Below are 57,671 nucleotides of genomic sequence, written 5' to 3' on the forward strand. Positions count from 1 at the left end.
ACGGTAAATGAGCATTCTGACTTAATTAACATTGATGGGATTTTTACTCATTTCTCAACTGCTGATGCTAAGGATTTAGATTATTTTCATCTACAGGTAAATCGTTTTAAAAGGTTTATGGCAGCGTTACCAAGCCGACCTCGTTATGTGCACGTATCTAATTCGGCAACTAGCTTATGGCATCAGGAATGTAATGGTAATATGATTAGATTTGGGGTGGCTGGATACGGATTGAATCCATCAGGAACTGAAATTGAGCCCCCCTATGAATTACAACCAGCAATGAGTTTGGTTTCTGAAATCGTTCATTGTAAGCAGGTTGCTGCGGGACGCTCAATTGGTTATGGTGCTACATATACAGCAAATGATCGGCAATGGATTGGGACCGTCCCAATTGGATATGCAGATGGATATCAACGGGCACTTCAAAACTTTCATGTGTTAGTAAATGGTCAGTTTTGTCCAATTGTTGGTCGCGTTTGTATGGACCAATTTATGATTCGGTTACCAAAACCAGTTCCCATTGGCACTAAAGTCACTTTAGTGGGTCAAAATGGAAAAAATCGGATTTCTTTAGAATCAATGGCTCATTTTTGTGATACAATTCATTATGAAGTAGCTTGTTTATTTCAGGAACGGTTACCAAGAACTTATATTTAATTATAAGCACTAATATATTTCAATAAGGGGTATGTGCAATGCCATTTATTTTAAGTGAACGTTTTATATTGAGAAATTCACGGGCACTACTAAAAGAAAAAATTAATAATGAACGAGTTAATCATAAAATGATTGCAGTTTTAGTTAATGTCAATCATAATTACACTCCCTACATTCAGGAATTAATTTATGGATATATTCTAATGGGAACTATTAATAGAGATATCGTTAAAGAGTTTATGCCATCCGAAGATTGTGCGGCAAGAACTATTGATGAATATTTAAGTAAGCGATAATTCGTTAATATTAAAAGGAGAGGGGTTTATCAGAAATGTCTAAGACAGATGTTAAACGTGGTGATATTTTTTATGCTGACTTATCTCCAGTCGTAGGATCCGAACAGGGTGGAGTTAGACCAGTATTAATCATCCAAAATAATATCGGTAATCACTACAGTCCAACCGTGATTGTAGCAGCAATTACTGCCAGAATTTCTAAGCCGAAAATGCCAACGCACGTTGGAATTAAGGCTAGTCAATCTGATATTGAAAAGGATTCAGTAATATTACTTGAGCAAATTCGGACAATTGATAAACAGCGACTCAATGATCGAGTTGCTCATTTAAATAAGTATTTAATGAAAAAAGTTGATACTGCTTTAGAATTAAGTGTCGGTTTATCACCTAAGACCAATGGTAAAAAGTAGCATACATAAAAACTATCGATTTTAAGTGGTGGGGACAAGAACTATAATCGTAAATAGATATGCAAAAAAGCACCATTAAGATGTTATTTCATGAAATAGCATTTTAATGGTGCTTTTTTATTGGTGATGAATTTAAACGGAATCCTCTAAATCATCAATGGGTTATTGAATATTAGTTAGGTTTTCTACTTCGGGGACTTTAAAGCCTCGTTTATTAAGGTTTAAAATAATCTTTGATAATAATTCTTCATCAACATCAGATGGAAGGGTGAACATTGTCCGGTGGACGAGTTCGCCTTCTTGCACGTCTAATGAAATAACACTGGCGATGTTAGTGGATTTAGAAATAATCCGTGCCATTTTTTCAAGATCCCCACGTTCACCAGTTGAAACCACGGTAATAACATAACTACCAACATTGACGTTCCAAGATTGGGAAAGCATATCCATCAACCGATTATGCGTTAAAATGCCGTAAAATGAATTTTGATCATCTAAAACAGCAATGTATGGCAAGTCTTTGATGGAGAAAAAGACGTTAAAGAAGGATGCATTAACGCTGATGAACTTAGTGGAGTTCTTGATTAAGTGGGTTACAGGTAAATTCATGTCACCACCACGTGATTTATGGCGGTAAAGATGCATTTTATAGATGTTACCACGGAATAAAGTTCCAGTTTCATCTAGAATGGGGACACATCGGAAGTCCTTTTCTTCTAAGATATCGAGGGCCTCTGCTAACGTATTGTTTTCAGTGACCATGGTTAAACCAGATTTAGGCTTAACTAGTGATTTTAATAACATTGAATCAGCTCCTTAATTCGTATAGTAAATATGTCATTTCATGATTTTGAAACACTGTATCACGTTGAGCAACTAATTGATAAGCTTGTTGGAAAGTTGGGTCGACTGGATCGATTAAATCATCAACGGTTTCATGTGGTAATAATGTTAAAACCACAAAATGAGCTTGGTGGTTCTTTAGAATCTCATTTTGGCTGCCCATCATTGGGGCATAGCCCTGCAGATTTAGTTTAGCAAAGTATTTGCTTTGGGGCAATGTTGCCGTTGCAGTATAAAGCCCAACATCTAAGTTATCATAATTTAAAATGGATTTATCATGGCTGCGATTAATGATGTTAGCAAATTGAATTTGAAACGGCACGGTATCCTTGTGATTAGTACTAATCGATTGATTATGCGGAAATAAAATTGTATCGCGATAGGTAGTATTGGTAATGAACGTGGCGCCCAGCGCAATGATAGTACCGATAATACTAATTCGATTTAACGTAAATCGCGAGTGATTAATAAGTTGGTCGAGTAAACTAGCGATTCCCATGCAAAGAAAGACAAAGTAAGCGCCCAGCCCAACGTAGTAGTATCTAAAACTAAATTCATTGCCTACAATAAAAATAATTTCTAATCCTAATCCAGACAAAATCAATTGCTTAGCAAATCGATCAATGCTCTTTAAGCGGATTAAATAGATGGTCCCTAAAATAAGTAAAATCGACATTCCTAAATTAGTCCCGTTTTGAAAGACAAATTCGGCAATGTTAAGAATGATGCGGGGTGAAAAGAGACCACTACTAGGATAGAAATGAATATTGATGAAAAAATAAACTTTAAATAAATCAACTAGTGCGCCCATGATGCCATAAAAGATAATTAATGGCCCAGAAATACTGAGAAAGCCTAATCCACCCATTTTAAAGCGTCGCCATAATTCATGCCAGTCATGCTGATGGATTGATTGAATTGCCACTAACCCAAAAAAAGCAACCCATGGCCAAATGAGACTGTACTTAGTCCAAAAGACTAATGCTAAGGCAATTCCTTGCCCATATAGCTGCCAATTAGACGGCAACTTACCATTACTTTTCAATATGCTATATATCAAACTGAGGAGTAATGGCATTAGCAAACTTTCTGGTAGCTCGCCATTTTCAAAGTAGTAACTGTTAAAAACGATGGGAATGAACGCCAAACTAGCAGCGTATGCAATTGGGGTTTTAAATTTTAGGTTAATAATTTGATAAGCAAAGACAATGTCGAAAAAGATCGTGATTGCTTCAAATAAATAGACACCTAAAAACGTTCGATAACTAATTAATGCTGCAAACGAGTTCATTAAATAAATTAATGGCCCCCGTTGATCAAATAGATCACGATAGGGCATTAAGCCATGCCACAGCCCCTTACCAACAGTGAACATGGTGTTACCATCCCAGGAGTTATTGAACGCAAACAGGGGGGAAGTAGTGGTAATAAACGCCGTGATAAATAAACTAATTCCGGCAGTTAATAATATCATTGCCCAGTTGAGCCGTTGTTTAATTTGGTTATTCATATTAATTATTATCAGCGCGGGTGCTGATATCCTTCTTTCTTTTGCAAAAAATAAACCGCACCTATCAATAATAGGCACGGTCATTTTTTAGTTAAAATGGGTTAGATTAGTTTAATGAATCCATACCCTTTTTAGCAGTTTCCTTTAGAGTCTTAGCAGATGCAGCCATCTTTGCGGATTCTTCATCACTCAATGGAACTTCAAGCACCTTAGCAACTCCGGATGCGTTAACTACGGCAGGAGTACCAATGTAGATATCATCTAATCCGTATTCGCCGTTCACTGGTGCACCAATTGGCAATACTGAGTTTTCGTCGTGTAAAATTGCACGAGAAATTCTCATTAATGCGGTTGCAACACCATAGAAAGTAGCACCCTTCTTGTTGATAATTGTGTAAGCCTTGTCACGAGTTTCTTGTTCTAACTTAAGAAGATCGTCCTTGCTTACACCGTTTTCCTTAGCAACGTCTAGTAATGGACGACTACCAACTTCAGCTTCATCAATTGCAGCGAATTCGGAGTCACCATGTTCACCCATGATGTATGCGTGAACGTCAGCTGGGTTAATTCCCAACTTCTTACCAACAGCAACTTGGAAACGAGTGGTATCTAGTGAAGTACCGGAACCAACAACCTTTTCCTTTGGAAAACCAGATAATTTTTGAGTAGCGTAAGTTAACACATCAACTGGGTTAGCAGCTACTAAGAAGATACCGTCAAAACCAGAATCAACAACTGGTTTAACAATTGAAGATAAAATCTTAACGTTCTTGTTTACTAAGTCAAGACGAGTTTCGCCTGGCTTTTGAGGAGCACCAGCAGTAATAACTACTAGGTCAGCATCCTTACAATCAGCGTAATCGCCGGAGTAGATGTTCTTAGGAGCAGTGAAAACTTGAGCGTCTTCAAGGTCTAAGGCGTCTCCTTCTGTACGATCTTTAACAATATCAATAATGACGAATTCTTCAGCAAGTCCTTGTTGCATCATTGCAAATGCATATGATGAACCTACTGCACCGTCACCAACTAAAGCAACTTTTTGGTGTTTTAATGCCAAAATAATCATCCCTTCAAAAGAATTTTTATTTTAATGCTTCCAGTGTTCATTATAGCATACTTAAAATTAAGTTGATAATGAAGAGAACGCCTTTAATTATATTCTGTTAATATTTTGCTATAATATAAACTAGACAATTAAAAACGAGGAGTGTTTGAACACAATGAAAATGATCGTAGGATTAGGAAATATCGGCCCCCAATATGACGGAACCCGTCATAACACTGGCTTTTCAGTGTTAGATCAATTTGCAAATGACCATGGCATCGAAATGACCACTAGAAAGATGGAAGCTAAGTTAGGATCGACCGTAATCGATGGTGAAAAGGTGATGTTAGTGGAACCCACGACCTTTATGAATGAATCAGGACGCGCCGTGGGACCACTAATGAAGTTTTATAAGCTAGACCTTGATGATTTAATCGTGGTTTATGATGATATGGATTTACCAGTAGGTAAGATTAGATTAAGAACCCACGGTGCCGCTGGTGGTCATAATGGAATTAAAAGTTTAATTGCTCACTTGGGAACGAATAAGTTCAATCGGATTCGAGTGGGAACGGACCATCCAAAGTTACAAAGTGTGGTGGATTACGTGTTAGGTAAATTTACTGATGAACAATTACCAGACTTTAATAAGTCAGTGGACACCGCTGTCGATGCATTGAATGATTGGGTGAACGACACGCCATTTGATAAATTAGAAAACAAATACAACTAAAGTGTTGAAAGGACTCTTTTAATGAAATTAAGTCAGTTTTTAACTAAGATGCCCCAATTTAAGACAATTACTGACAATTTAAAGCCAGCGACCAGACAATTGATTACGGGGATGTCTGGCTCCGCTAAGACACTGTTGATGGCGCTATTAATGCGTCAAATTAACCATCCCATTTTGTTAGTAGTGGATAACTTACACCATATGACCCAAGTGGCGGATGATTTAACGAACGTGTTACCTGATGATCAGGTGTTTGAGTTTCCGGCCGAAGAATTAATCGCCGCTGAAGCAGCAACTAGTTCGCCTCAGTATCGGGCGCAACGGGTCCAGGCATTACATGCTTTGCAGACTGATCAACCAGCGGTCGTGGTCACTTCAATGTCTGGAGTGCGGCGGCTATTGCCAACGCCTAGTGATTTTGCACAAAATCAGTTTCAAGTGCAAGTTGGTGCTGAAATTGAATTAGATGATTTGCAAACTAAGTTATTCCGATTGGGTTACCATAAGGTCCGCTTAGTAGCTGCTCCGGGAGAATTTGCCATTCGGGGATCAATTGTTGATATCTATCCGTTGAATTCGGAGTATCCGATTCGAATCGATTTTTTTGATACCGAAGTGGATTCACTGCGCTTTTTTGATGTGTCGACACAAAGCAGTGTCGAAAACATGGATCAGTTTCGCATCTTACCTGCGACTGACTTCATCTTAACTGAATCACAGTTAACGGAAGGCCCAAAGCGCTTGCAAGCTCGGCTAAATCGTTCGACATCCCAAATGAAGGATCAAAAAGTAGCTGAAGCGATGCATGACTATCTCCAGCCCATTTTAGATGAATTTAAAAAGGGCATTATTGATAATCAATTAATTTTATTTGCCAATTACTTATATGAACAACCAGCATCCATTTTCGACTACGTTCCTAAGGATGGGGTCATCGGATGTGATGATTACAATCGCTTGTTAACTGCCGAACAAGAGCTACTAGATGATGAACAACAATGGGCTGCTGATAAGCTACTAAATGGTGAAATTTTTAATGACCAACAGTTTGGCCATGACTTTAAAGCAACCTTTAAAGTAGCTAAGCAAGCAGAGTTAATGTTTGCTAGATTCCAACGCGGGCTAAGTGGATTGAAACTAACTAAGTTAGTCGATATTCCAGTTCAGCCAATGCAGAAATTTTACGGGCAAATTCCGCTTTTGAAAACTGAGATGAACCGGTGGCTCAAGCAAAATGAAACGGTCGTCATTATGGTTCGGGATAAAACGCGGATGAGTAAGTTAGCTGATACAATGGATGACTTTGGCATTCTGGCAACGCAGACTGATTGGGATCATATTATTGAAAATAAGGTCCAACTAATTTCGGAACGGCTAAATAGCGGGTTCGAATTACCGTTTGCTAACCTTGCGTTAATTACCGAATCGGAAATGTTTAATCACGTTACTAAGCGGCGGGCAAAACGACAAACGTTTAGTAATGCCGAACGAATTAAGAGCTATGTTGATTTAAAACCCGGTGATTACGTGGTCCATGTTAACCACGGGATTGGTCGCTATGAAGGTATGAAGACCATGGAAGTTGATGGTAAGCACCAAGACTACATGACCATTACCTATCGAGATAATGCGCAGATCTTTATTCCGGTAACCCAGTTGAATTTAATTCAAAAGTACGTTTCGTCTGAGGATCGCAAACCGCGGATCAACAAATTAGGGGGCACGGAATGGGCTAAGACTAAGAGTAAGGTCGCTAGCAAGATTGAAGACATTGCTGATGATTTAATTGACCTATATGCTAAACGCTCTAGTGAAACTGGCTTTGCGTTCCCACCTGATGATGTGTATCAAGAACAATTTGATGATGCGTTTCCATATCCAGAGACACCTGATCAAATTAAGAGTATCAACGAAATTAAGGCTGATATGGAAAAACCCCATCCGATGGAACGGCTATTGGTGGGAGATGTTGGTTATGGAAAAACGGAAGTAGCGCTACGAGCTGCCTTTAAAGCCATTGAAGCCGGCAAACAAGTGGCCTTTTTAGTGCCAACGACCGTGCTAGCTCACCAACACTATGAAACGATCTTAAAGCGGTTTAACGGATTCCCAGTCGAAGCCGCTGTCTTATCGCGGTTTAGAACCCCTAAGCAAATCAAGGAAACAGTTGCTGGATTAGAGAACGGGGACGTTGATATTGTGGTGGGGACCCATCGCATGTTGTCGAAGGATATTCATTTTAAAGACCTTGGATTATTGATCGTAGATGAAGAGCAACGATTTGGAGTTAAACATAAGGAACGCATCAAAAGCCTAAAGGCATCAGTCGACGTGTTAACCCTTACTGCTACTCCCATCCCACGGACACTGAACATGTCAATGATGGGCGTGCGTGATTTGTCCGTAATTGAGACCCCACCTACTAATCGGTATCCCATTCAAACCTATGTGTTGGAAGAAAATGCTGGGACGATCAAGGATGGTATTCATCGTGAGATGGACCGTGGTGGACAAGTCTTTTACCTGCATAATCGGGTGGAAGACATTGAAAAGGTTGTGGGGATGTTAGAACAATTAGTTCCTGACGCCCGGATCGGTTATATTCACGGTAAGATGAGCGAGAACCAATTGGAAAGCGTGCTATATGACTTTATCAATGGTGAATACGATGTCTTAGTAACGACTACGATTATTGAAACCGGGGTCGATATTCCCAATGCGAACACGTTGTTCGTTGAAAATTCTGATCATATGGGATTGTCACAACTATACCAGCTACGGGGTCGAATTGGCCGGAGCAATCGAATTGCATATGCTTACTTCATGTATAAACCAAACAAGGTATTAACGGAAGTTAGTGAAAATCGGCTAGATGCCATTCGGGATTTCACGGCATTAGGCTCTGGATTTAAGATTGCAATGCGTGATCTATCACTACGTGGAGCCGGTAACTTACTAGGGAAGCAACAACACGGGTTCGTTGATTCAGTCGGCTATGATCTCTATACCGAAATGTTATCAGACGCAGTCGCTAAAAAACGGGGCACACGTCCTGAAACAAAGGTTGACTCTACAATTGAACTGGATGTTGAAGCATACCTACCAAATGAATATATTGATGATCATCAACAAAAAATTGAACTGTACAAACGAATTCGCCAACTAGAAAATGAAGATCAATATACCGAAATTCAAGGTGATTTAATTGACCGGTTCGGTGATTACCCAATTGCAGTGGCGAACTTATTATTGATCGGTCGAATGAAGATGTTAGCCGACCGCGCCTTGATTCATAAGGTTTCTAATAACGCCAACACAATTACGATTACCATGTCGAAGATTGGAACGGAACAATTTGATTCTAAGGATATTTTACGGGCGATTGCGGAAACTAAGTTCAGATCAACGGTTGAAATGGTCAATGACCGGATGCAGATCAAATTGATTATTCAACCTAGCATGAAGGAACAAACGTGGTTGGATGAATTAATGAAGTTAATTCAATCCCTTGCTCAACGGCGACTGGAGATTGAAGATGAAAAATGATGCACAAATTAAAATTGTAATGAGCGGTGCGGCTTTATTAACGATCTCGTCGTTAATTGCTAAGGTGTTAAGTGCAATTTATCGAATCCCATTACAGAACTTAGTTGGGAACATCGGTTTTTATATTTACCAGCAGGTGTATCCAATCTATGGAATCGGGATGACGTTTGCGTTGTCTGGATTACCAGTCTTAATTTCCAAGATGGTGGCAGAGCAACCCAATGTAAAAGCTCGCATCGGATTATTTAAACGCTTGACGCTCATCTTAAGTGCAATGGCATTTATTATTTTCATTGGTTTGCAGTTAGGCGCGCCGTTTTTAGCCCAGCAAATGGGGGACATTAATTTAACCATGGTGATTCGGGCAGTGAGTTGGATGTTCTTATTAATGCCATTTCTATCTACCACCCGCGGCTTTTTTCAAGGTACTTTAAACATGTTGCCAACAGCGGTTTCACAAGTCGTTGAACAAGTCGTGCGGGTGTTAATCATTATCTTGGTGGCCGTTTTGGCCCATCGGCATCATTGGAACCTGTATTTAATGGGCCGTGATGCAATGCTTTCATCACCAATTAGTGCGTTGTTTTCTAGTGCAGTCCTCTTGATGTTTATTTGGCCACTCTTAAGTCAACGGGGGGCTAAACCCACCATTGATAAATGGGCATTGACTCGTAAGATCATTACCGAGGGGGGAACGATTTGTTTGCTATCTGCATTGATGATTATGATGCAATTAGTGGACTCGTTTACCGTTCGCAATGGCTTACTGGCGTCTGGACTAGATCAAATTGCTTCACAAAGCATCAAGGGAACTTATGATCGGGCTCAACCACTAGTTCAGTTGGGCTTAGTGATTGGAACCTCATTTGCATCGGCTGCCATGCCATCACTGTCGAAGTCGGTTCATGATCATGAACGACTGGCGTTTCAAAAAACTGCACAGTTAATGATGAAGACTACGTTAGCGGTGACGTTATTAGTTACCGTGGGATTAGTGATTTTGATGCCAGCCATTAATCGAGTGTTATTTGGGAATGCTGATGGTAGCCTGACGATTGCGGTGTATTGTTTAAGTATTATCATTGTGACGTTAATTACCATTTATAACGGCATTCTACAAAGTTTGGGCCACTTTAAAATTGGTTTTTACGCCGTTTTGATTAGTATCGTAATCAAAGCATTGATTACGGAACCCTTAGTGGCTCGTATTGGGATTTTAGGTGGTAGCATTTCAACCGTACTGGCAGTGCTGTGTGGATTATTATTGAATTGGGTGGGCATTAAAAAACAACTGCCGATTCAAATTTATTCCATGCGCTTCTTAGTGAAGTTAAGCATTGTGACTATTGGAATGGTGATTGTAGTGTTGGGCCTTCAGACTGGTTTAATGAAGTTGGCCTTACCATTTCATAGTCGTGTCTTTACGTTTATTGCAGTGATGGGGTATGGATTCGTCGGTGCCAGTGTAGCAATTATAGGTATTTTGTATCTACGATTGTTTGACCATGATGAACTAGCTAGTTTACCCATTATTAACCATTGGATTAAGTAGTTAAGAAAAGAGGAAGCTAAATGAGATTAGATAAATTTTTAAAGATTTCGAGAATTATTAAACGTAGAACGGTAGCTAAGAGTATTTCAGACCAAGGGCGAATTTTAATTAACGGACGGGTGGCTAAGTCATCCACAAACGTTAGCCCCCGGGATGAACTGACCATTAAGTTTGGTAACAAGACGCTAACGGTCGAAGTCGTTCAATTAACTGAGACGACGAAAAAGGCTGAAGCTGAAAAAATGTATAAAGTTTTAAGTGAAGATTATGAACATGATTATAAAAATGAACAGTTTTAACCGCTTTCATTCTTAGTAGAATAGACAACGCCGCCATTCATTGCTATACTAAAATCAATTGAATAATTTTTGGGGGAATTATTTTATGAAAAATAGCAATGTGAAGCGATTAAATAACGCATACACGAAGCGTCATTTTCGTAAAAGTCGTTGGGAATTTATGCAAAAACCAAAGGCGCGGCGGATTAGTTTCGTAACCGTGATCTTTCTATTAATTGCGGTGCCATTTATGTTCACCATTCATAAGGTACATCGGCAAACGGCTGATGTGGAAAGTCAAATTAAAACGAGTAAGCAAAAGTTAGCAGATGCTAAGGCTACTAATCAAAATTTGAAATTAAATGTTAAACAGTTAAATAATTCAGAATATGTGCAACAACTCATTCGGGATAAATATTACTATACTAAGGCTGGCGAAACCGTTTATAGTTTACCCAATGATGTTGCTAAGGATGTTACACAAAATTAAAGATTTTCATATGTAATATTAGGGCTTTTGGTGTATACTAAAAGCACTTAATATTTTAGGAGGAAACACTTTTTTATGGCAATTGAAGTAGGAGCAAAAGTTCCCGGTAAAGTTTCTGGAATTACTAATTTTGGGGCTTTCGTAGATTTAGGTGATCATAAGACTGGTTTAGTGCACATTAGTGAAGTATCAGATGGATTCGTAAAGGATATCCACGATGTACTTAAGGTTGGCGACCAGGTAAATGTCAAAGTGCTAAAAGTTGGCGATGACGGAAAAATTGCTCTTTCGATGAAGCAAGCAAACGATAGTCACAGTCATACTAACGAAAAACAAGGACACAGTAATCATGGTGAACATCAACACCATGAACGAAATGAACACCGTGATTTTCACGGTAAGGGTCATTTTAACAACAATAATCGACGTTCGGAAAATAACAACCATAAAAACACAAAGAGTGAAAACTTCGACGATATGATGTCCAAGTTCCTCAAACAAAGCGATAGTCGTCTAGCAACGATTAAAAAGAATACTGAAGGTAAACGTGGTGGCCGTGGTGGCCGACGCAGTTAACCACTAGTTTAAAACATAAAGACTAGGGCCATTGGTCCTGGTCTTTTTTACTTGGGAGTGAAAAAATGGGGTTATTAAAGCAATTTGCAAGTCAGGTAAAGAATCATCATTGGTGGTCAGCTGGCCAGCCAGTCGTCGTGGCCGTTTCGACCGGAGTGGACTCGATGGCTTTATTATCGTTATTAGAGCAACTTCGTTATCAAATGCCACAGATTATTGTTGCTCACGTTAACCATAAGCTGCGGCCAGCAAGTGATAAGGAAGAACAATATTTAAGAACTTATTGCACTGAACATAATTTAAAATTAGTGGTTGCTACTTGGCCAATCGAGGCCCATCCGTTAACTGGGATTGAAGATGCGGCGCGTCAATTTCGCTATCAATTTTTTAAGCGCATCATGGATCAATTTCACGCTCAGGTATTACTAACGGCCCATCATCAAAACGATCAAGTTGAAACGGTATTGATGAAATTAATTCGTGGCGGTGATTTAGCACAGTTAACTGGCATTGCTCAACAACGAACGTTTGGAAACGGGACACTAATTCGGCCGTTATTAACCGTCCCTAAACGTCATTTGATTCAATATGCGACCCATCACCATGTGAAATGGTTCGAAGATCAAACGAATCAAGATGATGATGTTTTACGCAATCGGGTGCGGCATCACTTATTACCATGTTTACAAAAAGAAAATCCACGAATTAACCAAGCGGTTGCTGGGTATGCGGACCAATTAAATCAACTATTTACCGCTAACCGCTATTGGGTTCAAACGGCGCTAACGACAATTCGTACAGATACTGGGTATGATTTAAACCGTTTTTTAACATATCCTGATTCGGTTCAATCAGAATTAATTCAATTGATTAATCCTACTTTAGTACCGTTGAACATTAAACAGGTTCAAATGATTCAATCCGTGTTAGCGAATGATGAGAAGCCGCAACGTGAAATTATGGTCAACCAACACGTGCAGCTCGTTAAAACCTATGGCCAGTTTAAACTAAAGAATCTTAAAAATGTTGATAAAAATATAATCAAAAATAAGCAAATTATGGTAAGATTAAACCATTGGTACCGAATTAATAGTCGACAATTGGTAGGGGTATTTAATACTAATTCAGCAGTTAAAAAGCAGGGTGATCAGGTGGTGACACTCAGTCTCTCTAGGACAGACTTACCGCTGATAATTCGACCATGGCGTTATGGTGATAAACTAACTTTGCAATCTGGTGGACATCAGAAAATATCACGGATATTAATTGATCAAAAGGTCCCTAATGCAGACCGCAAAACAGCCATGGTATTGGTTAATGCTCAAAAGCAGGTTTTATCACTTTTGGGCTATAAAAATGCGTTTTTAAATCCTGATGGTAGGGAATCCCAACCATATCGATTAATGATTCGGACTGAAATTGAGAGGAGAATTCCATGAATAACGACATATTAAAAGTGGTTTGTGATCAAAAGCACATCCAAAAGGTTTGTAAACGACTAGGTGAAGAAATTACCAAAGATTATCAAGGCAAGACCCCATTAGTAGTCGGGGTGCTAAAGGGTGCCATTTTCTTTATGACTGATGTAGTTCGTTATATGGACCTATACTTATCAATCGATTTTATTGATGTGTCTAGTTATAATGGAGGCACTCAGTCTTCTGGAAAAGTCAACTTAATTAAAGACTTAGATAGTGACGTTGCTGGACGCGATGTAATTATCGTTGAAGACATCATTGAAACTGGTCGGACATTAAAATACTTACAAGATCTATTAAAAGATCGTGGTGCTAAATCGATTAAAATGTGTACATTAGTTGATAAACCAGAGGCTCGGGTGGTTGAATTACCTGTTGATTATGTTGGAATTGACGTTCCAAATGAATTTTTGGTGGGCTATGGTTTAGACTACCAAGAAAAATACCGGAACCTACCTTATATCGGGGTTTTAAAACCAGATGTATACCAAAGCAAATAATTGGTTGAATGGTTAAAATCATGGTATTATTATTTTTTGTAAAATAAGTTTACTTTTAATTTACACATTCCAATTAATCGTAATCAGTTTGTTAGGAGGCACTTAATGAAAAACAATAAAAATGGACTCTTTCGAAGTAGTCTGTTCTATGTTGTGATTGCCATGTTATTTATCGGAGTGCTCTACTTCGTAAGTGGAAATGGAAATACGGGACAAACGCAACAAATTCAATCGAGTCAATTCATTAGTTCATTAAAATCGGAAAAAGTTAAAAACTTCTCAGTTCAACCTTCTGGTGGAGTATATAAGATTAGTGGTGAATATAGAACCGCTCAATCAAGTAGTGATTCAAGTCAAAATACATTCACTCTGGGGGCTGCTAAGAAGTCCAAAGTTACTAACTTCTCAACTACGATTTTAAAGAATAATGCATCTGTTTCAGAAGTTAATAAAGCAGCTAATCAATCCAATACTAAGATGAATGTTAAACCAGCTGAATCAAATAGTTTGTGGCTTAACTTAATTGTTTACATCTTACCAATGATTATGCTGGTATTTTTCTTTTACATGATGATGAATCAAGCTGGTCGTGGTGGCGGTAACGGAATCATGAAGTTTAGCAAGAGCAAAGCTAAACCAACTGATAGTAAGGAAAACAAAGTTCGTTTCTCTGACGTTGCCGGTGAAGAAGAAGAAAAACAAGAATTAGTAGAAGTGGTTGAGTTCTTGAAGAATCCAAAGAAGTATTCTTCATTGGGCGCTACGATTCCACATGGGGTGCTATTAGAAGGACCTCCCGGAACTGGGAAAACGTTATTAGCTAAAGCCGTTGCTGGTGAAGCTGACGTACCATTCTACTCCATTTCTGGTTCTGATTTCGTTGAAATGTTCGTCGGAGTTGGAGCTAGTCGGGTTCGTGATTTGTTCGATCAAGCTAAGAAATCAGCTCCAGCAATCATCTTTATTGATGAAATTGATGCCGTTGGACGTAAGCGTGGTGCTGGTACTGGTGGGGGTCATGATGAACGTGAACAAACCCTTAACCAATTGTTAGTTGAAATGGATGGATTTAGTGGCAATGATGGGGTAATCGTGATTGCTGCTACCAACCGGGCTGATGTATTGGATCCAGCATTGACTCGGCCAGGTCGTTTTGACCGGAAAGTCTTAGTTGGTCGCCCTGATGTTAAGGGTCGTGAAGCCATCCTTAAGGTTCACGCCAAGGGCAAGCCACTTGCTGATAACATTGATTTACATGAAATTGCTAAACAAACCCCTGGATTCGTAGGGGCAGATTTGGCTAACTTATTAAACGAAGCGGCATTACTTGCTGCCCGGCGTGATAAGAAGAAGATTGGTCCTGCCGAATTAGATGAAGCTGAAGACCGGGTAATTGCCGGACCAGCGAAGGCTGACCGAGTAGTTAATAAGCGCGAACAAGAAACTGTTGCTTATCACGAAGCTGGTCATACCATTGTTGGATTGGTCTTAAACGATGCACGGGTTGTCCATAAGGTTACCATCGTGCCACGTGGTCGCGCTGGCGGTTACGCAATTATGCTACCAAAGGAAGACCAACAATTACTATCTAAGAAAAATGCAATGGAACAAATTGCTGGATTAATGGGTGGTCGAACTGCTGAAGAAATTATCTTCAATTCTCAATCATCTGGTGCTTCAAATGATTTTGAACAAGCTACTAACATTGCTCGGGCAATGGTTACTCAATATGGAATGAGTGAAAAGTTAGGGACCGTTCAATTAGAAAATCCAAATCAAGAAGCTTATGCGCAACCACGTTACTCTGACGAAACAGCTGCATTAATTGATTCAGAAGTTCGTCGGATCACTAACGAAGGGCATGAAACTGCACGTAAGATTATTGAAGCTCACCGTGAACAACACAAGGTGATTGCTGAAGCATTGCTTAAGTATGAAACCCTTGATGAAAAGCAAATTCTTAGCTTATACCACACTGGTAAGATGCCAAGCGAAGATAATGAATATCCTAGCGAAGCGGCTTCCTTTGAAGAAACTAAGGAAGAATTAGCAAAGCAAGAAAAAGAACGCGATGCTAAATTCGAATCCGAAGCTGATCAACAAGTTAAGGAAGATGAAGCTAAGCGTCATGACAATGATTATGATGACAAAGATTAAATATTGACTTAAAAAACGTGAGCGATGCATTTGCACTCACGTTTTTTATATATATAATTATTTATAACTTAAATTAAAGAGAGGACGATTTAATATTATGCAAAAAGATCATTTAGTTAAAAGTATTACCAAAGATGGTAAATTTAGAGCATATGCAATTGACGCAACTGGTGTAGTTGCTGAAGCCCAACAACGTCAAGATACTTGGAGTGCTTCTTCTGCGGCCCTTGGTCGTACATTAGTCGGCAGTCTATTGCTATCTGCTTCCGTATTAAAGGGTAAGGAAACCATGACGGTTAAAATTAATGGTGGTGGTCCAATCGGTGCCATGATTGTTGATGCTGATGCTAATGGAAATGTTAAGGGATATATTCAAAAGCCACACGTTCATTTACCATTAAATGACCACCATAAGATTGATGTTGGTAAAGCCGTTGGGGTAAATGGATTCATGCAAGTAATGAAGAGCATGGGTGGCGATGAACCATACACTAGTAACGTTCCCCTTGCTTCTGGTGAAATTGGTGATGACTTTACTTACTACCTTGCTCAATCAGAACAAATTCCATCTGCTGTGGGTGTATCTGTCTTTGTAAATGAAGATAATACAATTAAAGTAGCGGGAGGTTACTTGATTCAAACCCTTCCAGATGCCACTGATGAAGACATTTCTAAGCTTGAAAAACGGTTAAAAGAAGTGCCAATGGTTTCAGAATTATTATTATCTGAACAAACGCCAAAGGATATCTTAAACTTAATTTTTGGTGAAGATAATCTAGATTACTTAACTGATACTCCAGTTAAGTTTACTTGTACTTGTTCTAAGAAGGGCTTCGCTAAAGCACTTTCGAAGATTGATCCAAAGGAAATCAAGAAAATTATCGATGAAGACCATAAAGCAGAATTAGTTTGCCATTTCTGTGGGGCTCGTTATAATTATAACGAAGATGAATTGAAATCAATTCTAACCGTTAGTGAAAAACGGGATGAATTAGAACAAGCACAGAATCATGGTAAAGATAAACATGATCAGGATAATAAGGAGTAATTAAATGAAGAACGATAGTTGGAAAATTGGTAATATTGAAATTCCGAATCGCGTTGTAGTTGCGCCAATGGCTGGGGTAACTAATTCAGCTTTTAGAATTATTTGTAAGAAATTCGGGGCTGGACTAGTGGTCTGTGAAATGATTTCTGATCGTGGATTAATGTATCGGAATAAAAAAACGATGACGATGATTGGGGTTAACCCTGAAGAACACCCAATGAGTATCCAAATTTTTGGTGGTAGTAAGGAAACATTAGTCCAAGCTGCCGAATTCATTGATCAACAAACAGATGCTGATATTATTGATATTAATATGGGTTGTCCCGTGAATAAAGTGGTTAAGACTGATGCTGGTTCTAAGTGGTTATTAGACCCAGATAAAATCTATGAAATGGCGAAGGCAGTTACTAGTGCAGTTGATAAACCCGTTACGCTCAAAATGCGGACTGGTTGGGACAGTGACCATATCTATGCAGTTGAAAATGCACTAGCTGCACAAGAAGCTGGTATTTCCGCTTTAGCAATGCACGGACGGACAAGAGCGCAAATGTATCAAGGTCATTCTAATTGGGATATTTTACATGATGTTGCTAACCACATCTCCATTCCATTTATGGGAAATGGTGACGTTAGAACGCCACAAGAAGCTAAGCAAATGCTTGAAGAAGTTGGTGCCGATGCTGTAATGATGGGGCGTGCAGTTGAAGGAAATCCTTGGATTCTAAAGCAAACGACTCATTATTTAGACACGGGTGAATTATTACCAGAACCAAGTGTTGAAGAAAAAATTCAAACTGCTAAGGATCACCTACACCGATTGGTAGAGCTAAAGGGTGATAGTGTTGGCCCACGTGAATTTAGAGGCCAAGCTGCATACTATCTAAAGGGAATTTCACATTCTGCTCGGACTAGAGCTGCATTGAACAATGCTGATACTGAAGCTGAAATGAATGCAATTTTTGATCAATTCGTAGAAAAGCAAGCTAAACGCGCGGCTAGAATGGCTTAATTCTGTTCTGCAATCGCACGTAGTTTTAAAAAATGATATAATAATGCTGATATCTAAAATTAAAATGGTGTTAGTTTGCCGATTTTAATCAAACAAACGGAGGTTTTATTGTGGCAAAAGAAATGAATGATCAAATGCGCGTTCGTTTTGATAAGATGAACGAGTTACGCCAAGAAGGAATCGATCCTTTTGGTCATGCTTTCAAGAGAACTTATTTAGCTAAGCAACTCCACGCTCAATTTAATGACTTAAGTAAAGAAGACATTGATGAATTGGGCAAGAAGGCCATTATTGCTGGTCGAATGGTTGCTAAACGTGGAAAAGGAAAAGTTGGGTTCGCTGATATTATGGACCGAACTGGCCGGATTCAGATCTATGTTCGAAAAGATGTTGTAGGTGAAGAAAACTACCATATCTTTAAACGTTCTGATATTGGTGATCACCTAGGAATTGAAGGGGACATTATTAAGACTGACATGGGTGAATTAACCATTCGTGCTACTCATGTTACGTTCTTATCTAAGGCATTACGCCCACTTCCAGATAAGTTCCATGGACTTCAAAATAAGGAACAAAAGTACCGTCAACGTTACCTTGATTTAATTTCCAATCCAGAAAGTTTTGAACGGTTCCAAAAGCGGACTAAGATTATTGCCGCAGTTAGAAGTTATCTTAATAACGAGATGAACTGTACAGAAGTTGAAACACCAGTGCTTCATAACCAAGCTGGTGGTGCTAGTGCACGTCCATTTATTACCCATCACAATGCATTGAATATTGATTTATATTTGAGAATTGCTTTGGAATTACCACTTAAACGGTTAATTGTTGGTGGAATGGAACGAGTATATGAAATTGGTCGGGTATTCAGAAATGAAGGGATGGATCCAAACCATAACCCTGAATTTACTGAATTAGAATCATACATTGCTTACTTTGACTTTAAAGATGTAATGGATGAAACCGAAGGAATCTTCAAGGCAGCTGCTAATGCGGTTACTGATGATGGAAAAGTAACCTACCGTGGGGAAGAAATTGACTTTAGTAAACCTTTTGCACGTAAACATATGGTAGATGCAATTAAGGAAGTTACTGGCGTTGATTTCTGGAAAGAAATGACAGTCGAAGAAGCTCGTAAAATTGCTGACGAACATCATGTTCAATATGAATCCTATTGGAAGGTTGGACACATTATCAATGCATTCTTTGAAGAATTTGTTGAAGATACGATTAAACAACCTACCTTTATCTATGGTCATCCAGTGGAAATTTCTCCATTAGCTAAGAAGAATGCTAAGGATCCTCGTTTTACTGATCGATTTGAATTATATATTGCAGGAACTGAATACGGAAACGCATTTACTGAATTAAATGATCCAATTGATCAAAGAGAACGGTTCGAAGCCCAAGCCGCTGAAAAAGATGCTGGTAATGATGAAGCACAAGGAATCGATGAAGATTTCATTGAAGCATTATCATATGGGATGCCTCCTACTGGTGGATTAGGAATTGGAATTGATCGGTTAGTAATGTTATTAACTGATGCAGAATCAATTCGTGATGTTATTTTATTCCCAACAATGCGTCCAGAAGATAATTCACAACCAGAAAAATAATATAAAAAACCTTTCAACCAATTTGGTTGAAAGGTTTTTTATATGAAATTGAATTTTTTTATGGATATTGGTTGACATTTATTTTACGTCGCTGTATAGTAGTTAATGCTGATAAATTGATTAGCAGTTAATAAATGTTTGAGCAACAAATTAAATAATTAATTTTAAAAAGTTGTTGACATTGAATTGCTAATTTGATATTATTAAATAGTTGTCGTTACGAGCGACACACTCAAGTAGATCTTTGAAAACTGAACAAAATTATGACAAAGATGTGTAAGGAACTTCATAATTAATTATGAAGACAAAATCTTATGCGAAGTCAATTCGCTTAAAAGTAACAATATTAGAAGAGCTAAGTTAAGCTTTTCATCTTAAGATGAGAGTTTGATCCTGGCTCAGGACGAACGTTGGCGGCGTGCCTAATACATGCAAGTCGAACGAGTTTCCGTTAATGATAGTTGATGCTTGCATTAACTTGACTTAACATCGAAACGAGTGGCGAACTGGTGAGTAACACGTAGATAACTTGCCCTAAAGCGGGGGATAACATTTGGAAACAAGTGCTAATACCGCATAACAACAAAAACCGCATGGTTTTTGTTTGAAAGATGCGTTTGCATCACTTTAGGATGGATCTGCGGCGTATTAGCTTGTTGGTGGGGTAATGGCCTACCAAGGCAATGATACGTAGCCGACCTGAGAGGGTAATCGGCCACAATGGGACTGAGACACGGCCCATACTCCTACGGGAGGCAGCAGTAGGGAATCTTCCACAATGGACGCAAGTCTGATGGAGCAACGCCGCGTGAGTGAAGAAGGGTTTCGGCTCGTAAAACTCTGTTGTTAAAGAAGAACGGGTATGATAGGAAATGATCATATCGTGACGGTATTTAACCAGAAAGTCACGGCTAACTACGTGCCAGCAGCCGCGGTAATACGTAGGTGGCAAACGTTGTCCGGATTTATTGGGCGTAAAGCGAGCGCAGGCGGTTTCTTAAGTCTGATGTGAAAGCCTTCGGCTTAACCGAAGAAGTGCATCGGAAACTGGGAAACTTGAGTGCAGAAGAGGACAGTGGAACTCCATGTGTAGCGGTGAAATGCGTAGATATATGGAAGAACACCAGTGGCGAAGGCGGCTGTCTGGTCTGTAACTGACGCTGAGGCTCGAAAGCATGGGTAGCAAACAGGATTAGATACCCTGGTAGTCCATGCCGTAAACGATGAATGCTAGGTGTTAGAGGGTTTCCGCCCTTTAGTGCCGCAGCTAACGCATTAAGCATTCCGCCTGGGGAGTACGACCGCAAGGTTGAAACTCAAAGGAATTGACGGGGACCCGCACAAGTGGTGGAGCATGTGGTTTAATTCGATGCTACGCGAAGAACCTTACCAGGCCTTGACATCTCCTGCAAAGCTAAGAGATTAGCCGTTCCCTTCGGGGACAGGATGACAGGTGGTGCATGGTTGTCGTCAGCTCGTGTCGTGAGATGTTGGGTTAAGTCCCGCAACGAGCGCAACCCCTATTATTAGTTGCCAGCATTAAGTTGGGCACTCTAGTGAGACTGCCGGTGACAAACCGGAGGAAGGTGGGGACGACGTCAAATCATCATGCCCCTTATGGCCTGGGCTACACACGTGCTACAATGGACGGTACAACGAGTCGCAAAACCGCGAGGTTAAGCTAATCTCTTAAAGCCGTTCTCAGTTCGGATTGTAGGCTGCAACTCGCCTACATGAAGTTGGAATCACTAGTAATCGTGGATCAGCATGCCACGGTGAATACGTTCCCGGGTCTTGTACACACCGCCCGTCACACCATGAGAGTTAGTAATACCCAAAGTCGGTGTAGTAACCTCTTTTGAGGAGCAAGCCGCCTAAGGTAGGACTGATGATTAGGGTGAAGTCGTAACAAGGTAGCCGTAGGAGAACCTGCGGCTGGATCACCTCCTTTCTAAGGAATAATTCGGAACCTTATACAGTCATAGTTTTGTTTAGTTTTGAGAGGTCTACTCTCAACTTGGTTCTTTGAAAACTAGATAATATTTTAATTTTTCCAAATTGAATTGTATTAAATACAATTTCAACCGAGAACACCGCGTTATTTTGAGTTTTTTAAATAGTTTATTCGTATTTACTCAATTAACCAAATACCACTTCGTGGTAATAGGTTAAGTTATTAAGGGCGCATGGTGGATGCCTTGGTACTAGGAGCCGATGAAGGACGGGACTAACGCCGATATGCTTCGGGGAGCTGTACGTAAGCTTTGATCCGGAGATTTCCGAATGGGGAAACCCAATAATCTTTATCGATTATTACTTAATGACGAATTCATACTCATTAAGAGGCAGACGTGGGGAACTGAAACATCTAAGTACCCACAGGAAGAGAAAGAAAATTCGATTCCCTCAGTAGCGGCGAGCGAACGGGGATCAGCCCAAACCATTGAGTTTACTCGATGGGGTTGTAGGACTGAACATTTGAGTTACCAAAGGATTAGATAGTCGAAAGATCTGGGAAGTTCTGCGACACAAGGTGATAGCCCTGTAGACGAAATCTAATCCCCTCAGTTCAGGATCCTGAGTACGGCAATACACGTGAAACGTTGCCGGAATCCGGGAGGACCATCTCCCAAGGCTAAATACTCCCTAGTGACCGATAGTGAACCAGTACCGTGAGGGAAAGGTGAAAAGCACCCCGGAAGGGGAGTGAAATAGTTCCTGAAACCATGTGCCTACAAGCAGTTAGAGCCCGTTAATGGGTGATAGCGTGCCTCTTGCAGAATGAACCGGCGAGTTATGATAACATGCAAGGTTAAGACGAAAAATCGGAGCCGTAGCGAAAGCGAGTCTGAATAGGGCGTTTTAGTATGTTGTGATAGACCCGAAACCAGGTGATTTACCCATGTCCAGGCTGAAAGTGTGGTAAAACACACCGGAGGGCCGAACCCGTGTACGTTGAAAAGTGCTGGGATGAGGTGTGGGTAGCGGTGAAATTCCAAACGAACTTGGAGATAGCTGGTTCTCTTCGAAATAGCTTTAGGGTTAGCCTTGGAGTCGAGAATCATGGAGGTAGAGCACTGTTTGGATGAGGGGCCCGTCTTGGGTTACTGAATTCAGATAAACTCCGAATGCCATTGATTTATATCCAGGAGTCAGACGATGAGTGATAAGATCCACCGTCGAAAGGGGAACAGCCCAGACCACCAATTAAGGTCCCTAAATATATGCTGAGTGGAAAAGGATGTGGAGTTGCATAGACAACTAGGATGTTGGCTCAGAAGCAGCCACCATTTAAAGAGTGCGTAATAGCTCACTAGTCGAGTGATCCTGCGCCGAAAATTTACCGGGGCTAAGCATATTACCGAGATTGTGGACGTAACTTTGTTACGTGATAGGAGAGCGTTCTAAGGGCAATGAAGTCAGACCGTAAGGACTGGTGGAGCGCTTAGAAGTGAGAATGCCGGTATGAGTAGCGAAAGATCAGTGAGAATCTGATCCACCGAATGACTAAGGTTTCCTGGGGAAGGCTCGTCCTCCCAGGGTTAGTCGGGACCTAAGCCGAGGCTGAGAAGCGTAGGCGATGGATAACAGGTTGAGATTCCTGTACTAGTTAACTATGTTTGAACGATGGAAGGACGTAGGAGGCTAAACTTAGCATCCTGTTGGATATGGATGTTCAAGCACTAAGTCAGGTATTGAGTCAAATGCTTAATATCGAGTTGACAAGGTGTGATGAGGACCGAAATTTAGTAGGGAAGTCGTTGACGTCACACTACCGAGAAAAGTTTCTAGTTAGTAGTTAACTACCCGTACCGCAAACCGACACAGGTAGTCGAGGAGAGTATCCTAAGGTGAGCGAGTGAACTCTCGTTAAGGAACTCGGCAAAATGACCCCGTAACTTCGGGAGAAGGGGTGCTGCACTATGTGCAGCCGCAGTGAAAAAGCTCAGGCGACTGTTTATCAAAAACACAGGTTTCTGCAAAATCGTAAGATGAAGTATAGGGGCTGACGCCTGCCCGGTGCTGGAAGGTTAAGTGGATGAGTTAGCTTCGGCGAAGCTCAGAAACGAAGCCCCAGTAAACGGCGGCCGTAACTATAACGGTCCTAAGGTAGCGAAATTCCTTGTCGGGTAAGTTCCGACCCGCACGAAAGGCGTAACGATCTGAGCACTGTCTCAACGAGAGACTCGGTGAAATTGAGATACCTGTGAAGAAGCAGGTTACCCGCGACAGGACGGAAAGACCCCATGGAGCTTTACTGTAACTTGATATTGGGTGTTTGTATAGCTTGTACAGGATAGGTAGGAGCCATAGAAGTCGGAACGCTAGTTTCGATGGAGGCATTGGTGGGATACTACCCTCGCTGTATGAACACTCTAACCCGCACCACTCATCGTGGTGGGAGACAGTGTCTGGTTGGCAGTTTGACTGGGGCGGTCGCCTCCTAAACAGTAACGGAGGCGCCCAAAGGTTCCCTCAGAATGGTTGGAAATCATTCGACGAGTGTAAAGGCAGAAGGGAGCTTGACTGCGAGACATACAGGTCGAGCAGGGACGAAAGTCGGGCTTAGTGATCCGGTGGTACCGTATGGAAGGGCCATCGCTCAACGGATAAAAGCTACCCTGGGGATAACAGGCTTATCTCCCCCAAGAGTTCACATCGACGGGGAGGTTTGGCACCTCGATGTCGGCTCATCGCATCCTGGGGCTGTAGTTGGTCCCAAGGGTTGGGCTGTTCGCCCATTAAAGCGGTACGCGAGCTGGGTTCAGAACGTCGTGAGACAGTTCGGTCCCTATCCGTCGCGGGCGTAGGAAATTTGAGAGGAGCTGCTCTTAGTACGAGAGGACCGGAGTGGACATACCGCTGGTGTACCAGTTGTGCCGCCAGGCGCATCGCTGGGTAGCTATGTATGGATGAGATAAACGCTGAAAGCATCTAAGTGTGAAACCCACCTCGAGATGAGATTTCCCATTCCTTTATGGAAGTAAGACCCCTGAGAGATGATCAGGTAAATAGGTTGGAAGTGGAAGTGCAGTGATGCATGGAGCGGACCAATACTAATCGGTCGAGGACTTAACCAAGTAAGGTAGTTCTCACGGAAGAATAAAATATTATCTAGTTTTGAGAGAACGAAGTTCTCACAGTTAAATAGTGTGGTGATGATTGCCAGAAGGATACACCTGTTCCCATGTCGAACACAGCAGTTAAGCTTCTGTACGCCAAAAGTAGTTGGGGGATCGCCCCCTGCGAGGATAGGACGTTGCCACGCAGATTATTCCGGCATAGCTCAGTTGGTAGAGCACCTGACTGTTAATCAGGTTGTCGACGGTTCGAGCCCGCCTGCCGGAGTTATAATTAGATATGGTGCTAACCTTTTTGTTAGCACCTTTCTATTATAATCCTGCCGGCTTAGCTCAGCTGGTAGAGCATCGGTATCGTAAACCGAGGGTCACAGGTTCAAGTCCTGCAGCCGGCATAATATAGCCGTTAGCAATTATTTCAAAAAAAATTGAAATTTACTATTGACTATCTGGTTATATTTAGGTATTATATTAATTGTCGTTTGATACGATACTTCTCATTACGGAGGGGTAGCGAAGTCTGGCTAAACGCGGCGGACTGTAAATCCGCTCCTTCGGGTTCGGTGGTTCGAATCCACTCCCCTCCATATTATTGGGCTATAGCCAAGTGGTAAGGCAACGGGTTTTGATCCCGTGATGCGCTGGTTCGAACCCAGCTAGCCCAATCTCAAAGCTGATTAACAATTTAGTTAATCAGCTTTTTTAGTGCCAATATATTGATTGATATCTGATACATAAAATGACTATAATGATAGTAAGTTGCTGTATAGAGGAGATTGTTAATTTGAGCTCACCTATTTATATCCAAATTCATAATGTAATTAAACGTAAAATTGAAGATCACGAATGGAAGATTGGTGACCGAATTCCTTCAGAACGGGAGCTAGCTGCTCACTTTGATGTCAGTCGAATGACATTACGACAAGCAGTTCAAACGCTAGTGGATGAGGGCATTTTAGAGCAGCACGTTGGTTCTGGAACGTTTGTTGCTAATTCTAAAGTTCAAGAAAAAATGTCCGGAGTAACGAGTTTCACTGATATTATGGTTGCTCAAGGCAAGCAACCTTCTAGTAAGACCATTTCATATCACTTAATGGATCCATCATTAAGTGAAATGGAGAAGTTAAAATTAACATCCAGTGATCGCGTTTTACGAATGGAAAGAATTCGGTATGGTGATGGTGTTCCAATTTGCTTTGAGATTGCAACGGTCCCAGAAGATATTGTTGATGGCTTAAGCAAATCAGACGTCACCAGCTCTTTATATCGCGCCTTAGAGGAAAAGAAAGACCTGGTGCCTAGAAAGGCCCATCAAACGGTTTCTGCGATGCTAGCATCGGAAAGAATTGCTAATTATTTAGATATTAAGAAGGGTGACTCAATTTTACAATTACGCCAAATCACCTACCTGCAAAATGGGAAACCTTTTGAATATGTTCGAACTCAATATGTTGGGAAACGATTTGAGTTTTACTTAGAAAAATAAAAAATCACGATTTGGAAAATTATCCAAGTCGTGATTTTTTAGCTTTGCGAATTAATTTTAAGTATTTAGGAATCACCATTAACCGTGGTAATCGACTAGGTTCACTAATTAAGCGGTATAACCACTCCAAATGGTGATTAATCCAAAACTTTGGGGCTCGTTTAGTATTACCTGATAAAACATCAAAACTGCCACCTAATCCAATCCACAATCCATTATTTAAATGGCGATATTTGGCAATAAATGCTTCTTGTTTAGGCGAACCAAGCGCTGCAAAGACCATATCTGGTTGAGTTTGCTTAATTTCATCAGCAATTGATTGTTCATCATCAAAATAGCCATCATGCATTCCGCTGATTTTTAAATTCGGATAATCACTTGCTAACACCGCTTTTAAGTCTTCAATTACGTTTGGTTTAGCGCCAACAAAGTATGCTGATTTATGATTTTGATTGCCCCAATCAAGCATTGCCTTAAAGATATCAAATCCAGTAATGCGCTCTTGAATGGGCGTATTAAGCATTTCAGAGGCTTTGATAATGCCAATTCCGTCAGGCGTAATAAAATCTGCTCCTGATATGATTTTTTGGTATTCAGGGTGTTCATGAGCGTAATAAGCAATTTCTGGGTTGACGGTTACGATAAAAGTGTTGGAACGGTCGTTGGTTCTTTCTTGAATAATATTCAAAAAATGGTTAAAGTTAGTATTAATATATGAAATATTTAAAATTGCGGTTCTTTTTAGCTTATCGGTCAATAAAACCATCCTTTCAATGTATAATGTTAATTATAGTTGATAAAAGCGGTTTATCAAACATTATTTTCGAGGTGTAAAAATGTCACTTAAGGACTATACAAATTTAACGCTTCATACTGATGATTATGAAATCAATATGATGCAAACTTACTTTTCTAAAAAAATGCATAATCGGCGCGCGGTTTTTGAAGTTTTCTTTCGGAAAATGCCATTTAAAAATGGGTATGCCGTCTTTGCAGGTCTCGAACACGTGATTGATTATATTAATAATCTTCACTTTACAGATGATGACATTAAGTACCTAGCAGCAAATGGTGAATATACTCCTGAATTCTTAGACTTTTTAAGAAACTTCAAGTTTAAAGGAACTATTCGCTCTGCACAAGAGGGGGACTTAGTATTTAATAATGAACCCATTATGCAAGTCGAAGGTAGCTTAGCTGAATGTCAATTAGTTGAAACGGCAATTCTAAACATTGTTAATTACCAAACCCTAGTTGCAACTAAGGCTTCCCGGATTAGACAATCTGTTGGTGATGACTTATTGATGGAATTTGGATCTAGAAGAGCTCAAGAAACGTCGGCTGCTTTGTGGGGGACTAGAGCTGCATTTATTGGTGGGTTTAACTCCACTTCAAACGTATTAGCGGGCCAAGCGTTTGGAATTCCAATCAGTGGTACGCATGCTCATTCACTAGTTGAAACGTTTAGACATGATTACGATGCTTTTAAAGCGTATGCTGAAACGCATCATGATTGTGTATTCTTAGTTGATACTTACGATACGTTGAAGAGTGGCGTCCCAAATGCCATCAAGGTTGCTAAGGAAATGGGCGATAAAATTAACTTCGCGGGCGTTCGAATTGATTCAGGAGATATGGCTTACTTATCCAAGCGGGTTCGTGAGATGCTAGATGAAGCTGGATTTAAAGATACTAAGATTATTGCTTCTAATGACCTGGATGAAAATACGATTACTAGTTTGAAGATGCAAGATGCTAAAATTGACATTTGGGGCATTGGAACGAAGTTAATTACAGCGTTCGATCAACCAGCACTAGGGGCCGTTTATAAAATGGTTTCTGTTGAAAATGCAGATGGTACTATGCGAGATACAATTAAGCTTTCTAATAATGCGGCTAAGGTATCGACTCCTGGTAAGAAACAAGTTTGGCGAATTAATAAGCGTTCAGATGGTAAGTCTGAAGGTGATTACATCGCATTAAGTGATGAAGATCCACGTAAACAAGATAGCCTATACATGTTCCATCCTCAGTTTACTTACATTAATAAGACGTTAACTGATTTTGAGGCCACCCCACTGCTTAAGACAATTTATGAAAATGGCCAACAAGTTTATGAACTACCTGATTTAAAGGCTATTCAAGAACACGCTAATAAATCATTAGCTTCCCTTTGGCCTGAATACAAACGGGAATTAAATCCACAAGACTATCCAGTTGATTTATCTAAAAAGTGTTGGGAAAATAAAAATAAGTTAATTAAAGAAGTTCATGACTATGTGCAAAAACTAAATTATTAATTTAATCCAGGAGGATGATGGATGATGCGACCTTTACAAAAAAAGATTATTGAAGCATTGAAGGTAAAACCAGAAATTGATCCAAAAGCTGAAATTAGAAATAGTGTTGATTTCTTAAAGGCATATTTAAAGAAAAATTCATTCTTAAAAACCCTTGTTCTAGGTATTTCTGGAGGACAAGATTCCACATTAGCTGGTAAACTTTCTCAAATGGCAATTAGTGAAATGCGAGCTGAAACTGGTAATGATGATTATCAATTTATTGCGGTGCGTTTACCATATGGCAAACAAGCTGATGAAAAGGATGCAATGGCAGCAATTAAATTTATGGAAGCTGACCAAACGATCCGAGTTGATATTAAGCCAATGGCCGATGCCGCGGTAGCAGCTGTGGAAGAAGAAGGCCCTAAAATTGATGACTTTAATAAGGGGAATATTAAGGCTCGTGAACGAATGGTAGCTCAATACGCAATTGCGGGTCAATCTGCAGGTGCTGTTGTTGGAACCGATCATGCAGCCGAAGCAGTGACTGGATTCTACACTAAATTTGGGGATGGAGCAGCTGATATCACACCTCTTTGGCGGTTGGATAAGCGACAAGGTAAAATGCTATTAAAACAGTTGGGCGCCCCTGAATATCTTTATGAAAAGGTGCCTACTGCTGATTTAGAAGATAACCGGCCAGCATTGCCTGATGAAGCGGCATTAGGTGTTCGCTACGATGATATCGATGATTATCTAGAAGGTCGCGATGTTAGTCAAAAAGCTGCAGAAACGATTGAAAACTGGTATATTAAGACAGAACACAAACGGGAATTACCCGTAAATATCTATTCCACATTCTGGAAATAAAAAGGAGTGCATTCATATGAAGGGCGCAAAAATGAGTAACTATGCACCAACTATTTCACAATTAATTACTGAAACTGATAAAACAGGTGAAAAGTTGGCTAAATACTACGAACCACTTAAGGAAGCTATCGATAAGGATAAGGATTTATCTGATATTGATCTAAAGGCAACCCGTGAACATTTCCAAAATGGAACAACTTTTTACAAGGAAACTTTGCGTAAGTTAAAGACATTAGGGGTACCGGCAAGGGTATTAGGTAAACATAAATTATTAGTTGGTGCTTATTCTGATTATGCCGATGCTTGTCAAGAAATGGTAGATAGCATCAATGTTGATGGTCACACCGTCGATAAGGGTGTATTTAAGGACTCTGAAGAAGCACAAAGTGATAGTGTGGCTAGAGTAGTTAAATATACGCAAAAGATTTTAATCGGCTAAAATAACTGATTTAAAAAAACGGGCTTGCACTGCACCCCAAAGTTTGTACAAAACTTTGGGGTGTTTTTTTGTGTCTAAATATAAAGTAGAAGATAAATTAAATGTAATTAACGCATACCTAAACGGTATGGGATCGCAAATGGTGGCTAGAAACTTTGGAGTTAAAAGTAGAAATACTGTTTTATGTTGGGTTAAGAGTTACAAAAAACATGGACTAAATGGTCTTAAAAAAAGAAAGAATATAATCGAATACTCTACCAAAGAGAAACAATATATATTAAACTGGATGAAAACGACTAAATCATCTTATCCAGAGGCAGCTTATCATTTTAATATTCCTTCTCCATCAACTATCTGGACTTGGGAAAAACGACTAGAGCAAAAAGGTATTGATGGTTTATTGTCCCGAAGGGAAAGAAAAGCCATGACAAAAAGGAAAACTAACAAAGCCGAATCAAACAATACTAATACCGATAAAGAAAAATTGAAGAAGATTGAAGAAGAAAATTTAATGTTGAGAATAGAGAATGACTTCTTAAAAAAATTGAGGGCCTTAGACGACGAAGAAGACCAGAAGTAATTATTAAAATAATCGACGAACTAAGGCTGAAATACCATACCACTAAAACATTAATACTAAAGGCATTAAGGATATCTAGAAGTACTTATTATTATATTAGATCAATCCAAAATAAGCCTGATAAGCACGCTGAAATCGCTAAAATTATCAAGGATATTAAAGATAAAAATAAATCCTACGGATATAGAAGAGTGTGTTTAGAATTAACTAATCGTGGATACCGTGTTAACCACAAACTAGTATTAAAGATAATGAAAAAGAATAATTTACTATCTTCATCATATTCAAGAAAAACACGTAAGTATAATTCCTATCGTGGTCAGGTTGGAAAACTTAAATCAAATCAATTAAATCGAAGATTTAATACTGACAGACCATATCAAAAGCTCTGTACTGATATCAGTGAATTCAGATATGGAAATTGTGATATTAATCATCGTATTTATCTTTCACCTATTATGGATTTATTTTCTGGTGAAATAATATCCTATAACATTAGCAGCCATCCAAATATGAACTGTGTTATGAAACCGTTGAAAGAAGTTATTCAATTAGTTAAGGATTTACCATACAGAACGACAATTCATAGTGATCAGGGAGCTCAGTATCAAAGTCATATCTGGCAAAAAGAGCTTAAGAAGAATAAGATATTTCAAAGTATGTCCCGTAAGGGGAATTGTATAGATAACTCACCTATGGAATCATTTTTCCATATTATGAAAGCTGAAATCATGGACTGTAATTATGACTTTAAAGAAGATTTAATGTCGTCAATGAAAATATGGATTGATTATTACAATAATCATCGTATTAAAACAAAACTAGGCGGAAAGTCACCGGTTCAATACCGGAAACTTTCCGCCTAGGAAAAACAATATAATAATGTACAACTTTTGGGGTGCACATCAGCTTGCCCGTTTTTTTATTTCGGGGATGATAATAAATCGCGTATTTTAATATACTAACTAATAAGGGAGATTTTATTATTGTCCAATCAAGAATTACAACAATTATGCGAGCAAATTTCATTAGAATCATTTGCCCGTCCGTTTAAACATCAAATTTATTTTAATCCACGTCTAAAAACAACTGGTGGTCGCTATTATTTAAAGAGTCATAATATCGACATTAATCCACGAATGGTTAATTCAGCAGATCAAAAACTATTGATCGGCATTATTAAGCATGAATTATGCCATTATCATTTACACTTAGCTGGCTTTAGTGGTCAACATCGAACCCATGAATTTAAACAGCTATTGGCGGCCGTTGGTGGATTAAGATATGCGCCTAAGTTAGACCAACCTAAATATCAATATGAATGTGAGCGGTGTCATCAAATTTATGCTCGTAAACGATTGGTAAATACCAGTAAATATGTTTGCGGGAAATGTCGTGGTAGGTTAAAATTAATTTCAAAATTAAAATAAAGGAGCGATATTTACCTTGGGTAAGATTATTATTCGGGTTCCAGCAACGGTTTCTAATTTAGGACCGGGAATCGATTCATTAGCGTTAGCGTTACATCTCTATTACACCGTAATTGTTGAAGAAAAAACTGACTACTGGCGGGTAAATCATGCCCTAGGGGAAGATATTCCTCATGACGAAAATAATTTAATCGTTCAGACGATTTTACGGTTAGACCCTAAAATTCATCCCCATCAACTAACGGTTATGTCTGACATTCCGGTTGAACATGGATTAGGCTCAAGTACTACTGCTGTGATTGTGGGCATTAAGATTGCCAATGCACTCGGTGATTTAAATTTATCAGTACAGGAACAAATTAAAATTGGTAATCAAATTGAAGAACATCCTGAAAACGTTGCTGCAGCGTTTTTAGGTGACCTAGCTATTACAACCGTTGATGAAGATGACTTGAAAGTGGTTAAGGGTCAAATGCCAGATCTATCAGCATTAATGTTTATTATGCCGCATGGTAAGCAGGGGAAAAATGAATTACCAGTTAAGTTGACTAGTGATATGGCGCTAAAAGATAGTAATGATGCTAATGTATTAATTGCTGCATTGTTAACTAATAATTGGCCGCTAGCGTCCACGTTGATTGAAGGCGAATACTTTGGCCAGCAAACGATGAAACGTGATGAAGATAATTTACGGTTAATTCGTGATGCTGCTCATAAGTTAGGAATTTACGGTACCTTCATTAGTGGAAGTGGACCCGTAATCGTTTCATTAGGTGCAAAAGATCAGTTACTAAAGTTACGGGATCAATTACGTGCCGATGAACGATTAATGGGTAAGATTAAAGTAATGGATTTGGATCGCGAAGGGGCAACCGTTCGTGGTGAATAGTACAAAAACCCTTGCTTAATTCGTGAATATTTGATATATTAATATATGTTAATTTTCACATGCGGCCATGGCGGAATTGGCAGACGCGCAAGATTAAGGATCTTGTCGGGAGTTATCCCGGTGGAGGTTCGAGTCCTCTTGGCCGCATCGATTAAAAAGACGAAATGATTACTCATTTCGTCTTTTTTTGTGATTCTTTTTAGTTGCTAAAAAAGTGACACGGTGTTACCATTACGTTTGTAAAATATAACGTAATAAATACTAAGGAGTGGTTTTTAAATGACTGATAAGATCAGAACTGCTGAAGGTCAACCTTGGGCTGACAATAATCATTCACAAACTGCAGGTAACCGTGGTCCGGTTTTAATGCAAGATTACCAATTACTAGAAAAATTAGCACACTTTAACCGTGAACGGATCCCAGAACGGGTGGTTCATGCTAAGGGTGCTGGTGCTAAGGGTGTATTCAAGCTTACCCATGATATGAGCAAGTACACGAAGGCAGATTTATTTACTGGTGAACCCGGTAAGGAAACGCCAATGATTATCAGATTTTCGCAAGTTGCTGGTGAATCTGGTTATCCTGATACGGAACGGGATGTCCGCGGGTTTGCAATGAAGTTTTATACCAATGATGGGAACTATGATATTGTTGGAAACAATACACCAGTGTTCTTCGTTAACGATCCACTTAAATTCCCTGATTTTATCCATTCACAAAAACGTGAACCAGATACCCACTTAAGAAGTCAAGATATGCAATGGGATTTCTGGGCTCATTCACCTGAATCAGTGCATCAAGTAACTTATTTGATGGGCGATCGTGGAAATCCAGCTAGTTATCGTGAAATGAACGGTTACGGTAGTCACACTTACAAGTGGGTTAATGCCAAGGGTGAAGTTTATTGGGTTAAATACCACTTTATTAGTGAACAAGGGGTCAAGAACATGTCTAATGAAACGGCTGCTAAAACAGCTTCAAAAGACACTGATTTCTTACTTCACGACTTATATGATGCTATCGACCAAGGAAACTATCCAAAGTGGAAAGTAATGGTTCAAATTATTCCTTATGAAGAAGGCCTTAATTACAAGAAGGATATCTTTGATGTAACCAAGGTTGTTAACCATGCTGATTATCCATTACAAGAAGTTGGTGAATTTACATTAAATGAAAATCCAACTAACTACTTTGACGATGTTGAAGAAGCTGCATTTTCACCTGCGAACTTAGTTCCTGGAATTGAAGCTTCTCCAGATAAGTTATTACAAGGCCGGCTCTTTGCATATAAGGATGCCGAACGTTACCGGCTAGGTGCTAATTATGAACAACTACCAATCAACCGTCCTAAGAATGGGAAACCAAAGAACTATGAACGTGATGGCTTTATGGCGCAAGGGCAAGATAATGCTGTGAACTACGAACCAAATGGTGAAGGTGGCCCAGTAGAAGATCCACACGCTAATATCAAGCCATTTAAGGTTGAAGGTAATGCGGATACCTATAAGACTTACGATGTTGATTTCTATTCTGATGCTGGTGCTTTATACCGCGTAATGACTCCAGATGAACAAGCTCGCTTAATTGAAACGATTAAGGGGACCCTAGGTTCAGTTAAGAGTCACGAAAATAAGGTATTAGAAACGCGTCAATTCTACAATGCTGATCACGAATATGGTCAACGTGTTGCAGAGGCATTAGGCTTAGATATGGATGAAATTAAAGGTTAATTTTAATCTCGGCTAATAATTGCTTAGTTTTAAGGACTGATTTTGTATTATTCAAAATCAGTCCTTTTTGTGTTTTAAGCAAAGCAAAGCCACGTAATCGTTAGTAATTATCTAATGATTACGTGGCTTTTAATTGATAATCGCAAAAAATAAAAACTCGCCAGTAGTTAGATGCATCTAACCATTAGCGAGTTGATTTATTAATAACTAGTTCCGTTATAAGTGCCGGTTCCAGTGGTATCAGTACCAGTTCCAGTCGTATCAGAACCAGTAGTATCAGTTGAACCATCAGTTCCACTACCGTTATCATCAGTAGTGCTTTGGGTTGCTGATATGCTGCTGAGCGTACTTAAGTTTAAGTTTTTACGGATATAATTAGAAACTCGAAGTAGCTCTGATTCAGGAGCCACTTGGTAATCAATGCCATCAATCGTAGCATCTTCACCTTGTAGCGTATCTGATTTAATGTGGTGAGTGGCATCCCCATATCTAGAACGCATTGAAATCATATCATTGAACGTGATGTCAGTTTTTAGATTACCATCAAGGGATGAAAGAATTTCTTTATAACGAGGCAGCGAAGTAATCTTCATTGCTTTTAAGACTAACTTTTGAAGCACTTCACGTTGCCGTTTTTGTCGACCATAATCACCAGTTGGATCTTCGTGACGCATCCGGGAGTAATCTAGGGCTTGCTTACCATTTAAGGTTACCTTTTGACCCTTCACTACGTTGGCATTACCGTACTTAAACGTAAGTGGGGGATTCACTTCCACTCCACCAACTGCATCAACCATTTTTTCTAGTCCACCCATATTAACAATGGCATAGAAATCAATTGGTACGTTCAATAGGTTTTGGACCGTTTGAACGGCAGATGATGCACCACCAATGGTATAGGCAGCATTAATCTTTTCATACGGTTGCGAATCACCAGGAACCGTTACCTTGGTATCCCGAGGAATACTAGTGATGGAAATATTTTCCTTCTTAGGATTGACCGTTACGACCATCATGGTATCAGTTCGACCAGTATCATCACGGCCTAAAGCTCCAGTATCAGTTCCTAACAAGAGGACCGAAAACGGTTTATCTTGATTAATGACTGAGGATACGTTTCTTAGCTTGTGGGTATCACCAGCTTGAAATGTTTTATCGAATGTTTTTTCAGCACTATTATAAGCGTTGTATAAGTAAATTAATCCGGCCGTTAATAGAATAAGTACAATTATAATGAACGTCCATAGCTTTTTATGACTACGTTTCTTAAAATGGGTACTACCATTACGACTTGAAGAATTAGATTGATCATTTGGTTTTTTCATATTTTTAATTACCCCATTATTTTATAGTCTTTTTAACTCGATTTTAAAACAATATGATTGCATTATAAAAAAAATTAAGCTAAATCACAACTTTACTGTTACATATTTAACACCAATTTAATATTTAAACTAGCTAGAAGCAAGCTGAAATTAATAATAAGTGTGCTATAATTCAAAAAAGAAGGTTAATTTAAATGGGGTGGAATGAATGGAAGTTTTTGAGAATAGTATTTCTGGAATCGTCGTCATTTTACTAATGATTTTATTAGGGTATTTTTTAGCACGACGACAGTGGTTCAACGAGCAATCTGCTAAATTGGTGGCGAAAATCGTCACTCAAGTGGCACTGCCCGCATATATGATTAGTACCATTACTAGTAAGTTCACTGCTAAAACGCTGTTACATACTTTACCGGATCTAAGATTTCCGGTAATCTCAATGTTAATATTATTTGCTTTGTCCGTAGCCGTTGCCCGGGCTTTGCGAATTGCTAAGTACCACCGGGGCTTATTTGAATCGATGTTTTTTAACTCGAACACGGTCTTTGTGGGGTTGCCAGTTAATTTAGCACTATTTGGGAGCCGGAGTTTACCATATGTGTTAGTTTATTACATGGCAAATACGACATTCTTTTGGACCCTTGGGGTGTATTTGATTCAACGGGATGGGGATGCTGATAGTAAGTTTAGTTTGAAACAAACTGCGCAAAAGGTATTTTCACCACCATTGTTAGGGTTTATTATTGCCGTGATCTTAGTGTTGTTAGATGTTAAGCAGGTTAAATTGATTGCCCCAGTCTTAACGCCCGTTTTAAAGAGTTGTGACTATGTAGGTGGATTAACGATTCCGTTATCAATGATGTTTATTGGAATTGCCGTGGCGAAGGTTAAGTTAAGTCAGTTTAGATTTGATCGTTTGAACTGGGGGATTTTATTAGGCCGCTTTATTTTAGCACCACTATTAATGACGTTATTGGTAACGTTTACTGATATGCCGATTTTAATGAAACAAGTTTTTATTTTGCAATCTGCAATGCCGGTAATGACTAATGCACCGGTTGTTTCCAAACTATACAATGCTGATTCTGAATATGCATCTGTGATGGTTACTGAGACAACGCTACTTAGTTTAGTGATCATTCCAATTTTAATGACGTTAGTTCAAAATTTTAGATAAGGAAGCGAAATTTAGATTTGCGAAAAACAATTGTTTATATTTTGATTTCAACTTTTATGTTCAGTCTAATGGAAATTGCTTTGAAAAGTGTTGGCAATGCATTTTCGCCGATTCAACTGAATTTAATTCGATTTTTCATTGGGGGGATCGTATTATTACCAATTGTATTGCATCGGAACCGCAAGCAAGCAATTTCATTTAAACCCAGTGGATTGTGGATTTTTGCTTTAACCGGCTTTTTGGTGATTATTGTTAGTATGACGTTATATCAACTAGCAATCGAACATGATGAGGCAGCTACTGTGGCCGTTTTATTTAGTTGTAATCCAGTGTTCTCACTAATTTTTGCGTACTTAATATTAAGGGAACGTATTGGTCGTATGAATTTGATTTCCATGCTATTATCATTAGCAGGATTAATAATTATTGTGAACCCAACTAAACTAACGAATCCATTAGGAATTTCCCTAGCAATTGGATCGGCGGTAACGTTTGGGCTTTACAGTATTGTTTCTAGATGGGCCTCAGTGGTAAGTGGCTTTGATGGGTTGTCAATGACTTGTTATTCGTTTATTTCCGGGGCCATTGAATTATTAGCATTAGTCTTAATCTCTAAAATTCCAGCGGTTGCCAACGCGTTGGTTGCTACTGGTTGGGGTAAGACATTTGCTAATGTTCCTATTTTGCAAAATGTTAACTTGCATTACTTCTGGATCCTATTCTTTATCAGTGTCTGTGTCACTGGTGGCGGATTTGCATTTTACTTCTTGGCAATGGATCTAGGCGGAGTTTCTATGGCTTCCCTGGTTTTCTTCATTAAACCAGGGCTAGCTCCAATCCTAGCACTCTTGATTTTGCATGAACAGTTAACGATTAATACCATCATTGGAATCATAGTAATTTTAATTAGTTCCGTAATTACGTTTATGGGGAATCGAACTAAAACGGATGAATCAGAAATGAAAAATGCCGTTAAGTAATTGACGCTAGAAAGGGGCAGTACATTTAAATGGTAACTTTGACAATTATGCGGCATGGTGAAAGTTTAGCCAATGCTAATCATATCTTTACGGGTTGGAATGATGTTCCATTGACCCAAAAGGGAATTGAACAAGCCCATGCAGCTGGCCAAAAAATCGAACGAACTGGAATTCAGTTCACGGATGTTCACACCTCTTTTTTAATTCGAGCTATTGATACGACCAATATTGTGTTGGATGAGATTAACCAAGCTTTTATTGATGAACATAAAAGCTGGCGTTTAAATGAGCGGCACTATGGTAATTTACGCGGTCAAAATAAGTTATTGGTTAAACAACGCGTTGGAGCGGAAAAGTTTATGCAATGGCGACGGAGTTTTGATGCGGTACCACCGTTACTGACTCATCGTGATCATGATATTCGCTATGATCGCTTAGGGGTGTTAGAACCACTTGGTGAAAGCTTACGAATGGCTTATAATCGAATCTTACCATATTGGGAGGACATGATTGCGCCGCGACTATTAGATGGGCATAACCAATTGGTGGTTGCACATGGTAGTACGCTTCGAGCAATGATTAAGTACTTAGAGCGAATCGATGATCAAGATATCGATAAAGTAGAAGTGCCTAATGGTGCTCCTATCCAGTACCAATTAAACGATCAATTAACCATTGTTGATAAAATGACATTGTAAACAAAAAAAGCAGATCCGTTTCGGATCTGCTTTTAATTTATTTAATTAGAACTTAGCTAATGTTCCCATTGGATCCCATGGATCTAATACGATTGGTTCTTTAGCTTGAGCTTTCTTTAAGTCAGCTGAAAGGTACTTCTTGTTGATAACCACTTGGTAAACATATTTTCTAAACCAAGATTCACTCATTACGAAGTAACCATCAGTTCCAACTTTCTTACCCCAACTATTTTCAACTTTCCACTTCGTTGGTTTGCCATCAACTAGATCAACTCCAGTGATAACCATTGCGTGGTCCATTAAACTTTCACCGTAGTCTAGTTGTTCAGCTTTAGTTAAGGTTAAATCAGTATCGAATAATTCAGCACGGGAGTAAAGCTTATCGTCCATGATTCCCTTTTGACGATCTGAACTTTGACCAACATCACTACCGAACCAAACAGTTTCACCATTCTTAAGTTGTTTGATTGCTAATTTTTCGAAATCGTCAATCGATAGGTTTAAATGCTTAACTTGGCGACCACCAACTACATTTCCTAACATGTCAACCGTGTAAGTCTTCTTGTATGGCTTATCATCAGTTGGTGAGTTAATGATTGAAACATAGTCTTCAAGGTCTAATTGAATGTATTTTTCGTAGAACTTCTTAGGTGTTAAGCCTTTTTCAATGTGATAGTTGTTGTCCTTATCACGGTATTCAAAGTCGAATTTCTTAACTGGTTCGCCAAGGGCGTAAACTAACATCCGATAGATTTCATTTAACATCTTGTCCTTGCTAGCAGCAATTTTCTTATCTGAGGCACCATCATTAACTAAGTTTCTTAAGATAAGTGCATCTCTTCTAAGTTTTAAGTTCAAAACGCTGTTTAAATCAGCGGAATTGTTACTGTTGTGAGTTTCAGACATTGCTGATTGTGGCACAACGCCATACTTTTCAACCAATGCACATAGCATGTCCCATTGACCACCATCTTGTTGGGGACCTGCTAATAAAAATGCAACTCTTCTGGAAGTTAACTTTTTATTTGCGGTTCTAAGGATGTTTTCTAAGAAGAAGTTAGATTTTTCGAACTTATCCCAGAAGTTGATGTAGTTTTGGGATAATTCAAAATTACCCTTAAGATTAAATTCGTTAGCAACTTTGTGACGAAGGGTATTAAGGGCAGCAAATGTCCAACAACGACCACTTCGTTTTTGATCAGCGACGTCACCAGTTTCTAGTTCAATTGAAAAAACGGGATGATTAGCATCGACTGAACTGTAATTAGCACTAATGGCGTTAACCCCTTCATGAGCAACGGCACGGCCAATTACTTTAGCGTCTTTACGACTATCTAAATCAGATTGGTAACTTTTGATATCATCAAATTTGATTTCTTTACTCAATTAAATCCACTCCTTATCTTATACAAACGATTAACCATATTGTACAACAATCAAAAGCGAAATAAAAAGCAAAACCACCAGGGCTTTGCTTTTTATTAATGATTATCGTGCTTTAATGACTTCAGTTCCGTTAGCATGGCCGACAATAATTGTATTGACAATGTCTAAGAATAATCCATGCTCCACAACTCCGGTCATGTCCTTTAGATTTTTAGCTAGTTTGTGAGGGTCCCCAATTTTACCAAGGCCTAAGTCGATAATGTAGTTTTTGGAATGGGTCAAGATGAATCGGTCGCCATCCATTCTAAACTTAGGATTGTAACCACGTTTTTTAAACTTTTTAAATAGTTGTTGGCTTCCATATGGAATCACTTCAACTGGGAGGGGGAATGAACCGAGTTGTTTAGTCAACTTAGATTCATCGACAATCCAAATGTTCTTTCTTGAATTGATTGCAACGATTTTTTCACGAAGGTGTGCAATGCCGCCACCCTTAATTCCTTGATAGTGTTCATCGATTTGATCGGCACCATCAATCGTTAAGTCAATGTGATCTACCTGATCAATATCCTTAATCGTAATGCCCAATTCCTTAGCACGCTTAGCGGTCCGATTAGAAGTTGGGACACCAACAATATTTAGGTTTTCAGTTTGAACTCGTTTGCCTAATGCTTCAACTAAGTGCTTCACCGTTGAACCAGTACCTAATCCAACCGTCATGCCATCTTGAATATAATTTACAGCTTCTCTACCAACTATTTGTTTTAATTCGTCTTGGTTCATTCCGTCTGCCCCTCTAGAAATTAATAAGTGTACTGTGATTAAATTGAATTAATCAGTTAGATGATTAAAATCTACGCGTTCGTCTATTACTAATAATTGTCTCAAAAATTGACAAAATAAGCAATTCTAGTTTTGATATTTATGTTAAATATTGAAAAGTTTTAGCAAAATCTAATGATTAAAAATATTTTAGCGTAAATATATTTAGAATCAGAACTGATTAATAGTATAATTCTAATATTAATTAAATTAAGGACGTGAAATTTATGAACCGCGGATTCAAAATTGTTTCAAAATATAAGGATCATAATTTAAGTTTGCCGATGCGAGCAACGGAACAGGCTGCTGGCTACGACTTTGCTAGTGCTGACGACATTGTTTTACCATCAATTTGGAAGCTTAATTTTTTAAAGGTATTGTGGGCGCTTAAACATCAACAAAAAGCAAGTGAAGCTGACATGCAAGCAGCTCAGAAAGTCCTTAAACCATACTTAATTCCAACTGGAATTAAAGCATACATGCAACCAAATGAAGTGTTGATCATTGCTAATCGTTCTAGTAATCCGCTCAAACGTGGCCTTTATTTGCCAAACGGCATCGGAGTCATTGATGCTGACTACTATGATAATGATAGTAACGAAGGCGAGATTTTCGTTCAAATGATCAACTTTGGCCTAACTGACCGGACAATTAAAAAGGGTGATCGAATCGCCCAAGGGATATTCATGCCATTCTTGATTGCTGATGGGGATGAATTAAATCCAACTAATAAACGGACTGGTGGGTTTGGCTCTTCTGGAAAATAGGAGGGAATTAAATGGCTAGAATTAAAACCCAATACGTTTGTGAGAACTGTGGTTATATTTCACCTCGTTTTTTAGGGCGTTGTCCTAATTGTGGAAAGTGGAATACTTTAATGGAAGAAACGGTTAAGCCGCAGTCTACAACTGCCACTACGACCAAAATATCACCTAGTCGCACGAACGAGAACGGTAGTGCAACTAAGCCAGAACAAATTAATAAAATTAAGTCTCACACTGAAATGCGAGTTAAGACCGACTCTGAAGAATTTAATCGTGTCTTAGGGGGCGGAATTGTCCCCGGGTCACTAATTTTAATTGGTGGGGATCCTGGAATTGGGAAATCAACGTTATTACTCCAGATTTCAGGCGAATTAAGTTCTGATCACCATAAAATTTTATATGTATCTGGTGAAGAAAGTGCGAACCAAATCAAACTTCGGGCTGATCGATTGGACGTTGCTAGTGATGAGCTATATATTTATCCGGAAACTGACATGGATTCGATTCGACATGCAATTGAAGAATTACACCCCGATGCAGTAGTGATCGATTCAGTCCAAACGGTCGAAGAGCCTAGTATTCAATCTGCAATTGGTTCAGTTGCCCAGGTTAGAGGCATTACCTCCGATTTAATGAACATTGCTAAGTCAAAGGGCATTACGGTCTTTGTTGTTGGCCATGTTACTAAGGGAGGAACTTTAGCTGGACCTAAGACGCTTGAACACATGGTAGACACTGTTTTATACTTCGAAGGAGATATGCATCATTCGTATCGACTATTACGAGCAGTAAAAAACCGTTTTGGTTCCACGAATGAATTAGGCGTGTTTGAGATGCGTGAAGGGGGCTTGAAAGAAGTCCGCAATCCATCTGAAATCTTCCTAGAGGAGCGTTTGCGTGATGCTACGGGATCATCGATCGTAGTTTCGATGGAAGGAACGCGACCAATCCTAGTTGAAATTCAGGCATTGATTACCCCATCGATATTTGGGAATGCCCAACGGACCGCTTCAGGACTAGATCGCAATCGGGTGTCGTTGATTATGGCCGTCTTAGAAAAACGGGCTGGTCTAATGTTGCAAAATCAAGATGCTTATTTAAAAGCAGCCGGTGGTGTTAAACTAAATGAACCGGCAATTGATTTAGCAATGGCTGTCAGTATTGCTTCTAGTTATAAGGACCAAGGAACTGATTCAGCTGAGTGTTATATTGGTGAAATTGGATTGACCGGTGAAATTAGACGGGTCACTAGAATTGAACAACGGGTGGCCGAAGCCCAAAAACTAGGATTCAAGCGGGTATTAGTGCCTAAAAATAACCTAAGTGGTTGGACGCCACCAGCTGGAATTGAGGTCATTGGGGTTGCTACATTACGTGATGCGTTGAATAAGGCCTTGATAAATTAAGACCACAGACCCGTCAAAGTAAGTGGAAATATGTTATAATAATAACGATTTTAGTAAAAGAGGGGAATAGAATTGGCTAAGAATTCGATTCGAGTTAGATACGCTCCAAGTCCAACAGGACATTTGCACATTGGAAATGCCAGAACGGCAATTTTTAATTACCTTTTTGCACGTCATAATAAAGGTAAGTTTATTATCAGAATTGAAGATACTGATACGAAACGGAATGTGGCTGATGGTGAAATCAGTCAATTAGATAATTTAAAGTGGTTAGGATTAGACTGGGATGAAGGTCCTGATAAGCCAGGTGACTTTGGTCCATACCGTCAATCCGAACGGCGGTCAATTTACGAACCACTAATTCAAAAGTTACTTGATGAAGGTAAGGCTTATGAATCTTACCGGACTGAAGAAGAACTAGCGGCCGATCGTGAAGAACAAAAGGCTCGTGGGGTAATGCCTCACTATGAAGATGAATTCGCTGGAATGACTGAAGACGAAAAGCAACAAGCAATTGCTGATGCAAAGGCAAAGGGCTTAAAGCCAGTTATTCGTTTCCGGGTTCCAAAGAACCACGACTACAATTGGGATGATATGGTTAAAGGACCATTATCATTTAACTCTGACAGTGTTGGTGGGGATTTTGTTATCGCTAAACGTGACGGAATGCCTACTTACAACTTTGCCGTTGTAGTTGATGACCATTTGATGGAAATTAGTCATGTCTTTAGAGGAGATGACCATGTTTCTAACACACCAAAACAATTAATGATTTATGATGCATTCGGTTGGGATGCACCTAAGTTTGGGCACATGAGTTTGATTACGAGTGCTGATTCCGGTAAGAAGTTAAGTAAGCGGGATGAATCAATCATCCAATTTATCGAACAATACCGTGACTTAGGATACTTACCTGATGCAATGTTTAACTTCATTACGCTATTAGGTTGGTCACCAGTGGGTGAAGATGAAATCTTCTCCAAGCGCGAATTTATTAAGATGTATGATTACAAGCGGTTAAGTAAGTCACCTGCTAAGTTTGATAATAAGAAGCTTGAATGGATTAACAACCAATACGTTAAATCTAGTGATGAAGACGTCGTAATGGATCTTGCATTACGTCAATTGATTGCTAAGGGCAATATTCCTACTAACCCAGATGCTAAGACGGTTGAATGGGCGCGGAAGTTAATCAACGTATACAAGCAACAAATGAGTTACATGGCTCAAATCAACGAAATGGCAGATGTATTCTTCCACGAACCAGAACAAGTGACTGGTGATGCATTAGAAGAAATTAGTAATGATACCGCACCAGTAGTATTAAAAGAATTTGCTAAACGGGCGAAGGAACTTCAAATCTTTGATAAGGTTGAAATTCTAAAGACCATTAAAGCAGTTCAAAAAGATACTAAGATTAAAGGGCGTAAGTTATGGATGCCAATTAGAATTGCGGTAACGCATGAAATGAGTGGTCCAGAACTACCAGAATCAATTGAATTAATTGGTCGTGAAAAGGCGCTTGAACACATTGAACAAACACTAAAGCAAATCGATTAATTAAATGGGGTTTCCTTAAAGATAACTATATCGTTAAGGAAACCTCTTTTATTGTAAATTAATGCTATATTTATGCTAAAATGAAACTAACTATTAACTGAGATTGGGGTGTAGGATGTGCTAAAAATTTACAATACGTTGACTCAAAAAAAGGAAACCTTTGAACCAATTCATCCAGGGGTAGTGAATATGTACGTCTGTGGGCCGACTGTCTATAACTACATCCATATTGGAAACGCAAGAAGTGTGGTCGCATTTGATACGGTACGACGTTATTTTGAATACTGCGGATATCGGGTTAACTATGTATCTAATTTTACCGATGTTGATGATAAAATGATCAACGTAGCCAAGCAAGAAAATACTACGGTACCAGCATTAGCTGATAAATTTATTGCAGCCTTTAAAGAAGATACGAAGGCGTTAAATGTGGAACCAGCTACAACAAATCCACGGGCAACTGACAATATTCCAGAAATTATTGATTTTGTTAGTGACTTGATTGATAAGGGATATGCATACGTCGTCGATGGCAATGTTTATTACCGGGCTCGTAAGTTTGATACGTATGGACTATTAGCTCATGAAAGCATTGATGATTTAGAAGCAGGGGCTAGTCAACACGTTAACCCTGCTGAATTAGCTCAAAAAGAAGATCCAATTGACTTTGCCCTTTGGAAGAAACAAAAGGGTGATGAGATTGCATGGGATTCCCCATGGGGAAAGGGTCGTCCAGGTTGGCATATCGAATGTTCAGTAATGTCGACTAAATACCTAGGTGATACGATTGATATTCATGGTGGTGGAATTGATTTAGAGTTTCCACACCATGAAAATGAACGGGCCCAAAGTCAAGCTAAGACTGGGAAGCGCTTCGTTAATTATTGGATGCACAATGGGTTTGTAACGGTCGGGGATGATAATGAAAAAATGAGCAAGTCACTTGGTAACTTCGTGACGGTTCATGATTTGATCAAGACCACTGATCCAGAAGCAGTTCGGTTCTTGATGTCAACGACTCAATACCGGCGCCCAATTAGTTATAATCCAACTAACTTACAATCTGCTGCTGCTAATTTAAAGAAACTTAAGTTGGCATATCACAACTTAAGTTACCGGCTAAAAGATGCTGATGAATATAATGATCCAAAAGTAGATCAAGAAGTGCGGCAAATCCAAGCTGATTTCCAAGATGCGATGGATGATGACTTTAACGTTCAAAATGGAATCGATAAAGTCTATGAATTAGCTAAGTTAGGCAATGTGTATGCAGAACGGCCAACTGTGTTCAAGGACACTGTTGCATTGATCTTAAAGAAGTTAGCAGATCTATCTAAAATCTTTGGAATTCAATACGAAGTGGAACACCTAGATGATCAAAAGGTCGAAGCCTTGATTACAGAACGGAACCAAGCACGTAAAAATCACGACTTTGAACGCAGTGATGAAATTCGTGATGAATTAAAGGCACAGGGAATCGTGTTAGAAGATACGCCACAAGGAACACGATTTAGAAGGGAATCATAATGACAGAAAGTAACGTTGATTATAACCAACTCAATGGAGTGGTATTGGCATATCTAGGGGATGCTGTATACGAAGTCTATATTCGCAAGCATCTATTGACCCTAGGGATTACTAAGCCCAATCGGCTTCAAAAAGTAGCTACTAAATACGTGTCCGCAAAGGCTCAGGCTGCTTTGATCGATTTAATGGAAACGGATGCCATTTTATCTGATGACGAACAAGCTGTCTTTAAACGGGGCCGGAATGCTAAGAGTTATACCCATGCGAAAAATACGAATGTTGTAACTTATCGCATTTCAACTGGGTTTGAAGCATTAATGGGTTACTTATCACTAAGTAATCAATTAGATCGGCTTAACTTTTTAGCGAGCTGGTGTATTGAACAAGTCGATAATGGGAGAATTAGTTATGAAAAATAATGACGATTTTGTGATGGGGCGGCACCCAGCTGTAGCTGCTTTAAGAAGCAAACAAGAAATTAATAAAGTCTTTTTACAAGATGGCATTAAAAAAAACGAACCAGTTGTGAGTGAAATTATTAAACTAGCTAAGGCGCGGCACTTAATCATCTCAATGGTGCCAAAGCAAAAGTTAGATTTACTATCTGATCATCAAAATCATCAAGGTGTAATGTTAGCCATTGCTGCTTATAAATACGCAACAATTGATGATTTATTTGCGAAAGCTGAAGAAAATGGCACGGCCCCATTCTTTATGATTCTAGATAGTATTGAAGATCCACATAACCTGGGATCCATCATGCGTACTGCTGATGCTGCTGGTGTTAGTGGCATTATTATTCCAAAACACCGGGCAGTTGGGTTAACTTCAACAGTTGCTAAGACTTCTGCCGGTGCAATTGAACGGGTTCCAGTTACGCGGGTAACTAACTTGGTTCAAACCGTTAAGGAATTAAAAGACCGCAATGTATGGATTTTTGGAACTGATATGAATGGATCAGACTATCGAAAATGGAATGGCAATGGAGCGGTAGCATTAGTAATTGGAAACGAAGGTAAGGGAATTTCACCACTATTAAAGAAACAAGTTGATGAAATGCTTACGATTCCAATGGTGGGTGAAGTCCAAAGTTTAAATGCTAGTGTTGCTGCTGGGTTACTCATGTATCAATGCTTTAACTCTAGAAATCCGTTGGCCTAGTAATGGAGCTGATTGATAATGAAAGAACAGTTATTATTAGTTGATGCTTATAATGTAATTGGGAGTTGGCCAGAATTAAACCAATTAAAACTGGACAATCGGATGGCAGAAGCCCGGGATGAACTTTTACGGATTCTATCTGAATATCAGAAATATCGAAAAATTAATATGGTAATAATCTTTGATGCAATGTATGTTCCTGGGTTAGCTAAAAAGGATAAACATTATAATTTAGACGTTGTCTGGACTGGTAAAGATGAGACTGCCGATAGTTACATTGAAGCATTGGCCCGGAAAAAACAATCACGATTTACCCAGGTCATAGTTGTTACTAGCGATCAGGCTGAACAATGGACGGTGTTTTCAGCCGGGGCGTTACGACTGTCGTCGCGTGATTTATTGAGAGATGTCAAACGGGCTAAAAAGGAAATTCATCGTCATGTGCATAGTTATAAAAACCTAGGTAGTGGCCGTACGTCCCCATTTTCTAATCAACAATTAGATGAATTAGCTAAACTCCGTGATCATTTATCGGACCAATAAGTTAGTTCGAAGGATTATTAATAAATTAATAAATATAAATTGGTATAATGCTAAAGAATAAACGTTCGCTTGTTGCTATGATACTTTCCTGCTAAATTTGTTTTAAAAGGAGCTGATCTCATGGCAACAAGTCATAGTCCAATCATAGTTAAAGAGACTAAATTAATTCGTGAAATTCAGTCTGGCAATGAAGATGCGATTGGCACATTATTTAAAAAGTATATTCCAGTTGTAAACCGAATTTGGAATCAATACTTTATCAACGGAATGGATAAAGAAGATTGGCATCAAGAATCAATGATTGTATTGGTTAAAATTGTTAAAAACTACGATTGCGACCGTGGCGTAAGCTTTGGTAGCTTCTATCGACAGGCGTTAAAAAACCGCTTTTTTGATTTAATTCGGCGGAAAAATGCTAAGAAGCGCTTACCAGATAAAATCGTTAGTTCTTTTGATGCCTATGAGAATTATTATTCTGAAACGGTCGTGGACATGAAATCATTTTGTCCAGAACGTCGAATGCTAGTAAATGAACAAGTTGAAAGCTTTTTAGATCGTCTTTCAATGTTTGAAACCCTGGTTTTATTGCAAATGCTTAGAGAAACTGGGTTGAAGGATTTAATTGAAAAGGAAAAATATTCCAAGGCTAAGATCATTAATGCAGTTGAACGGTGTCGGCGTAAATTCAATGCTTACCAGAATGAAATGAATGGCTGAGTAAGTTTGACTAGTTAGTGGTATCATGCTAATATTGGAATGATTACGTAGGGGGTCATACCTATGTCACAAAACAAATTAGTATTAGCCTGTTCAGTTTGTGGTGCTCGCAACTATGTTGTAAAGGGTAATGCATCCAGAACAGAACGATTAACCGTTAATAAATTTTGTAAGCATTGCGGAAAATATACGTTGCATCGAGAGACACGTTAGTAGGAGGATCTTATGCGATTAGGAAAATTTTTAAAGAGCGTCGGCCAAGAAATGAAAATCGTGGTCTGGCCTAATGCCAAACAAACGAGAGAAGATACTTCCACTGTTTTGGGAGTTTCAGTATTATTTGCAATCTTCTTTGCGGTTGTTGATAGCTTAGTTCAATTACTATTAAAATTGCTATAAAATGAAAAACCTACCTCGTGTGAGGTTTTTTTATTTTGGAATTTTTTGAACGCCTTCGATTGATTAATTTATATGATATAATATTCTTTATAATTGCAGTATTAAACAAACAAAGGAGCAATCTGGAATGGTAGAATCAGCTGAAAAGCAATGGTATGTACTTCATACTTACTCTGGTTATGAAAACCGTGTTAAAGCAAACATCGAGTCACGTAAGGAATCAATGGGAATGTCTAACTTCATTTTTAGAGTCGTAGTTCCTGAACAAGAAGAACACGAAGTTAAAAATGGGAAAGACCAATTTAAGATGGATAAGACTTTCCCTGGATATGTATTAATTCAAATGGTAATGACTGATGAATCATGGTACGTTGTTCGTAATACACCTGGTGTTACTGGTTTTATCGGTTCTCATGGACAAGGTAGTAAACCAACTCCATTGCTTCCTGAAGAAGTGGAATTAATCTTAAGTCGCCTAGATCAAACTCCAGAAGTAAAAGAAATTGATGCTAAAGTGGGCGATACAGTCACTATTATTGATGGTGCTTTCTCTGGTCTATCTGGTAAGATAATTGAGATTGATAATGAAAAAGCTAAGTTAAAAGTGGATATTGATATGTTCGGGCGTGAAACTAGTGCCGAACTAGATTTCAAACAAGTTAAACCAATTGAATAAAAATTTGAATCAATAAATTTTTTATGTTATATTTATTGTTGTATGTTTTTTGCATATAGGAAAGTGGGAGGAGAAATTCTGATCTCCATTTACCACACACGGACTTAAGGAGGTATGTCTCGTGGCTAAAAAAGTAGCTAATGTAGTTAAATTACAAATTCCTGCGGGAAAAGCAACACCCGCTCCTCCAGTTGGACCTGCTTTAGGTCAAGCTGGAATTAACATCATGGGATTCACTAAGGAATTCAATGCTCGTACTGCTGATCAAGCTGGTATGATTATCCCAGTTGTTATTACTGTTTTCGATGATCGTTCATTCGAATTCATCACTAAGACACCACCAGCTGCAGTCTTATTAAAGAAAGCTGCTGGAATTCAAAAAGGTTCTGGTGAACCTAACACTAACAAGGTAGCGGAAGTTACTAAGGATCAAGTGAAGGAAATCGCCGAAACTAAAATGAAAGATCTTAACGCAGCTGATGTAGAAGCCGCAATGCGTATGGTCGAAGGTACTGCACGCAGTATGGGGATCACTGTTAAGTAATTTCATTCATACTGTGGGTAGGCCCCGATGCTCTAATTTTGATTAGGGTATCAAGTGGGAGGTTTATCCGTTATAACCACAATTGCAAGGAGGAAAATACACATGGCTCGTAATAGAGGTAAAAAATACCAAGATGCACTTAAGCAAGTAGACCGTGAAAAGGCTTACTCCGTTGAAGATGCAATTAACTTGGTTAAAAAAATTGATTTCGCAAACTTTGACGCAAGTGTTGAAGTTGCATTTAACTTAAACGTTGATACTAAGCAAGCAGACCAACAATTGCGTGGTGCTACTGTGCTACCTAATGGTAGTGGTAAGGACCAAACTGTTGTTGTATTTGCTAAGGGTGACAAGGCTGCTGCTGCTAAAGAAGCCGGTGCTGACTTTGTTGGAGATGCTGATTTAGCTGAAAAAATCCAAGATGGTTGGTTAGACTTTGATGTAGCAATTGCTACTCCTGACATGATGGCTCAAGTTGGTCGTCTTGGTCGGGTACTTGGACCTAAAGGTTTAATGCCAAACCCTAAGACTGGTACTGTTACTATGGACGTTGCTAAGGCTGTTAATGATGCCAAAGCTGGTCAAGTAACTTACCGTACTGACCGTGACGGAAACGTTGCTGTTCTTATCGGTAAGGTATCATTCGATGCTGATAAATTAGTTGGTAACTTAGAAGCAATTCAAAATATTATTGCTAAGGCCCGTCCAGCTTCTGTACGTGGTACTTACATCAAGAATATTTCTGTTTCTTCAACTTTTGGACCTGGTGTTAAGGTTGACGTTGAATCATTCTAATTTATTGATTTAGGATCAAATAAAAAATCCCAATATTGACGTGTGATTATCCTTATGGTATAGTTACTCTGTTATATAAATCTACCTAAGACTCAGGTGGCATCTGCCTTAAAATCCTGCCGAGGAATTAATTTCACGAAATTAAATTCTTTCTCTATGTCTGGGTAGGCATGGGGATTTTTTATTAAAATCCCAAAAATTTTGGGAGGTGAAAATGGATGCGTAAAGATGTTTTAGCTGCTAAGGAAGAACAAGTTGAAAACTTTACTAAGAAGTTACAAGACGCTAACACTGCGATTGTTGTTAACTACCGTGGATTAGACGTTGCTGATGTTACTGACTTACGTAAACAATTACGTGATGCCGACGTTTCATTTAACGTTATTAAAAATAACGTAATTAGTCGTGCTGCTGAAAAAGCTGGTTATGAAGATTTAAAGGATGTCTTTTCAGGACCTACTGCAGTTGCCTTCTCTAACGAAGACCCAATTGCACCTGCAAAGATTTTGAAGAACTTTGCTGACAATAACGATGCTCTTGTTATCAAGGGTGGAATGATTGAAAAGAAAGTTGCTTCATTAGATGAAATTAACGAATTTGCTTCATTACCAAGTCGTGATGAATTACTTGCTACTCTTGCTAACGTATTGCAAGCTCCTATTCGGAACGTTGCTTACGGTGTTAAGGCAATTGCAGACGGTAAGGACGACGATAGTGCCGCTTAAAAATTAAAATTTATCCAAAATGGAGGAAAATAAAATGGCTTTTGATAAAGATAATATTATTGCTCAACTTAAAGATGCTTCAATTACTGATTTAAACGACTTAGTTAAGTCAATCGAAGATGAATTTGGTGTTTCAGCTGCTGCTCCAGTTGCAGCTGCAGGTGCTGCTGGTGGCGACGCTGCTGCTAAGGATTCATTCGACGTTGAATTAACTTCTGCTGGTAGTGCTAAGATCAAGGCTATCAAGGCTGTTCGTGAAATCACTGGTGCTGGCTTGAAGGAAGCTAAGGACCTTGTTGATGGCGCTCCTGCTGTTGTTAAGGAAGGCGCTTCAGAAGAAGAAGCTAACAAGATCAAGGAACAACTTGAAGCTGCTGGTGCTACTGTTACCCTTAAGTAATTTTAGTATTAAGCTTAAAGCGTGTGACATTGTAGATATGTCACGCGCTTTTTTAGTTGATTGACTGATTAAGTAAAATATGGAGGGCTTCCATTGAAAGCTTTATATCAATATCCCAAAGAATTCTTTAGTAAGCATTTAAAAGTAATTCGAATCCTGTTTATTTTTTCGGTCTTAATTTTTTCAATTCGTGAATTTGGTAAAATTATTTCCGAAGTAAACGGTCATCAAGTTAAAGTTAGCTTTGAGACTCAATCACCAACATCATTATTAATTATGTTGGTGTTGGGGTTGCTTGCAGTATTGCCGATGCTGATATATGACTTTACCATCGTTGAATTTTTGCCGGGTAAGTTTAAGCCGAGTTATATTGCTAAAACGGGTTGGATTACCAACTCATTCACCAATATTTTAGGAATGGGTGGATTGATTGGAGCTAGTTTACGGGCTAATTTTTATAACCAAAATGCCAAGCCTAAAGAAATTTTATATGCAATTTCGAAAATTGCATTATTCCTGTTAGCTGGGTTATCGACTTACTGTTTGGTATCGTTGATTATGATTTTTGGTTTCGCCATGGATGGATCACTGGTTAATTACTGGCCGTTCTTATTCTTAGGTGCATTGTATTTTCCAATTATTTTCATCATTACGCGGTTGAATAATTCTAGCTTTTTTGAGGATTTAACCCTCGGTCGCGAGCTTAAGTTAATTATTGGATCTTGTTTAGAATGGGGGAGTTGTGCGGCGCTATTTTTAATCATTGGTGCTTTAATGCACGTAGATGTTAACTTAGCGACCGTATTCCCACTATTCATTATTGCAAATGTAATGGGAGTCATTGGAATGACGCCAGGTGGATTAGGCGGTTTTGATTTAACCATTACCACTGGGTTATTCACATTAGGCGTTGCCAAGCCAGAAGCATTGGTTTGGCTAGCGTTGTACCGAATTTTCTACTACATTGTGCCATTTGTAATTGCCTTGGTTCTGTTTATTCATGATTATGGTAAACGCATTAATGAATTCTTGGATGATATTCCAAAGACGATTTTCCAACGTTCAGCTCAAGTTATTGTGACGATCTTCTTGTATTTTTCAGGAATTGTATTGTTACTTTCGATTACGCTTCCTAACGTGGTCTTAGTCAATAGTTTCTACCTATCGATTGAACCGTATACCTTCTACTTTTTAAATCAACTAACGTCAATCATTGTGGCGTTCATTTTGATTGGTTTAGCACGTGGATTCGGTTCACGGGTACAACGTGCTTTTTGGCCTACCGTAGTGGTATTGATCATTGCGAGTGCTAATACCTTATGGAAAGAAAACTTTCCAATTAATATGTCCATTCTTTCCGTAGTATTATTACTATTGTTATGGGCTGCTAAGGGTGCATTGTATCGGAAACGATTATCATACTCATGGGGTCAACGCATCATGGATACGATTATTTTCGCATTTACATTTGTTGCCTACACCCTGTTGGGAGTTTACAACCGTTTTCATCATAGTTTCCATCATGGCTTTTTCCATCAACCTAATTCGTATCTGTTCCCATCACAACAAGTCTGGTTTGCCGGATTTTTAGGCCTTTTAGCTGCCTCATTAATTTTGGTAATCATTTATCGCTACTTATCTTCAAAAGAAAATAAGTGGCTTGATCAGCCGTTTAATGCGGAACGGGTGCGTGCAGTGATTGACGAATTTGGTGGTAATGAAGTTAGCCACTTAGCATTTGTTCGTGATAAGCAAATTTATTTCTATCAAGAAGATGATCAGGACCAAGTCTTTTTCATGTTCAAACGAAAGGCCAATAAATTAATTATCATGGGGGAACCAGTTGGAAATCAGGCCATGGTTTCAAAAGCCATTGATCAATTCATGTTAGATGCCGATCAAATCGGATTATCATTAGTATTTTATGAAGTGGGCGAACGCTTTACGATGATGATGCATGAAAAGGGATTTGACTTTACCAAGGCTGGTGAAGAAGGCATGGTTGAACTAAGCAAGTTTACATTGGTTGGTAAAAAACACCGTGGTGAACGGGCGCTAATGAATAAGTTTGAACGTGATGGGTATCAATTTTCAATTGTTAATCCACCATTCAATGACCAATTTATGGCTGAATTAAAGAGTGTTTCTGATCAATGGCTAGATGGTAATTCTGAAAAAGGATTCTCATTAGGTTACTTTGATCCTTACTATTTGAATCAAGCACCAATCGCAATTATGAAAGATGATAAAGGCAAGGTAGTTGCCTTTGCTAACATTATGCCAACTGGTGAACACGATATTACATCAATTGATTTAATGCGGTCGAGTGAAGATGCACCATCTGGAATTATGGATGGCATTTTCATTAACCTCTTCCAATACTCACTTGAAAATAAGTATCAATACTTTAACTTGGGGATGGCACCGCTATCTAATGTGGGCCGCTCACGGTTTAGTTTTATTGATGAAAAGATTGCTAATTTGGTTTACCAATATGGCCAATCATTCTATAGTTTTCAAGGGTTACGTTCCTATAAGGAAAAATACGTTAACCTCTGGGTCCCTCGGTACATTGTTTACCGGCGGAAGAGTTCATTGATCTTTACGATGCTTCAAATCTTAATGATCGTAAATGAACGCATTGGTGATGATAAGCCAAAGGGAATGTTTAAATTCATTTCATGGTTCTCATCTTCAAATAAATAATAAAAAAGCTCGAGAATTTAAATAGTTCTCGAGCTTTTTCATTATCATTATTTATTATTTTTAGAACGACCAATGTTGTAATCATCGTTGTTCATTGCTTCTACTTGGCCTAGTCGATAACCATTTCCAACTTGTGAGAAGAAGTCATGGTTAGCAGTTGAAGTGGAAATTCCATTCATAACGATTGGATTAACATCATCTGCTGTATCGGGGAAGAGTGGATCTTGACCTAAGTTCATGAGGGCCTTATTAGCATTGTATCTAGTAAATGCTAATACTTCATCAGACCAACCAACTTGATCATATAAGACATGGACATATTTTTCTTCATTTGAATATAATTCATACATAAAGTCATACATCCAGCTCTTAATGTCAGCTTGGTCTTGTTTGGATAATTGGTTAAATGCTAGTTGGAACTTGTAACCAATGTATGTTCCATGGACTGATTCATCCCGCAAAATCAACTTAATGATTTCAGCCACGTTTGGTAACTTGTTATTCCCAAGGTACCAAAGAGGGGTATAGAAACCAGAGTAGAATAAGAATGTTTCAAGGAATACACTAGAAATTTTCTTCTTTAATGGGTGACTATCATCATTATAAAGAGTGTAAATCTTCTTTGTCTTGTTTTGTAGAAATTCTTCACTGTCACTCCAGTCAAAAATTTCACTAATTTCTTCAGTGGTGTTTAATGTTGAAAAGATTGATGAGTAACTCTTGGCATGGACGGATTCCATAAATTGGATGTTGTTTAGCACTGCCGTTTCATGAGGGGTGCGGACATCCTTTCTAAGGGCTGCCATTCCTTCTTGTGATTGTAAGGTATCCAATAATGTTAGACCCCCAAACACGTGGCTGACTACCCATTTATGATCTTCATCAAGGCTACGCCAATCGTGTAAATCATTTGAAAGGGGAATCCGGGTATCTAACCAGAATTGTTCAGTCAGCTTTTCCCAAGTTGCTTTATCAATCTCGTCATTAATTGCGTTCCAATTAATGGCCTTATAATTTTCCATCTTAATCTCCTATCTTAGAAAGCTTAGTTACTAACTATGAGTCGTTAATAATACTATAACGGATAATTACAAAATAGACAATTGTTCATAAAATAATCTTAAGCTATATAATTATTCGATTAGGATTTTAGATGACACAGCTTTCACATTGACTCGCACCGACTTCTTCTTGATCATCGGTAAATGTCCGAACGTAGTAAAGTGACTTGATGCCCTTGTAGTAAGCATAGTTTCTAAGAATGTTTAGATCACGAGTGGTCATTTTATTGGTCCGGCCATTCTTCCATTCATAAAGCCCTTCTGGAATGGTAGAACGCATGAAGAGAGTCAAACTCATACTTTGATCAATGTGTTCTTGAGCAGCAGCATAGACATCAATTACCTTGCGCATATCAATGTCGTAAGCTGATTTATAATACTTGATCGTATCATTAGAAAGGTATGGAGCAGGGTAGTAAATCTTACCAATCTTTGATTCATACCGTTCTTCAATCCGGCTAATAATTGGATGTAAACTAGCGGTAGTATCATTAATGTATGAAATAGAACCATTTGGTGCTACGGCAAGGCGATTTTGGTGGTAGAGACCATCTTTCATTACGGCTGCCTTTAGCGCTGCCCAATCTTGTTTAGTTGGGACAAAGATACCATCAAATAGTTCAGTAACTTTATCTGATTTTGGTCCCCAGTCTTCTGTAACATACTTATCAAAGTAACTACCATCGGCATACTTACTCTTTTCAAAATTATGGAACGTCTTATTGCGTTCCTTTGCAATTTGGTTGGAAGCCTTAAGGGTCCAGTAGTTTAATAGCATGAAGTAAACGCCAGTGAATTCGATTGATTCATCAGAACCATATTCAATGTGGTTCTTTGCTAAAAAGCTGTGTAAGCCCATTGCACCTAATCCAATCGTGTGGGCGAGTTCGTTTCCGTGTTGAATGGATGGCACAACGTCAATGTCTGAATGGTCAGTAACGAATGTAAGGGCGCGGACCATGGCTTCAACTGATTTACCAAAGTCGGGACCAGCCATCATGTTGACCATGTTCGTGGAACCCAAGTTACAGGAAATATCAGTACCTAGCTTAACGTATTGTTGTTTGTTATTAACCGTTGAAGGAGTTTGCACTTGCATAATTTCAGAACAAAGGTTACTCATAACGATTTTACCGTCAATGGGGTTGGCCCGATTAGCGGTATCAATATTAATAATGTATGGGTATCCAGATTCTTGCTGTAATTTACTGATTTCAGTTTCTAATTCCCGAGCTTTGATCTTAGTCTTTTTGATTTCGGGATTATTAACTATGTTGTCATATTCTTTAGAAATATCAACGTATGAGAATGGTTCACCATAAATCCGTTCAACATCATATGGACTAAATAAATACATATCTTGGTCTTCACGAACTAGGTCGTAGAACTTATCTGGAACGATAATTCCTAGTGATAAGGTCTTAACCCGAACCTTTTCATCTGCATTTTCTTTCTTAGCGGATAGGAAGGAAATAATATCAGGATGGAAAACACTAAGGTACACAACACCGGCGCCTTGCCGTTGTCCTAATTGATTTGAGTATGAGAAACTATCCTCTAATAGCTTCATCACGGGAACAACGCCACTCGCAGCACCTTCAATATGTTTGATTGGATCACCAGCAGCTCTTAAGTTCGAGAGGTTGATTCCAACCCCACCACCAATCCGCGATAGTTGTAATGCTGAATTAATCGTACGACCAATCGTGTTCATGTCATCAGTAGTTTGAATTAGAAAACAAGATACTAATTCACCACGTCGTT

At 39.0% G+C, this 57,671-nt stretch carries 52 protein-coding genes, 5 tRNA genes, 3 rRNA genes and 1 other annotated feature (2 of these 61 running past the window's edge); of the genes, 51 read left to right on the forward strand and 9 right to left on the reverse strand.

The genetic code is table 11. The features are described 5' to 3' along the window. The 3 genes in view from alr to R4146_RS03155 are tightly spaced (at most 38 nt apart) and all read left to right on the forward strand, a layout consistent with a single transcriptional unit that may run on beyond the window. Positions 1-660, forward strand: the 3' portion of a protein-coding gene (alr, locus tag R4146_RS03145; RefSeq protein WP_339959993.1) for an alanine racemase. The gene continues 462 nt to the left of window position 1, outside the view; 660 of the gene's 1,122 nt are visible here — the last part of the coding sequence; its start codon lies off the left edge, out of view; the stop codon is at positions 658-660. 38 nt (positions 661-698) lie between these two features. Beyond that, positions 699-956 (forward strand): hypothetical protein, encoded by a 258-nt coding sequence (locus tag R4146_RS03150; RefSeq protein ID WP_339959994.1) that lies wholly within the window; start codon positions 699-701, stop codon positions 954-956. Between the two features lie 35 nt (positions 957-991). Then, positions 992-1,366: a type II toxin-antitoxin system PemK/MazF family toxin gene (locus tag R4146_RS03155; protein ID WP_339959995.1), complete on the forward strand. Its 375-nt coding sequence runs from the start codon at positions 992-994 to the stop codon at positions 1,364-1,366. A gap of 162 nt (positions 1,367-1,528) precedes the next feature. On the opposite strand, the gene cbpA is transcribed toward R4146_RS03155, so the two are convergent. The 3 genes from cbpA to R4146_RS03170 all read right to left on the reverse strand — a co-directional run bounded on the left by cbpA (position 1,529) and on the right by R4146_RS03170 (position 4,776). After that, a complete protein-coding gene (cbpA, locus tag R4146_RS03160) occupies positions 1,529-2,170 on the reverse strand; it encodes a cyclic di-AMP binding protein CbpA (RefSeq protein WP_339959996.1) in 642 nt (213 codons plus the stop codon). 4 nt (positions 2,171-2,174) lie between these two features. Then, the gene (locus tag R4146_RS03165; RefSeq protein ID WP_339959997.1) at positions 2,175-3,719 is read right to left on the reverse strand and encodes a hypothetical protein; all 1,545 of its coding nucleotides are present in this window, start codon (positions 3,717-3,719) and stop codon (positions 2,175-2,177) included. 106 nt (positions 3,720-3,825) lie between these two features. Continuing rightward, positions 3,826-4,776 (reverse strand): L-lactate dehydrogenase, encoded by a 951-nt coding sequence (locus tag R4146_RS03170; protein ID WP_339959998.1) that lies wholly within the window; start codon positions 4,774-4,776, stop codon positions 3,826-3,828. A 163-nt stretch (positions 4,777-4,939) separates the two neighbouring features. Between R4146_RS03170 and pth the strand changes: the two genes are divergently transcribed. The 20 genes from pth (at position 4,940) to R4146_RS03270 (ending at position 26,314) form a co-directional block, all read left to right on the forward strand. After that, positions 4,940-5,497 carry an aminoacyl-tRNA hydrolase gene (gene pth / locus R4146_RS03175; RefSeq protein WP_339959999.1) on the forward strand — a complete coding sequence of 186 codons (558 nt, stop codon included), beginning with the start codon at positions 4,940-4,942 and terminating at the stop codon, positions 5,495-5,497. Between the two features lie 21 nt (positions 5,498-5,518). Continuing rightward, the gene (gene mfd / locus R4146_RS03180; protein WP_339960000.1) at positions 5,519-9,043 is read left to right on the forward strand and encodes a transcription-repair coupling factor; all 3,525 of its coding nucleotides are present in this window, start codon (positions 5,519-5,521) and stop codon (positions 9,041-9,043) included. Further along, the gene (locus tag R4146_RS03185) at positions 9,033-10,595 is read left to right on the forward strand and encodes a putative polysaccharide biosynthesis protein (protein WP_339960001.1); all 1,563 of its coding nucleotides are present in this window, start codon (positions 9,033-9,035) and stop codon (positions 10,593-10,595) included. Before mfd ends, R4146_RS03185 begins: the two co-directional genes overlap by 11 nt. Before the next feature lie 20 nt (positions 10,596-10,615). Beyond that, a complete protein-coding gene (locus R4146_RS03190; RefSeq protein WP_339960002.1) occupies positions 10,616-10,894 on the forward strand; it encodes an RNA-binding S4 domain-containing protein in 279 nt (92 codons plus the stop codon). Between the two features lie 85 nt (positions 10,895-10,979). Continuing rightward, positions 10,980-11,363 (forward strand): FtsB family cell division protein, encoded by a 384-nt coding sequence (locus R4146_RS03195; RefSeq protein WP_339960003.1) that lies wholly within the window; start codon positions 10,980-10,982, stop codon positions 11,361-11,363. 75 nt (positions 11,364-11,438) lie between these two features. Further along, positions 11,439-11,939, forward strand: coding sequence for a S1 domain-containing RNA-binding protein (locus R4146_RS03200; RefSeq protein ID WP_339960004.1), 501 nt, complete (start codon positions 11,439-11,441; stop codon positions 11,937-11,939). Positions 11,940-12,004: 65 nt separating this feature from the next. Next, the gene (gene tilS / locus R4146_RS03205) at positions 12,005-13,378 is read left to right on the forward strand and encodes a tRNA lysidine(34) synthetase TilS (protein ID WP_339960005.1); all 1,374 of its coding nucleotides are present in this window, start codon (positions 12,005-12,007) and stop codon (positions 13,376-13,378) included. After that, positions 13,375-13,917, forward strand: coding sequence for a hypoxanthine phosphoribosyltransferase (hpt, locus tag R4146_RS03210; RefSeq protein ID WP_339960006.1), 543 nt, complete (start codon positions 13,375-13,377; stop codon positions 13,915-13,917). The genes tilS and hpt overlap by 4 nt, the downstream gene beginning before the upstream one ends. Before the next feature lie 105 nt (positions 13,918-14,022). Then, complete coding sequence (gene ftsH, locus R4146_RS03215) at positions 14,023-16,074, forward strand: ATP-dependent zinc metalloprotease FtsH (RefSeq protein ID WP_339960007.1); 2,052 nt, start codon at positions 14,023-14,025, stop codon at positions 16,072-16,074. A 97-nt stretch (positions 16,075-16,171) separates the two neighbouring features. Next, positions 16,172-17,122, forward strand: coding sequence for an Hsp33 family molecular chaperone HslO (gene hslO, locus R4146_RS03220; RefSeq protein ID WP_339960008.1), 951 nt, complete (start codon positions 16,172-16,174; stop codon positions 17,120-17,122). 4 nt (positions 17,123-17,126) lie between these two features. Continuing rightward, positions 17,127-18,131 (forward strand): tRNA dihydrouridine synthase DusB, encoded by a 1,005-nt coding sequence (dusB, locus tag R4146_RS03225; protein ID WP_339960009.1) that lies wholly within the window; start codon positions 17,127-17,129, stop codon positions 18,129-18,131. 122 nt (positions 18,132-18,253) lie between these two features. Then, positions 18,254-19,747: a lysine--tRNA ligase gene (lysS, locus tag R4146_RS03230; protein ID WP_339960646.1), complete on the forward strand. Its 1,494-nt coding sequence runs from the start codon at positions 18,254-18,256 to the stop codon at positions 19,745-19,747. A 375-nt stretch (positions 19,748-20,122) separates the two neighbouring features. Continuing rightward, a 16S ribosomal RNA gene (locus R4146_RS03235) occupies positions 20,123-21,698 on the forward strand. 215 nt (positions 21,699-21,913) lie between these two features. Next, positions 21,914-24,828, forward strand: a 23S ribosomal RNA gene (locus tag R4146_RS03240). A gap of 71 nt (positions 24,829-24,899) precedes the next feature. Beyond that, positions 24,900-25,016 (forward strand): 5S ribosomal RNA (rrf, locus tag R4146_RS03245). The 16S, 23S and 5S rRNA genes sit together here with 4 tRNA genes alongside, the layout of an rRNA operon. A gap of 7 nt (positions 25,017-25,023) precedes the next feature. Further along, positions 25,024-25,096: transfer RNA gene (locus tag R4146_RS03250), tRNA-Asn, on the forward strand. Between the two features lie 54 nt (positions 25,097-25,150). Continuing rightward, positions 25,151-25,223, forward strand: a tRNA-Thr gene (locus tag R4146_RS03255). 109 nt (positions 25,224-25,332) lie between these two features. Beyond that, positions 25,333-25,415: transfer RNA gene (locus R4146_RS03260), tRNA-Tyr, on the forward strand. A gap of 6 nt (positions 25,416-25,421) precedes the next feature. Beyond that, positions 25,422-25,493 (forward strand) — tRNA-Gln (locus R4146_RS03265). Positions 25,494-25,612: 119 nt separating this feature from the next. Further along, positions 25,613-26,314, forward strand: a complete 702-nt coding sequence (locus R4146_RS03270; RefSeq protein ID WP_339960010.1) for a GntR family transcriptional regulator — start codon at positions 25,613-25,615, stop codon at positions 26,312-26,314. A gap of 19 nt (positions 26,315-26,333) precedes the next feature. Here R4146_RS03270 and R4146_RS03275 read toward each other — a convergent pair whose 3' ends face one another. After that, the gene (locus tag R4146_RS03275) at positions 26,334-27,071 is read right to left on the reverse strand and encodes a WecB/TagA/CpsF family glycosyltransferase (RefSeq protein ID WP_339960011.1); all 738 of its coding nucleotides are present in this window, start codon (positions 27,069-27,071) and stop codon (positions 26,334-26,336) included. Between the two features lie 79 nt (positions 27,072-27,150). Between R4146_RS03275 and R4146_RS03280 the strand changes: the two genes are divergently transcribed. From R4146_RS03280 to R4146_RS03320, 9 genes are all read left to right on the forward strand, one after another. Then, positions 27,151-28,614: a nicotinate phosphoribosyltransferase gene (locus R4146_RS03280; protein ID WP_339960012.1), complete on the forward strand. Its 1,464-nt coding sequence runs from the start codon at positions 27,151-27,153 to the stop codon at positions 28,612-28,614. 24 nt (positions 28,615-28,638) lie between these two features. Then, the gene (gene nadE, locus R4146_RS03285; RefSeq protein ID WP_339960647.1) at positions 28,639-29,466 is read left to right on the forward strand and encodes an NAD(+) synthase; all 828 of its coding nucleotides are present in this window, start codon (positions 28,639-28,641) and stop codon (positions 29,464-29,466) included. Between the two features lie 16 nt (positions 29,467-29,482). Then, complete coding sequence (locus R4146_RS03290; RefSeq protein ID WP_339960013.1) at positions 29,483-29,905, forward strand: hypothetical protein; 423 nt, start codon at positions 29,483-29,485, stop codon at positions 29,903-29,905. A gap of 70 nt (positions 29,906-29,975) precedes the next feature. Continuing rightward, positions 29,976-30,485 carry a helix-turn-helix domain-containing protein gene (locus tag R4146_RS03295; RefSeq protein WP_339959675.1) on the forward strand — a complete coding sequence of 170 codons (510 nt, stop codon included), beginning with the start codon at positions 29,976-29,978 and terminating at the stop codon, positions 30,483-30,485. Positions 30,486-30,496: 11 nt separating this feature from the next. Then, positions 30,497-31,351 (forward strand): IS3 family transposase, encoded by an 855-nt coding sequence (locus R4146_RS03300; protein ID WP_339960627.1) that lies wholly within the window; start codon positions 30,497-30,499, stop codon positions 31,349-31,351. A 120-nt stretch (positions 31,352-31,471) separates the two neighbouring features. Further along, positions 31,472-31,915 carry a SprT family protein gene (locus R4146_RS03305; RefSeq protein WP_339960014.1) on the forward strand — a complete coding sequence of 148 codons (444 nt, stop codon included), beginning with the start codon at positions 31,472-31,474 and terminating at the stop codon, positions 31,913-31,915. A gap of 16 nt (positions 31,916-31,931) precedes the next feature. Continuing rightward, complete coding sequence (locus R4146_RS03310) at positions 31,932-32,804, forward strand: homoserine kinase (RefSeq protein WP_339960015.1); 873 nt, start codon at positions 31,932-31,934, stop codon at positions 32,802-32,804. A 61-nt stretch (positions 32,805-32,865) separates the two neighbouring features. Beyond that, positions 32,866-32,951, forward strand: a tRNA-Leu gene (locus R4146_RS03315). A 132-nt stretch (positions 32,952-33,083) separates the two neighbouring features. Further along, positions 33,084-34,535 carry a catalase gene (locus R4146_RS03320; RefSeq protein WP_339960016.1) on the forward strand — a complete coding sequence of 484 codons (1,452 nt, stop codon included), beginning with the start codon at positions 33,084-33,086 and terminating at the stop codon, positions 34,533-34,535. Between the two features lie 200 nt (positions 34,536-34,735). On the opposite strand, the gene R4146_RS03325 is transcribed toward R4146_RS03320, so the two are convergent. Then, a complete protein-coding gene (locus tag R4146_RS03325) occupies positions 34,736-35,860 on the reverse strand; it encodes an LCP family glycopolymer transferase (protein ID WP_339960017.1) in 1,125 nt (374 codons plus the stop codon). Positions 35,861-36,068: 208 nt separating this feature from the next. On the opposite strand from R4146_RS03325, the gene R4146_RS03330 reads away from it, so the two are divergent. The 3 genes from R4146_RS03330 to R4146_RS03340 are packed head-to-tail and all read left to right on the forward strand — an operon-like array spanning position 36,069 to position 38,715. Beyond that, complete coding sequence (locus R4146_RS03330; RefSeq protein ID WP_339960018.1) at positions 36,069-37,037, forward strand: AEC family transporter; 969 nt, start codon at positions 36,069-36,071, stop codon at positions 37,035-37,037. A 17-nt stretch (positions 37,038-37,054) separates the two neighbouring features. Next, the gene (locus R4146_RS03335; RefSeq protein WP_339960019.1) at positions 37,055-38,017 is read left to right on the forward strand and encodes a DMT family transporter; all 963 of its coding nucleotides are present in this window, start codon (positions 37,055-37,057) and stop codon (positions 38,015-38,017) included. A gap of 29 nt (positions 38,018-38,046) precedes the next feature. Beyond that, the gene (locus R4146_RS03340; protein WP_339960020.1) at positions 38,047-38,715 is read left to right on the forward strand and encodes a 2,3-bisphosphoglycerate-dependent phosphoglycerate mutase; all 669 of its coding nucleotides are present in this window, start codon (positions 38,047-38,049) and stop codon (positions 38,713-38,715) included. Between the two features lie 45 nt (positions 38,716-38,760). Here R4146_RS03340 and R4146_RS03345 read toward each other — a convergent pair whose 3' ends face one another. Then, positions 38,761-40,101, reverse strand: a complete 1,341-nt coding sequence (locus R4146_RS03345) for a C1 family peptidase (RefSeq protein WP_339960021.1) — start codon at positions 40,099-40,101, stop codon at positions 38,761-38,763. Between the two features lie 102 nt (positions 40,102-40,203). Next, on the reverse strand, positions 40,204-40,884 hold the full coding sequence (gene rpiA, locus R4146_RS03350) for a ribose-5-phosphate isomerase RpiA (protein ID WP_339960022.1): 681 nt from the start codon (positions 40,882-40,884) through the stop codon (positions 40,204-40,206). Positions 40,885-41,150: 266 nt separating this feature from the next. On the opposite strand from rpiA, the gene R4146_RS03355 reads away from it, so the two are divergent. From R4146_RS03355 to mprF, 16 genes are all read left to right on the forward strand, one after another. After that, positions 41,151-41,690, forward strand: a complete 540-nt coding sequence (locus tag R4146_RS03355; RefSeq protein ID WP_339960023.1) for a dCTP deaminase/dUTPase family protein — start codon at positions 41,151-41,153, stop codon at positions 41,688-41,690. A gap of 11 nt (positions 41,691-41,701) precedes the next feature. Further along, positions 41,702-43,093 carry a DNA repair protein RadA gene (radA, locus tag R4146_RS03360; RefSeq protein ID WP_339960024.1) on the forward strand — a complete coding sequence of 464 codons (1,392 nt, stop codon included), beginning with the start codon at positions 41,702-41,704 and terminating at the stop codon, positions 43,091-43,093. A 72-nt stretch (positions 43,094-43,165) separates the two neighbouring features. Further along, a complete protein-coding gene (gene gltX / locus R4146_RS03365) occupies positions 43,166-44,653 on the forward strand; it encodes a glutamate--tRNA ligase (protein WP_339960025.1) in 1,488 nt (495 codons plus the stop codon). 117 nt (positions 44,654-44,770) lie between these two features. Next, positions 44,771-46,180: a cysteine--tRNA ligase gene (gene cysS, locus R4146_RS03370; protein WP_339960026.1), complete on the forward strand. Its 1,410-nt coding sequence runs from the start codon at positions 44,771-44,773 to the stop codon at positions 46,178-46,180. Continuing rightward, a complete protein-coding gene (locus tag R4146_RS03375) occupies positions 46,180-46,599 on the forward strand; it encodes a Mini-ribonuclease 3 (protein ID WP_339960027.1) in 420 nt (139 codons plus the stop codon). The genes cysS and R4146_RS03375 overlap by 1 nt, the downstream gene beginning before the upstream one ends. Beyond that, entirely contained in the window at positions 46,589-47,341 is a 753-nt protein-coding gene (gene rlmB / locus R4146_RS03380; protein ID WP_339960028.1) for a 23S rRNA (guanosine(2251)-2'-O)-methyltransferase RlmB, read from the forward strand. The genes R4146_RS03375 and rlmB overlap by 11 nt, the downstream gene beginning before the upstream one ends. A gap of 18 nt (positions 47,342-47,359) precedes the next feature. Next, positions 47,360-47,884 carry an NYN domain-containing protein gene (locus R4146_RS03385; protein ID WP_339960029.1) on the forward strand — a complete coding sequence of 175 codons (525 nt, stop codon included), beginning with the start codon at positions 47,360-47,362 and terminating at the stop codon, positions 47,882-47,884. Between the two features lie 120 nt (positions 47,885-48,004). Further along, positions 48,005-48,601: a sigma-70 family RNA polymerase sigma factor gene (locus tag R4146_RS03390; RefSeq protein ID WP_339960030.1), complete on the forward strand. Its 597-nt coding sequence runs from the start codon at positions 48,005-48,007 to the stop codon at positions 48,599-48,601. A gap of 63 nt (positions 48,602-48,664) precedes the next feature. Then, positions 48,665-48,814, forward strand: a complete 150-nt coding sequence (gene rpmG, locus R4146_RS03395; RefSeq protein ID WP_339960031.1) for a 50S ribosomal protein L33 — start codon at positions 48,665-48,667, stop codon at positions 48,812-48,814. A gap of 12 nt (positions 48,815-48,826) precedes the next feature. After that, positions 48,827-49,000: a preprotein translocase subunit SecE gene (secE, locus tag R4146_RS03400; RefSeq protein ID WP_339960032.1), complete on the forward strand. Its 174-nt coding sequence runs from the start codon at positions 48,827-48,829 to the stop codon at positions 48,998-49,000. A gap of 127 nt (positions 49,001-49,127) precedes the next feature. Beyond that, positions 49,128-49,676 carry a transcription termination/antitermination protein NusG gene (gene nusG, locus R4146_RS03405; protein WP_339960033.1) on the forward strand — a complete coding sequence of 183 codons (549 nt, stop codon included), beginning with the start codon at positions 49,128-49,130 and terminating at the stop codon, positions 49,674-49,676. 121 nt (positions 49,677-49,797) lie between these two features. Continuing rightward, complete coding sequence (gene rplK / locus R4146_RS03410) at positions 49,798-50,220, forward strand: 50S ribosomal protein L11 (protein ID WP_339960034.1); 423 nt, start codon at positions 49,798-49,800, stop codon at positions 50,218-50,220. 102 nt (positions 50,221-50,322) lie between these two features. Continuing rightward, positions 50,323-51,015, forward strand: a complete 693-nt coding sequence (rplA, locus tag R4146_RS03415; RefSeq protein WP_339960035.1) for a 50S ribosomal protein L1 — start codon at positions 50,323-50,325, stop codon at positions 51,013-51,015. Between the two features lie 66 nt (positions 51,016-51,081). Next, positions 51,082-51,207 (forward strand) — a sequence feature (ribosomal protein L10 leader region). Positions 51,208-51,233: 26 nt separating this feature from the next. Then, positions 51,234-51,740 carry a 50S ribosomal protein L10 gene (gene rplJ, locus R4146_RS03420; protein ID WP_339960036.1) on the forward strand — a complete coding sequence of 169 codons (507 nt, stop codon included), beginning with the start codon at positions 51,234-51,236 and terminating at the stop codon, positions 51,738-51,740. A 34-nt stretch (positions 51,741-51,774) separates the two neighbouring features. Further along, positions 51,775-52,140, forward strand: coding sequence for a 50S ribosomal protein L7/L12 (gene rplL / locus R4146_RS03425; protein WP_339960038.1), 366 nt, complete (start codon positions 51,775-51,777; stop codon positions 52,138-52,140). Positions 52,141-52,233: 93 nt separating this feature from the next. After that, on the forward strand, positions 52,234-54,846 hold the full coding sequence (gene mprF, locus R4146_RS03430; protein ID WP_339960039.1) for a bifunctional lysylphosphatidylglycerol flippase/synthetase MprF: 2,613 nt from the start codon (positions 52,234-52,236) through the stop codon (positions 54,844-54,846). 47 nt (positions 54,847-54,893) lie between these two features. Here mprF and nrdF read toward each other — a convergent pair whose 3' ends face one another. Both nrdF and nrdE read right to left on the reverse strand, forming a co-directional pair. Further along, positions 54,894-55,868, reverse strand: coding sequence for a class 1b ribonucleoside-diphosphate reductase subunit beta (gene nrdF, locus R4146_RS03435; RefSeq protein ID WP_339960040.1), 975 nt, complete (start codon positions 55,866-55,868; stop codon positions 54,894-54,896). A 127-nt stretch (positions 55,869-55,995) separates the two neighbouring features. Further along, on the reverse strand, positions 55,996-57,671 hold the 3' portion of the coding sequence (gene nrdE, locus R4146_RS03440) for a class 1b ribonucleoside-diphosphate reductase subunit alpha (RefSeq protein ID WP_339960648.1). Its footprint extends 490 nt past the window's final position; only the last 1,676 of its 2,166 coding nucleotides appear in the window; its start codon lies off the right edge, out of view; its stop codon occupies positions 55,996-55,998.

Source organism: Nicoliella lavandulae, from assembly GCF_037546185.1.
GTDB lineage: Bacteria > Bacillota > Bacilli > Lactobacillales > Lactobacillaceae > Nicoliella > Nicoliella lavandulae.

Bases quoted from the DNA above. Each gene is read 5' to 3' on its own strand.
- R4146_RS03150 (WP_339959994.1), top strand. From the start codon at position 699: ATGCCATTTATTTTAAGTGAACGTTTTATATTGAGAAATTCACGGGCA.
- R4146_RS03155 (WP_339959995.1), top strand. From the start codon at position 992: ATGTCTAAGACAGATGTTAAACGTGGTGATATTTTTTATGCTGACTTA.
- cbpA (WP_339959996.1), bottom strand. From the start codon at position 2,170: ATGTTATTAAAATCACTAGTTAAGCCTAAATCTGGTTTAACCATGGTC.
- R4146_RS03165 (WP_339959997.1), bottom strand. From the start codon at position 3,719: ATGAATAACCAAATTAAACAACGGCTCAACTGGGCAATGATATTATTA.
- pth (WP_339959999.1), top strand. From the start codon at position 4,940: ATGAAAATGATCGTAGGATTAGGAAATATCGGCCCCCAATATGACGGA.
- mfd (WP_339960000.1), top strand. From the start codon at position 5,519: ATGAAATTAAGTCAGTTTTTAACTAAGATGCCCCAATTTAAGACAATT.
- R4146_RS03185 (WP_339960001.1), top strand. From the start codon at position 9,033: ATGAAAAATGATGCACAAATTAAAATTGTAATGAGCGGTGCGGCTTTA.
- R4146_RS03190 (WP_339960002.1), top strand. From the start codon at position 10,616: ATGAGATTAGATAAATTTTTAAAGATTTCGAGAATTATTAAACGTAGA.
- R4146_RS03195 (WP_339960003.1), top strand. From the start codon at position 10,980: ATGAAAAATAGCAATGTGAAGCGATTAAATAACGCATACACGAAGCGT.
- R4146_RS03200 (WP_339960004.1), top strand. From the start codon at position 11,439: ATGGCAATTGAAGTAGGAGCAAAAGTTCCCGGTAAAGTTTCTGGAATT.
- tilS (WP_339960005.1), top strand. From the start codon at position 12,005: ATGGGGTTATTAAAGCAATTTGCAAGTCAGGTAAAGAATCATCATTGG.
- hpt (WP_339960006.1), top strand. From the start codon at position 13,375: ATGAATAACGACATATTAAAAGTGGTTTGTGATCAAAAGCACATCCAA.
- ftsH (WP_339960007.1), top strand. From the start codon at position 14,023: ATGAAAAACAATAAAAATGGACTCTTTCGAAGTAGTCTGTTCTATGTT.
- hslO (WP_339960008.1), top strand. From the start codon at position 16,172: ATGCAAAAAGATCATTTAGTTAAAAGTATTACCAAAGATGGTAAATTT.
- dusB (WP_339960009.1), top strand. From the start codon at position 17,127: ATGAAGAACGATAGTTGGAAAATTGGTAATATTGAAATTCCGAATCGC.
- lysS (WP_339960646.1), top strand. From the start codon at position 18,254: ATGAATGATCAAATGCGCGTTCGTTTTGATAAGATGAACGAGTTACGC.
- R4146_RS03280 (WP_339960012.1), top strand. From the start codon at position 27,151: ATGTCACTTAAGGACTATACAAATTTAACGCTTCATACTGATGATTAT.
- nadE (WP_339960647.1), top strand. From the start codon at position 28,639: ATGCGACCTTTACAAAAAAAGATTATTGAAGCATTGAAGGTAAAACCA.
- R4146_RS03290 (WP_339960013.1), top strand. From the start codon at position 29,483: ATGAAGGGCGCAAAAATGAGTAACTATGCACCAACTATTTCACAATTA.
- R4146_RS03320 (WP_339960016.1), top strand. From the start codon at position 33,084: ATGACTGATAAGATCAGAACTGCTGAAGGTCAACCTTGGGCTGACAAT.
- R4146_RS03325 (WP_339960017.1), bottom strand. From the start codon at position 35,860: ATGAAAAAACCAAATGATCAATCTAATTCTTCAAGTCGTAATGGTAGT.
- R4146_RS03330 (WP_339960018.1), top strand. From the start codon at position 36,069: ATGGAAGTTTTTGAGAATAGTATTTCTGGAATCGTCGTCATTTTACTA.
- R4146_RS03340 (WP_339960020.1), top strand. From the start codon at position 38,047: ATGGTAACTTTGACAATTATGCGGCATGGTGAAAGTTTAGCCAATGCT.
- rpiA (WP_339960022.1), bottom strand. From the start codon at position 40,884: ATGAACCAAGACGAATTAAAACAAATAGTTGGTAGAGAAGCTGTAAAT.
- R4146_RS03355 (WP_339960023.1), top strand. From the start codon at position 41,151: ATGAACCGCGGATTCAAAATTGTTTCAAAATATAAGGATCATAATTTA.
- radA (WP_339960024.1), top strand. From the start codon at position 41,702: ATGGCTAGAATTAAAACCCAATACGTTTGTGAGAACTGTGGTTATATT.
- R4146_RS03375 (WP_339960027.1), top strand. From the start codon at position 46,180: ATGACAGAAAGTAACGTTGATTATAACCAACTCAATGGAGTGGTATTG.
- rlmB (WP_339960028.1), top strand. From the start codon at position 46,589: ATGAAAAATAATGACGATTTTGTGATGGGGCGGCACCCAGCTGTAGCT.
- R4146_RS03385 (WP_339960029.1), top strand. From the start codon at position 47,360: ATGAAAGAACAGTTATTATTAGTTGATGCTTATAATGTAATTGGGAGT.
- R4146_RS03390 (WP_339960030.1), top strand. From the start codon at position 48,005: ATGGCAACAAGTCATAGTCCAATCATAGTTAAAGAGACTAAATTAATT.
- rpmG (WP_339960031.1), top strand. From the start codon at position 48,665: ATGTCACAAAACAAATTAGTATTAGCCTGTTCAGTTTGTGGTGCTCGC.
- secE (WP_339960032.1), top strand. From the start codon at position 48,827: ATGCGATTAGGAAAATTTTTAAAGAGCGTCGGCCAAGAAATGAAAATC.
- nusG (WP_339960033.1), top strand. From the start codon at position 49,128: ATGGTAGAATCAGCTGAAAAGCAATGGTATGTACTTCATACTTACTCT.
- rplA (WP_339960035.1), top strand. From the start codon at position 50,323: ATGGCTCGTAATAGAGGTAAAAAATACCAAGATGCACTTAAGCAAGTA.
- rplJ (WP_339960036.1), top strand. From the start codon at position 51,234: ATGCGTAAAGATGTTTTAGCTGCTAAGGAAGAACAAGTTGAAAACTTT.
- rplL (WP_339960038.1), top strand. From the start codon at position 51,775: ATGGCTTTTGATAAAGATAATATTATTGCTCAACTTAAAGATGCTTCA.
- nrdF (WP_339960040.1), bottom strand. From the start codon at position 55,868: ATGGAAAATTATAAGGCCATTAATTGGAACGCAATTAATGACGAGATT.